This is a genomic window from Proteus sp. fly-1013, from assembly GCF_040140245.1.
GTDB classification, from domain to species: domain Bacteria; phylum Pseudomonadota; class Gammaproteobacteria; order Enterobacterales; family Enterobacteriaceae; genus Proteus; species Proteus mirabilis_B.
Map to the genome: position 1 here is coordinate 57,672 of NZ_JBEEWD010000008.1, position 57,671 is coordinate 115,342.

Genomic DNA, 57,671 nt, shown 5'->3' on the forward strand with positions numbered 1-57,671 from the left:
AAATAGCATTATAGGCAAAACATTAAAAAATGAATTATGCGCAAGAAAAAGAAAAAGCCCGATATTTTGATTAAAAATATCGGGCTTTAATAAAAATAAATAATATAAATATTTGGCTTAAGTTTAATTACTATATAGCTTAACTACATTATTGCTTAACTAAATAGCCTCTTCGTCTTGTTCGCCAGTACGAATACGAATAACACGACTCACATCGAAGACAAAAATCTTACCATCACCAATTTTACCTGTTTGTGCCGTTGTCATAATTGTATCTACACAAGTTTCAACAATTTCATCAGAGACAACAATTTCAATTTTCACTTTAGGTAAAAAATCGACCATGTATTCAGCACCGCGGTAAAGCTCAGTATGCCCTTTTTGGCGACCAAAACCTTTCACTTCTGTTACGGTCATTCCCGTGATACCCACTTCGCCGAGTGCTTCTCTTACATCATCTAATTTAAACGGCTTAATTATCGCTTCAATTTTTTTCATCGTATTATCCTGCTATTACCAGTTGTGGCGACCAAAACCGCTTGTAATTGGGTATCTGCGATCTTTACCAAAATTACGACTTGTAATACGTGGCCCAACAGGGGCTTGACGTCGCTTGTATTCATTAATATCGACTAATTTTATCACTTTACGGACAGTCGCTTCATCAAATCCAGCCGCAACTAAATCAGATACAGATTTATCTTGCTCAACATAGCCTTCAAGAATGGCATCCAAAATATCATAAGGAGGTAGATTATCTTGGTCTGTTTGTCCCGGTGCAAGTTCTGCTGATGGTGGTCTATCAATAACACGCTGAGGAATAGCAGGTGAAAGTGTATTACGATATTTAGAAAGCTCGAATACTAATGTTTTAGGTACATCTTTTAGTACATCAAAACCACCAGCCATATCACCATACAATGTGGAATACCCCACAGCTGATTCACTTTTATTGCTTGTAGTTAATACTAAACGACGGCGTTTATTCGACATTGCCATTAAAATAACAGCGCGACAACGTGCTTGTAGGTTTTCCTCAGTAGTATCTGCGGCAGTATCTTTAAACATAGGTGCAAGCTGCGCCATAAAAGCATCAAACATAGGTTCAATAGAAACCGTATCAAACTCAACACCTAATAAATCTGCTTGCTCTTTAGCGTCATGAATACTCATTTCTGAAGTATAACGAAATGGCATCATAACAGCCTGAACACTCTCTTTGCCTAAAGCATCAGCGGCGATAGCAACGGTTAATCCAGAGTCAATACCACCAGATAACCCTAGAATAGCCCCTTTAAAACCGTTCTTAGTGACGTAATCACGCGTTGCAAGTACTAATGCTTGATAAACTTGCGCTAAAGGTGAAAGTTCCGGAGCAGGATCTGCCATTGGGATAATGTTTAATTCGTCGAATTCAACAATAGCAGTCTGTTCATCAAATGCAGCTAAACGATGTGTAATAGCACCCCGTTCATCAAATACTTTTGAACAACCATCAAATACCAACTCATCCTGACCACCAATTTGGTTAAGATAGATCACTGGAAGGTGTGTTCTTTGGCAATGTTCTTTAATGAGCTGTGTACGAACATGCGGTTTTTCACGATTATAAGGTGAAGCATTAATAGATAGAACGAGATCAGCTCCCGCTTGTTTTAATGCATCAATCGGTTCATTGATCCAGATATCTTCACAAATTAACAAACCTAAGTGATAACCTTTAAACGGAACCACACAACGCTCATTTCCTTGTTGGAAATAACGCTTCTCATCAAACACACCATAATTAGGTAATTGCTGTTTGAAATAACGCGCTTGTAATTCACCTTTATAGAAAAATGAAAGTGCGTTATAAATTTTGCCGTTTTGCCACCAAGGATGTCCAACAACAATCGCTATTTTTTTGCTTGCTTGTTCTAAACGCGTAAGTTGTGTTTCACAACGCTGTTGGAAATCAGGACGAAATAGCAGATCTTCAGGAGAGTAACCGCATAAAGCCAGCTCAGAAAACATGACCAGATCGGCATCTTCTTGTGCTTTAACGGTAGATAACATGCGTTCGCAGTTACCTTCAATATCACCAACAACCCAATTAAGTTGAGCCATGGCGAGTTTTAGTTTACGACTCATAAAAATTAGTCTCTCCGCTATCTTCCGCATAAAAGGAAAGTTAGTTTAAAAATATATTCGTTATCTGAAAAGGTTATTCTTTAAAATCATTCGCATCTAGCTCATGACGAGATAACAATTTATAAAACTCAGTTCGATTGCGCCCAGCCATACGTGCAGCTTGAGTCACATTGCCTTTTGTCATTTGCAAAAGCTTTCTCAAATAGGTCATTTCAAAATGACCTCTTGCTTCTGCAAATGTGGGCAGCGCTGTATTTTCACCTTGTAAGGCCTGTGTTACAAGCGCTTCACTAATCACGGGGGCTGTTGTTAATGCAACACATTGCTCAATAACGTTAACTAATTGACGCACATTACCCGGCCAACTTGCTGTCATTAAGCATTTCATCGCATCGGTTGAAAAGCTTCGGACAAAAGGTTTATGGCGTTTCGCTGACTCTCTCAATAAGTGATTAGCAAGAATAGGAATATCTTCAGCTCTCTCACTTAATGTCGGAATACGTAAATTAACCACATTTAAACGATAGAACAGATCTTCACGAAATTCATTACGTTCCATCGCTTTAGGTAAATCACGATGCGTTGCAGAAAGGATACGTACATCAATATCAATATCGCGATTACTGCCTAATGGGCGAACTTTTCGCTCTTGTAAAACACGTAATAATTTAACTTGCAATGCCATTGGCATGTCGCCAATTTCATCTAAAAATAGAGTGCCCCCTTCGGCTGCCTGAAATAATCCTTCACGACTACTCACAGCTCCTGTAAAAGCACCTTTCGCATGACCAAATAGTTCAGATTCTAAAAGTTGCTCAGGTAAGGCACCACAGTTAATGGCAATAAAAGGTTTTTTCGCTCTAGGGCTTGCGCGATGAATGGCTTGAGCAAGAACTTCTTTACCCGTACCGCTTTGACCATTGATAAGCACACTGACATCTGATTGAGCGACTAGTTTTGCTTGCTCTAATAAACGTAGCATTTGCGGGCTACGTGTCACGATATCTTTTGACCACTCTTCATCTGAAACAATAGTGACAAGTTCCAGCGCTTCATCAATCGCTTTATAAAGTGCGTCTCTATCAACGGGTTTAGTTAAGAAACTAAATACACCTTGCTGTGTTGCAGCTACGGCATCAGGAATAGAGCCATGAGCCGTAAGAATGATCACTGGCATGCCAGGTTGTTGCCGTTGTATCTCAGCAAACAACGCCATCCCATCCATTTCATCCATTCGGAGATCGCTGATAACAAGGTCTATTTTTTCTTTTAAGAGAAGTTTTAGTGCTTCTTGTCCACTTTCAGCGGTGAAGATATGAAAACCTTCACTTGTTAATCGCATACCAAGTAACTTTAATAACCCAGGATCGTCATCGACAAGTAAAAGATTTGCTGATTTATGGCCAGCCATGCACATTCTCCTTATTTAGATCCTGCTTCAGTCGGTTTTGAGTCTTGTGTGTCAGTTTTGACTGGCTCTGGTTTTACCGCCTCAGGTTTCGTAGATTCTGGTTTTGAAGGCTCTGGTTTAACCGCTGTTGCAGAAGGTTGTTTTTCCTCACCCTTTGGCTTCTCTGTTATCGATTGCGTCGAAACGGGTTTTTCAGCTGGTTTTTCAACAGTTGTTTTTTCGGTAACAGGTTTCTCTACATTCACGTTTTCTGTTTCCGTAGATGCTGTTGCTGCACTTTCCGCTAAATCTTCATTTTGGGATAGCGAATCAACAGAGCCACTCTGTTTTCTATTCGATAACTGCCGTTCAATTTGGGTAAGGCTTTCAAGCTTTTTCAATGTGACACTTAGTTCATGCTGTAACGCATTATTCTCTTTTCTTAGCGCATCAATTCTATTATCTGTTTCAGTGGTTAAACGACGATAACGATTCTTTTCTTCCGCTAAAGAGAGAATAAGCGTTTGGTTCTCAATCCATGTCGATAATAGAACTCGCATAGAACTCGGAAATTGTAATTTATAGCTTTCTAATAACACTAATTGTGTTCGACGATCGGCGATCGTCATTCCTGCACGCTCTAATAAAATACTTTTATAAAATGCATCATCCCATCCAGTAACAACAACACTGTTTGCTTGGCGCTGTGCTTCCGTCGTCATTATGCGGTTTGTACATTCAATGGCACGTAACCAATAAAGCGCGTTATTGATGCCTTCATCATAAAATGAGCTCAATGTTTTACATTCAGCCCAGCGATAATCAATCGTTTTTTGTTTAACAACGGGGATTTCTGGCTCTGGCTCTTGTGCCTCAGTTAGCGACTTTGGTGTACACCCTGAAAGAACCAGTGGGAACATAATAAACAAGAAACACTGTTTCCAATTTAATGCGATTTTTCTAGTCGATGCAGGGGCCATAGATAACAATTCAATACCAAGCATCTTCTTATTTATTTTTTTATACTCATGATGAGGAGATGCTTGTTTTTGTGACCTGATTTGCATTATTTAATCTCAGAAAGTAGCGGTAATTCAATACGAAAACAGACATCGGCATAGTCAGAAGGAACAACACTTAATTCACCTTCCATTCTCTTGATACAGTCATGAGCAATACTTAAACCTAAACCACTTCCTTTTACAGCCCCTTTGCGTAGCAAAGATCCTTGGAAAAAGGGTTCAAAAATCATTTTTTGTTCAGATTCAGGGATAGGTGTTCCTTTATTGGCTATATCAATAACTATTTTCTGTTCAACTTGATAACTAGAGATCCAGATATTACCTGATTCAGCACCATAGTGCACCGCATTCGAGTAGAGATTGTCGATAACTCGTGATAATAATGTTGCCTCTGCTCGACAAGTGGTTAGATTAAGTGAAATTATCGTTTTAATATCTTTAGCTCTCGCAGGTAAACTGTGGGCTAATACCACATCATTCACTAATTGAGTCAAGTTAATTTCTTCGATTTGTTGAGGAACTTCAGAAAGTTTACGATTGTAATCAAGTAGTTGTTCAATTAATAACTGTAACTGCTTGCTGCTATTATCGAGAATTGAAACGACTTCTTTTTGATCTAGAGTTAAAGGACCCGCAACTTCATCAGCTAATAATTCCGTACCTTCTCGCATACTGGCTAACGGTGTTTTCAACTCATGAGAAATATGACGCAAAAATTCATGTCGTTGTGATTCAAGCCATGCTAAACGCTCACTTAACCAAATAATACGTTGTGCTAATGAACGTAACTCTCTTGGCCCTTGAAAAGTATCTAGATTATTACTGAGTGTTCGACCTTCGCCTAATCGATTGATCATCTTTTCGATCCCTTTAACTGGGCCGATAATCATTCGAGTAAATAGCGCAATGAGGATCAAGCTGAAAACAAAAACGATAAGACTTTGCCAGCCGAAATAGCGCCCTTTCTCAGCGATTGCCATCTGAAGTTGTTCGCCACGGCTAAAAATAATCTCTTTAGTTAATACAACAATACGGTTATTGGCATAAGAGAACTGTTCTAGGGCTTGTTGCATCTCTTTTGTGGGTTCGCTGCTTTCGCATTGAATGGATTTTAGTTTTTCAAGAGAGGTATTAAGCACATTCGCTTCTTTAGAGGCAGAAAGAGGAATAATGGTTTGTTGTAATGTCGAGAAGAGTTTGGTGTATTGCTGGTAGCGTTGCTGATACATATCATCATCGGTTTTATCCCGTAAAACACAATACCGACGATAGTTTCCTTCCATTTCAATCGCTAGATTTCGCATCACTTCACTGCGTTCAGTATCTGCAAGTGCATTTTTATTAGTAATAGCCGCCTGATTACTTAGTTGATCAAGACTTTGATAGGCCTGATAAGCAAGTACAAGTAAAGGTAATAGCACCATCCAAAATGCCATTATCACGAGCTGTCTTAAAGAACGAGGAAAAATACGCCACTTTTTCAATGAAATCATCTCAACACCTATTAGAGTAATGCGATGCTACATGACTTGATAACAAGAAAAAAGTCCGACATGGGGAAAATCAGGCATAGAGAACAAACACAAACGAGGAAATTTGACAGGCTCTAGAAGTGGGAGAGCGGAATATCTTATTGAGATATTCCGCTCGTCAATATTTCATCTCTTTTTTCTCTAAAAGAGAATGAAGGTGGTGCCTCACTCCACGTGTCGCCCTGTGTTTGATAAGGTCCGAAGACGAGTATCATGATGTTGGACGGTAGGCACCTTACTCTGGCGTCATTCCTGGCTTATGTGGTATGTTCCCACCCATATTGTGGACCGACATAAAAAGTTGAATGAGCAACTGATTTATATAATGCACAAGCCGTGCCAACTTTTAAAAAATAAATATAACCAATTGAAAAATAACTAAAAATAAAAACACGCCTCTAATATTTCATTTATAACTCTTTTTTATCTAGTTATAAAACAACCAAGCTGTCTCCATATCCAGACAGAGTTACCCTAAATTTAATAATTACTTATATTTCAATCAATTAAATGTCGCCAAAAAGAGACATTAAAAACAGTGAGTGTCGTCGTTTTTACACAACAAAAAATAATCCTTTTATTATCAATAAAATAAAGCCTCTAGCAATGTAGAGGCTTTATGTATTTATCACTAAGATAGTTTTACATTTGATTAATCAAATTGTTTTCTTGCATTGCGGAATAAACGCATCCAAGGGCTGTCTTCACCCCAGTTATCTGGATGCCAAGAATTACTAACAGTTCTAAACACGCGTTCTGGATGAGGCATCATAATGGTTGAACGACCATCTTTTGTAGTGACGGCGGTGATCCCTTTTACAGAGCCATTAGGATTTAATGGATATTGTTCTGTTGGATTACCGTAGTGATCCACAAAACGTAATCCCACTAAATTTTGAGCTTCTAGTTGTGCTAATTGCTCAGTATTACGGAATTCAGCGAAACCTTCACCATGAGAAACAGCAATAGGCATTTGTGAACCCACCATACCTTGTAACAACAATGATGGACTCTCTGTCACTTTCACTAAACTAAAACGCGCTTCAAAACGCTCAGAGCGGTTGCGAACAAAACGAGGCCATAAATCTGCACCTGGAATAAGCTCTGATAATGTTGACATCATTTGGCAACCATTACAGACACCAAGAGATAAAGTATCTTGGCGCTCAAAGAATTGAGCAAACTCATCACGTAAACGAGAATTAAATAAAATAGACTTCGCCCAACCTTCGCCGGCACCTAATACGTCACCGTAAGAAAATCCGCCACACGCCACCAGCACATCAAAATCACTTAGTGAACGTCGTGCAGAATGCAAATCACTCATATGAACGTCGATAGCATCAAAACCAGCTCTATCAAAAGCCGCCGCCATTTCAACATGAGAGTTAACACCTTGCTCTCTTAATACTGCAATTCGAGGGCGACTTCCTGTTGCAATATAAGGGGCTGCAATATCTTCATTTGGATCAAAGGTTAAATTCACATTTAAACCCGGATCGTTGAGATCTTGTTTTGCCTGATGCTCTTCATCTGCACACTCTGGATTATCACGTAAGCGTTGCATTTGCCATGTTGTTTCTGCCCACCAAAGACGCAATGTGCTGCGCTTTTCATTGTAAACTTCGGTTTCACGGCTTTGGATAATAATGGCATCATTTTCTGTTGCTTGACCTAAATAGTGTAAACAATCCGACAAGCCATATTCAGCAAATAATGCTTCTACAACCTCTTGATGTTCTGCACTAATTTGGATCACACCGCCTAGCTCTTCATTAAAGAGTCCCGCTAGAATATCTTCATCATAAGCACTGATATCGACGTGCAAGCCACAATGGCCTGTAAATGCCATTTCAGCGAGTGTGACAAATAATCCACCATCAGAACGATCGTGATAAGCCAACAATTTGCCATCATTGACTAATTGTTGCATCACATTGAAGAACTGCTTCAATTGCTCAACATCACGAAGATCTGCCGCCTTTTGGCCTAATTGACGATAAACTTGTGCTAGTGCCGTTGCACCTAATGCGTTATGACCATTACCCAAATCAATCAAATACAAGCGGTTTCCTGCTTGTGTTGATAATTCAGGTGTCACTGTTTTACGCACATCTTCAACACGAGAGAATGCCGTAATAACTAAAGACAACGGAGAAGTAACCTCTTTGGTTTTCCCATCTTTATCTTGCCAGCGCGTCTTCATTGACATCGAATCTTTGCCCACAGGAATAGTAATGCCTAATTCTGGGCATAACTCTTCACCAATGGCTTTCACTGCGTCATATAAACCCGCATCTTCACCAGGATGACCTGCTGCTGACATCCAGTTAGCCGAAAGCTTAATACGATTAAGCGCTTCTACATCACAACCTGCCATATTTGTTAAGGCTTCGCCGACAGCCATACGTGCAGATGCTGCAAAATCTAACAATGCGATAGGTGCTCGTTCACCAATAGACATCGCTTCGCCATAATAGCTATCTAATGTTGCGGTGGTAACAGCACAGTTAGCAACAGGAATTTGCCAAGGGCCAACCATCTGATCACGCGCAACCATACCCGTTACAGTGCGGTCACCAATAGTAATTAAGAAGGTTTTTTCAGCAACGGTAGGTAAATGAAGAACACGATAAACGGCATCTTTTAAATCAATATCTTTACGAGAGAGATACTCACCTTCTGTTTTCAGTGATTTTACATCACGCAACATTTTAGGTGCTTTACCTAATAATATGTCTAATGGCATATCAATAGGTTTATTATCAAAGTGTGTATCGTTTAATACTAATTCACGCTCTTGCGTTGCTTCACCAATCACGGCATAAGGCGCTCTTTCACGCTGACATAACGCATCAAATAGAGGCATTTTTTCTGGCGATACCGCTAGCACATAACGTTCTTGAGACTCATTACACCAGATCTCAAGTGGGCTCATACCCGGTTCATCATTAAGAACATCACGTAATTCAAAACGACCACCACGACCGCCATCATTGACTAATTCAGGCATTGCATTAGAAAGACCACCAGCACCAACGTCATGAATAAATAAGATCGGGTTATCGTCACCTAATTGCCAACAGCGGTCGATAACTTCTTGGCAACGGCGTTCCATTTCTGGGTTATCACGCTGAACAGAGGCAAAATCTAAATCCGCATCTGATTGACCGGATGTCATAGAAGAAGCAGCACCCCCACCAAGACCGATATTCATTGAAGGTCCGCCAAGTACAATCAACTTAGCACCAACTGTGATTTCACCTTTTTGTACGTGATCTTCACGAATATTACCAATACCACCTGCTAGCATTATGGGTTTATGGTAACCGCGAATTTCAACACCATTGTGGCTATTAACTTGTTCTTCATAGGTTCTGAAATAGCCTAGTAATGCAGGGCGACCGAACTCATTATTAAATGCTGCACCACCTAATGGACCTTCAGTCATGATGTCTAATGCATTAACAATGCGCTCTGGCTTACCAAAATCTTCTTCCCAAGGCTGCTCAAATCCGGGAATACGTAGGTTAGAAACTGAAAATCCAACTAGACCTGCTTTAGGTTTTGCACCACGTCCAGTTGCACCTTCATCTCGAATTTCACCACCAGAGCCTGTTGCTGCTCCCGGCCAAGGTGAAATAGCCGTTGGATGGTTGTGTGTTTCTACTTTCATCAAGATATGTACAGGCTCTTGATGATAGTGATAATGTCCCTTTTCTGTATCAGGATAAAAACGCCCCGCCACAGAGCCTTCCATTACTGCTGCATTATCTTTATAAGCTGACATGACATAATCAGGTGTTTGCTCAAACGTATTTTTAATCATTTTAAATAATGATTTATCTTGAGCCTTACCATCAATAATCCAATCAGCATTAAATATTTTGTGGCGACAGTGTTCAGAGTTAGCTTGTGCAAACATGTAAAGCTCAACATCTGTTGGATTACGTTGTAAGCGGCTAAACGCATCGACTAAGTAATCAACTTCATCGTCTGCAAGTGCTAACCCCATTTCGATATTCGCTTTTACTAATGCATCTTTGCCTTTTGTAAGCACATCAATAGTTTTTAGTGGTGTTGGCGTTTGCTCGGCAAAAAGTGCATTTACATCTTGATAATTTAAGAAGATGGTTTCCATCATTCGATCATGAATAAAACCATAAAGTTGTTGCCACTGAGTGTCTGTCATCGTACCGCACTCAATAAAGTAAGCGATACCACGTTCAATTCTAACAACCTTGGCTAAACCACAGTTATGTGCAATATCTGTCGCTTTAGAAGACCAAGGTGAAATTGTTCCCGGGCGAGGCGTAACAACTCGCATTTCCCCAACAGGCTCATGTTCTGTTAATGAAGGCCCATAATGCAGTAGTTGACGTAATTTAATTTGATCATCTTCAGATAACTGCCCTTCCACTTTCGCGAAATGGACAAATTCTGCGTATATACCTTGTACAGGAAGATCACTTTCCTGACATAGAGTGAGTAATTTATTAATACGAAACGCGGATAAAGCGGGGGAGCCACGCAGGATTTCCATAGTATTGAGTTCTCTCTTTTAGCAGCTAGCCTGATCAATCATTCAGGGGAAACGCGCCTAGTATAATAGAATAACCGCTCAGACGAAACCGTTTGCGTGAACAAAATAACGGCATTTAACTTAGAGTGTTTTAATGATTAATTGGTGTAATCAAGTTGCGTCTTGCCAATATGTTAAGCAAAATGCTCGATTACTGGAAATTTATCCATGTTAAAATGACAATTTTACACACAACAATAAACAACGTTAACGAGAACCAACCTATTGAATAATATAAGGATAAACTATTTCGTTATCGTTATCATAGCGCTCTTTTCAGCGGCTATTATCGCGTTGAATATTACATGGCCAGATAGGCAAAAAGCGCAGATAAATAAGATTTTATCTCGTGGTGAGTTAAGAATTAGTACGATACCTTCACCATTGATAACGATGAACGATAAAAAGGACCCCGTAGGTTTCGATTATGAATTAGTGAAACGCTTTGCAGATTACCTAGGCGTGAAACTTGTCGTTAATATGCGGACAAATATCAACCAAATGTTTGATGATTTGGAGAATAATAAAGCTGACTTTATCACTGCCGGATTACTTTACAATAAAGAGAGATTAGGAACGACACGCAGTGGTCCTGCTTACTTTTCAGTTTCTCAACAGCTTATTTATCGTAAAGGGACATTAAGACCACGTAGCTTTGATGCGTTAGATGGGCGTCTTGTTGTCACTGCTGGCTCTGCTCATGCAAGCTTATTGCGAACACTAAAAGAGACGCAATATCCCGAGCTTGAATGGGAAGAATCAGATAATCAGACAACCTCACAACTACTAGAAGCCTTATCGGAAGGTAAAATAACCTATGTATTAGCAGACTCAATCAGTGTTGCTGTACAACAGCGCATTCATCCTAATGTTGCCGTGGGTTTTGAAGTTACTGAAAGCCGACCACTAACATGGTATCTGCCAGATGGTGAAGATAATAGCTTATATGCAGCAATGCTCGATTACTTTAATCAATTATCTCAAGAAGATGTATTAGCAAGACTTGAAGAAAAGTATTTTGGCCATGTAGGTTCGTTTGATTACTTCGATACTATCTCTTTTATTACTGCAATAGATTCTATCTTGCCAAACTATCAACCTCTTTTTGAAAAGTATGCAGATACCTTCGATTGGCGATTATTGGCAGCGATGGCATGGCAAGAATCACATTGGGACCCTCATGCTACATCACCAACGGGTGTTAGAGGATTGATGATGTTGACTCGCCCTACTGCATCAAGTATGGGCGTTACTGACAGGCTTGATCCTGAAGAAAGTGTTCGAGGGGGAGCGCAATATCTTAAACATCTTCTTTCGCGTTTACCCGATTCTATCCCTGAAGATGAAAGAATTTGGTTTGCATTAGCAGCATATAATATGGGATTTGGTCATATGCTTGATGCCAGAAGGCTTACTGAGCAACAAAATGCCGATCCTGATAGTTGGCTAGATGTAAAATCAAGATTACCTCTACTTAGCCAAAAGAAATATTATGCTGACCTCCCTTACGGCTATGCCAGAGGCCATGAGGCTTATCGCTACGTTGAAAACATTCGACGATATCAGCTCAGCCTTGTCGGTTACCTTCAAGCCAAAGAGAGCAAAAATAAAATATTATCTAAAGATAAAGAGAGTGATAACGATGAAGAACAAGAAAGATCATCATTGTCATTAACTCAAGATATGGCTTATCAATAATTTTTGTAATTAAAAACAGTCTATTAAACAACATAGCCTCTTTTACAGAGGCTTATTTATTTCCCTTCTACTATTCAATAATCATTCCAACCATTAAAAGCAATCCCTAAATTAATATTTTCTTAATATTAAAAATTGTTACATTTTTTCATCCCATTTTTTACCCAAAATAGGAAAAATACATGTGTTAAAAAATGTAACACTCATTAGTTAAAACACTCAACTAATGAGTAAATTGTATTTAAAATGATCCGATTAGTCATTTTAAGACTATCAGAATAAGCGAAATATAAGAAAAAATTAACTTAAATACGTAGGAATTATCTCATTAGTTATTATTCATTTTATGATTATTATTTTCTGAGAAACTTTTTTTGCAACAAAAATTAACCTGAGCATGCCTTTATTAACATCTAACCTATTGAATTATATATATTATGATAATCTATAATTGATTTCATTAATTTTCTTAACTGAATGTTAATAACATTACTTTTCGTAAAGTTAAAACAATGTTAATTATATTGTCTATTAAATTTATCTGCCTGATAAACTTTTTCACCCATAAACTGAGTAATAAAAAGAATAAATCTATACAAAACTCTATTAATATGGAATAGGCAAGATTAAATATGAAAATTGAGTAAATCAACAAAACGTTATATCAAATAGAACGTCTTTGTTGATATCATATAAACCAGTCATTATTCGAAACAACTCGAAATATAATGCAAATCAATTTTTATATTCCGACATTAATATTATTTTTCTATAAATAATAATACGCACGATCTTCAAGGGATTATCTATAATGAAACTGAGTAAAATTGCTTTAGCTGCTGCTTTAGTATTTGGTATTAATTCTGTTGCAACTGCTGAAACTCCTGCACCAAAAGTTGGCGCAACTAAAGGCGAAATTCAATTAAAAGGTGAAATTGTTAATTCAGCTTGTGGATTAGCAGCTTCTTCAAGTCCTGTTATTGTTGATTTCAGTGAAATCCCAACTTCTGCATTAGCAAATATGCAGAAAGCAGGTAACGTTAAAAAAGATATCGAATTACAAGACTGCGATACTACCGTAGCAAAAACAGCTACTGTTAGCTATACACCAAGCGTTGTTAATGCAACAAATAAAGACTTAGCATCTTTCGTATCTGGCTCAGCTTCTGGCGCAGGTATTGGCTTAATGGATGCTGGCAGCAAGTCAGTAAAATGGAACACAGCAACAACACCTGTACAATTAGTTAATGGTGTTTCTAAGATCCCATTCGTTGCTTACGTTCAAGCTGAATCAGCAGACGCTACTGTAACTCCAGGTGAATTCCAAGCCGTTATCAACTTCCAAGTTGATTATCAGTAATCGTTTTATTTATTTAAATTAATTAAATAATAGATTAATTACTGCATTAACGCAGAGGACTTCCTCTGCGTTAAATTTGATAAAACACTTCAATTTAATAAGAATAAAATAAAAACTAATTAAATAAATATTCATTATTTAATTAGTTTTTATTTAATTAATAATTAGGCGTTTATTCATGTTAATTTCTTTTTTTCACAGCACAATATGGAAAAACATTTGTGCCATTTTGCTATTGTGCTTAGCGTTTTTCGCTCAAGCCGAGCAAGATGATTCTGTGGAATTTAACATTCACATGCTAGATGCCGAAGACAGAGATAATGTCGATTTATCTCGTTTTGCAACTTCTAATTACATTATTCCGGGTATGTACTACTTAGATATCCGTATAAATGGTCGTGACTTTCCTCGCCAAAACATTAATTATGTTGAAGTGAAACCTAATTACTCTATCGCTTGTATTGACCCTACTCTTCTAAAAAAGTTAACAGTTAACGAAGAAAATCAAAAATTTATCGAAGAAATCTCGCCAGAATGTTTCGATATTAGTCAATTGCCAGGTATCTCTATCAAAAATGATGGCGGTATCCTTGATATTGTTATGCCTCGCTCATTAATGAAATATGAAGATACAGATTGGACACCACCTGAATTATGGGATCCGGGTGTATCTGGGTTATTAGTTGACTATACCTTGACAGGTACATCAACTCGCCCGAATAAAGGCAATAATAACAACTCATTGACAGGTTATGGACAGGCTGGAATTAACGTTGGTGAATGGCGACTACGTGCCGAATATCAAGGAAACTATTCATCTGAATATTCATCAAATAATAGCTTTGATTGGAATCAGATTTACGCCTATAAACCATTACCTAACCAAGCAGCAAAACTAACGCTTGGTGAAACTTATTTAAACTCTCAAGTTTTTGATAGCTTTCGTTTTACAGGTGCCAATATACAAAGTGATGAAAGAATGTTGCCTCCTTCTTTGCAAGGTTATGCACCTGAAATCCACGGTATCGCAAACACCAATGCCAAAGTGACTGTAACGCAAAATGGCCGCTTAATTTATGAAACTACAGTACCTGCGGGTCCTTTTGCTATTAAACATTTACAAGACACAGTACAAGGTCAATTAAATGTTAGAGTCGAAGAGCAAAACGGTAAGGTAAATGAATTCCAAGTACAGACCGCCAACCTACCTTATATGACTCGTCCTGGCTCTGTGCGTTATAACACATCAATGGGTCAGTCATCGCTCAACAACCATAAAATGCAAGGCCCTGTTTTTTATCAAGGTGATTTTTCATGGGGTATGAACAACACATGGTCACTGTATGGTGGGGTTTTATTGACAGCTAAAGATTACAATGCGTGGTCATTAGGTTTAGGTCACGATATGGGCCGTTTAGGTACGCTTTCCGGTGATATTACCCAGTCTTATAGCAAAACTTATGATAATGATAATATCAACGGGATGTCATTCAAACTGAACTACGCTAAAACATTCGATGAATACCATAGTACGATTACTTTTGCGGGCTACCGTTTTTCAGAGAAAACATTCCGATCTTTCTCTCAATATATAGATGAGCGTTATAACGATATTAATAACAATGGTTATGAAAAAGAGATGTATACCATTACAGGTAACAAAACTTTTTGGGCTGATGATATTGAAAAATCGACAACACTTTACCTCTCTTATCGACACCAAAACTATTGGGATAAAAATACACAAGAACAATATGGTGCTACGGTAAGCCGTAATTTTTCTATTATGGGTATAGAGCAGATTAATACTAACTTATCTGCATTCCGTACTCAGTATAAGGGAAATACTGATGATAGTATTTCTTTCAACATTTCAGTGCCATTAGGAAGCGGCAAAAGCATTGGTTATAGCTTGCAAGACAGTAACGGTAAAGTGAACCAAATGGCCTCTTATTCTGATAATAGCAATTATAATAATCTATGGCGTGTCCGTGCAGGTTTAAGCTCAGACAATAAAGCCAATACTGATGGTTATTATCAACACCGTTCGCAATATGCAGAAATTAACGCCAATGCAAGCTATCAACAAGATAATTACGTTGCAGTAGGCGCAACAGTTAAAGGTAGATTTACTGCGACACGCCATGGTGCTGCATTACATAGTAGTAGCATGACATCAAGCACTGCCCGCATGATGGTTGATACTGATGGTGTTGCAGGTGTGCCATTTAATAACCAAAGTACGACTACAAATCTATTTGGTATTGGGGTATTAACTGACTTAACTAGTTATAACAATGTTGATGCTCGTATTGATGTTGATAAAATGGATTCAGATATTGAAACACACAAAGCCATTACTTCTGCAACATTAACTGAAGGTGCGATTGGCTACTATAAATTCCCTGTTCGCCAAGGTGAGCGCTTAATGGCTATCTTACAAACTGTCGATCAAAAATATCCGCCATTTGGTGCCGAAGTCACCAATAAAAACGGTGAAAATATGGGAATGGTGATGGAAGATGGTTTAGTTTATATCGCCGGTGTTAACCTTAATGAATCTTTAAACGTGATCTGGGGTGGTAAAACCCAGTGTACGATTACAATTCCAGCCGCAATTAACGATCCTCTAAAACGTGAATTGTTATTATGTCAGGGATTTTAATGAACAAAATGAATTACTAGAGATAATTGTATGAACTCATTCAACACACTCAAAGCGCTTTTTTGTAGCTCATTAATTGCACTCAGCATGGTGAGTACAACTCAAGCGGGCGTGTCATTAGATAGAACTCGTATTGTATTAACAGGCAACGAGAATTCGGCTAGCGTAAACCTAAAAAATACTAGCCCTGACATTCCTTTTTTAGCTCAATCATGGGTTGAAAATGAACACGGGCAAAAAATTGCATCTCCTTTAGTGGCATTGCCACCTTTACAGCGTCTTGATGGTGACCAAAAAGGGGTTGTCAGAATAACCAAAACAGCAGAAGTTGGACTTTTACCACAAGATAGAGAATCACTATTCTATTTAAATGTGCGTGAAATTCCACCAGCACCAAAACAAGCTAACGTGTTACAAATGGCAATGCAGTCTCGCATTAAATTATTCTACCGCCCAACTGCCATTATTCCTGAAAAGCCAGGCATGATTTGGCAAGATCAGTTGGTGTTTAAAAAACAAGGTAATCAATTTATTGCTGAAAACCCAACACCTTACTACATCACCATTATTGGACTTTCCAATAAATTGAATGGTGAAGATAGCGACAAATTAACCACATTCCCTGGTTTAATGGTTGCACCTAAATCATCACTGGAAATTCCAGTTAAAACCAATAGCGTCAATCAATTTTACATGATGTATGTAAATGACTACGGTGGACATCCAGAATTAAAATTTGTTTGCCAACAAAATAGCTGTACAGCGGCACCGAAAGAACAACAGCCAAAATATTAATTAACTTGACGCCGGTAGGAATAAAATGAAATTAACAACAGCAAATTTTTATTTCAATACGCTAAAATTACTCTTTACTGGCGCAATGTTATGTACTCCAATTGTTGCTTCTGCATACATTCATGGTGAGGTTCGTACCGTTGGCGGCCCTAATATCTTTAGAGTTGATTTAGATACCACCATGTTTCCTCGTAATCGAGTAGGTGAAACAGCAACCGTAAAATTCTCTTTACCTGATCTTTATGTAGCAACCGTTTATTGTCCTAAAGATCCTTTAGTTCCTCAATCAAGAACTTATTTCAAAGCGACCTCTGATCTTCGTTATTTAGGACGTAACTATTACGAATTAAATGAGTATGTTGACGTACAAATTAAGTTCTCGATTTGGGGACCTGATTCTCTTCCTACCGTACCTTTTATTGAAAAACCTAACCATGTGAACTGGCAACAAGGGTGTCGAGTTCCTGAATCACCTAAACCTAATATGTATTCAGGGGGAAGTGGTGTTCTGGTTTTTAGGCTCAAAAAACCTATTGTCAATGGCGTCTCATTAACAGGTCATTCTGTCGCTCAGATGTATGCTCGTGTGGGTAATGGTTTATATGAAGTTTATGGTCCTGAGCCAATTTCTAAGTTAGTTATTAGTTCTGGCATATTAACCACCGAAGATAAATGTACATTCAATAATGGTGCTCCAATTACCTTTGATTTTGGTAATGTGGGTAATACTTCTGACTATCTAAATGGTCAAAATTATAAAATTACTCGTAATATTCCAATTCAATGTGAAGGCGGAAGTTTCACTAATCCAAACAGCAGAATAATGTTTAAAATTCAAACAGGAAGTTCTGGTGTGGCAAATTTTAATCCAAATTACCTTGGTACAACGGGATCTGTCGATAGAAGCAACTTAGGTATTGTTTTAAAAGATAAATCAGGAACAGTCGTACCACCTAATCAATACTTCTCTGTCGGTAAACTAAACAATTTTAAAGGTAACTGGGAAGTAACAGCAGCGCCAATAGCCAAAGAAGGCAGTAAAATTCCTGAAGGTGAGTTTTCAGCACATGCCACATTAGTTGCGGAGTTTATGTAATGAAAAACCCAATAATAAAATCGGCGATTTTTCTTTTATTATTACTTTCACCTTCTGCCTTTGCTGTGACAGAGCTTATTGGCGGCGATATGGAATTTAAAGGTGTTGTGGTTGCACATGGTTGTACTATTGTTGCTGGCGATGAAAATAAAGTCATCGATTTCAAACAAATATCAGCAAGTGATCTCTATTCTTTTCAAAAAAGTGAACCTGTTGCTTTTAGTATTAGTTTAGAAAATTGCAGTCAGGATATTTATAAAAGCGTCACAATCACGCTAGATGGGAAAGAGCATCCTACAATGCCCAATCACCTTGCTGTCGTCGGCACTGGATCTGAAGATCCTAAAAGTATCGGGATTGTATTTACTGATGTGCAACGCAATATGATCCAATTAAAAAAGCCGAGCTCAACTCGACTTCTTAATAATAAACGTATTCAATTTAATTTTATGACGTATGTTGAGGCATCACCCTCTGCACTAAAAAATCAAACTTTGCTAACAGGCCCTTTCCAAGCCCAAGCAACATATACCCTTAATTATCAGTAAATAAATATTATTCTTTTATTGCTGGTTCAGTATTGATTATGGCTGGACTGGCTTTTTGCTTTTTAAGCTGTTTCTTTTCAGCCCTTCTCATTTTAAAAAACTGACTTAAAAGCTGTGAGCACTCTTCACCTAATACACCTGAAGTTATCTCAACTTTATGGTTCATTCCGGGATGCTGTAAGATATCAATAAATGAACCCGCCGCACCTGTTTTTAAATCTGAGGCACCATAAACCACGCGTTTTACCCGACTATGCACAATTGCTCCGGCACACATCACACAAGGTTCAAGGGTAATATAAAGAGTCGCATCAAGTAGGCGATAGTTTTGTAAATGCTTTCCCCCTTTGCGTAATGCCATAATCTCTGCGTGTGCAGTGGGATCGTTATCGATAATTGAATGATTCCATCCTTTAGCAATGATTTTATTATCAACGACTAATACTGCGCCCACCGGTATTTCACCGATTTCTTGTGCTTTTTGCGCTTGCTCAATCGCTTTATGCATCCAATAAATATCATCTTTAACTTTATTCACAAGGATATCTCTTCATTATCATATAGCGGGATATTGTACCCTGTTTTCTATTGATAACTAAAGAAATTGTCTTGAATTGTTTATGACAAAGATAACAAGATAAAACTTTAGTTTACGCGCGCTTCAGTGGCTAATTTGATTGCTAAAGCGCCTAAGATTGTCGCCATAAACCAACGTTGAACCAATGCCCAGCGAGGCCTTTGTATAAAGAACCCAGCAATAGAGCCAGCGGCAATAACAATCAATGCATTTACTGCAATGCTAATAATAATTTGAATACTACCTAACACTAATGATTGATTTAAAACGCTGCCATTTTGAAGGCTAATAAATTGAGGTAACAGTGATAAGTACATTAATGCGATTTTAGGATTGAGCAGATTAGTGATAAAGCCCATAACAAAGAGCTTTGTCGTATTGCCTGAAAGCAATTTTTTGGGATGAAAGATAGAACGACCACCGGGTTTAATAGATTGCCTAGCAATATAAAAAAGGTAAATAGCACCACAAATTTTTAATGTATCGTAAGCATAAGGTACCGCCATAAAAATAGCCGTAATACCAAATGCAGCTAATAACATATAAAAAATATAGCCAACAGCCACACCGATTAATGAAATAAATCCGGCTTTTTTCCCTTGAGAGATTGAGCGTGAAATCAGGTAAATCATATTAGGACCTGGTGTTAGCACCAAACCCAAGGACAAAAGCGCAAATGTCCACATATTGAACAGTGTTGGCATAGTATACCCCTTATTTATTGCATTATTTAACATCAATAACAGAGTGTTAGGTGTGCGGGATACCACAAAAAATACTATTTTTTGTTATTCGTTTTTGTTTTTTAATTAGATAGTTTTGCTTTAAATATATATTACTGATATATTTTCGTAGCTTATAAGCTACAAAAATAGTTGTGTTAACGTAGCTTATAAGCTACATTTTGCCAATGAAAACTATCAAACATTACCTAACAATAGATGGCAAAGACTTATATGCCGACTACTTCAGAAAGATACGTGATCCTGTTGCTAAAGCCAAAATTGCATCGAGAGTAAATAGAATGGCAAGTGCGTGTTTTGGTGATCATAAACCTTGTCGTGAAAGCATTTGGGAGCTACGAATTGATCAAGGTGTGGGTTATCGCGTCTACTATAGTTTAATCAATGGCGAAATTATATTGCTACTTCTAGCAGGAGATAAACGAACTCAGGATGCTGACATCAATAAAGCCATCCTATGTCTAAAAGATTATTTAAAGAGGTAGATTATGCCAAAATCTCGTTTACACGATGACGCAATGATTGAGCTTTTGCGTGAAGATCCTAGTTTTGCAAAAGCATATTTACACCAAGCCTTCCTTGATATTGATGAAGATGGTGGGCAAGAAGCTTTTCTTATGGCATTACGCCATGTCGTAGAAGCTCGGGGCGGTATGGCAAAAATTGCCAAAAAAGCAGGAGTATCTCGAGAAACGCTTTATCGAACATTATCACCAACAGGAAACCCAACATTAAAAACATTGCGAAATGTTATTAGTGCAACTGGCTTTCATTTCTCTTCATTAGCAAGTATTTAATCTTTTATTTATACATTCTAATAAACCATTTGAGCGATGCCACTTTAGGAAATTCACTATAAATGGTAACCTTACTCCCCCTTACTTAGTGCCTATTAAGCAAAAAGATTGGGGTAATATTCCTATTTGAATGATAAAACACTACTTTATCGGATATAGCGACACAAAACTGATAGATGGTAACATATAAGTGCAAGATATAAGTTACTGAAATTTAATAATTTATATATTAAGTGACTGATATGGCTTTACTAATTACGAAGAAATGCATCAACTGCGATATGTGTGAACCAGAGTGTCCAAATGATGCGATTTCAATGGGGGATGAAATTTATGAAATTAATCCTGATCTTTGCACTGAATGTGTAGGACATTACGATAAACCAACTTGCCAATCGGTTTGTCCGATTACTAACACGATCATCACTGATCCTGCTCATACTGAATCTCAAGATGAATTATGGGAAAAATTTGTGTTGATCCACCACGCAGATAAGATCTAAACCTTAATCGATGATTTTGTGGGTGATAAATCTAAGAGAGCTATTTTTCTAAAATAACTGTCGCACAAGCATAACGCTGTTCATCAGCAAGTGTTACGTGAATAGAGTTTATCCCCGCTTTCTCTGCCATCTCTTTGGCAACCGCTAAAAAATGCAAGGTGGGTTTGCCTAACTCATCATTACGCACTTCAAAATGGTTGAAAGCCAATCCTAAACGTATACCTGTTCCTAATGCTTTTGCCGCCGCCTCTTTTACTGCAAATCGCTTAGCTAAAAAACGTATTGGCTGTTTATGGGATTGATAAATTTCCCATTCAGTATCAGTAAGAATGCGACGAGCAAGGCGTTCACCAGAACGCCCTATAATATCTTCGATACGTGATATCTCGACGATATCCATACCTAAACCAACAATAGCCATTAGCGACGCGCTTCTCGCATTAAGCGTTTCATTTCTTCAACCGCTGGCGCTAATCCACTAAATACGGCTCTACCAATAATAGCGTGACCAATATTCAGTTCATACAGTTCAGGTAATGCCGCAATACGTTGTACGTTGTGATAATGCAGACCATGTCCTGCATTCACTTTTAAACCTTTAGATGCAGCATAAGTGACTGCATCACGAATACGGACAAACTCTTTTTCTTGAGCCATTTCATCTTCAGCGTCAGCATAAGCGCCAGTGTGGATCTCAATAAAAGGCGCACCAACACGGTCGGCTGCGTTAATTTGCTCATGGTCAGGATCAATAAATAGAGAAACTTTGATACCTGCTAAAGATAAGCGTTTAATTGCATCAGCAACTTTTTCTTCATTGCCAACAACGTCTAAACCACCTTCTGTTGTCACTTCTTGGCGTTTTTCAGGTACTAAACAGCAAAAATCAGGCTGAGTTTGACAAGCGATCTCGATCATCTCTTCAGTAACTGCCATTTCCAGATTTAATCTTGTCTGAACCGTTTGGCTTATCAGCATTAAATCGCGATCAGTGATATGACGTCTATCTTCACGTAAATGGATAGTAATACCATCAGCACCAGCTTGTTCTGCAATGAAAGCCGCTTGAACAGGATCGGGATAAGTTGTGCCACGGGCATTACGAAGGGTGGCGATATGGTCAATATTAACGCCAAGTAGAATATCAGACATGCTCTTCTCCTGAAAAATAACGTTGCATTACCTTAGTTTACACATTCCATAGAGAAGAAAAAGACAATATTACTGTTCTACCATCAATGCTCTTTTCTTTGGGGCTTTTTTAATGGCAAATTGTCTAAAAAGTTCTCTACTTTTTAATGGTTTTCCGCCTAAATAGGGCTTCAATGCCATTCGAGTAAACCTTTTTGCCGCTTTTAATGTTTCAACAGTAGGAAATTCGCGACTGGCTAAGGATTTTAATTCAAATCCAGTAAAACTATTATGATCAACCACTAAACTCGCAATAAAACCTTTTTCTTCTCGATAACGATAGGTCATCGAATCTGAAACTGGCTCTCCACTTCCCGCACAATGCAGAAAATCTAAACCATAACCCAGTTGTGTTAATAGCGCGAGTTCAAAGCGTCTCAGTGCAGCTTCAGGTGTAGTATCGCTAGCAGCAAGAATTTGCAAACAGGAAAGGTATTCAAAAAAAAGTACACTATAAGAAGTACCATTTTCTAAAACGCGAGATAATAACTCATTGAGATACAAGCCACTGTAGAGTACAGAGCCTGTCAGTGGTAATGCTAAAGAGATAGGTTCAGCATCACGAAGTGTTTTAACTTCTCCTCGCCCACTCCAACGAATGAGCAAAGGAGTAAAAGGTTGAAGTGCCCCTTTTAAGGGTGAACGACGGCCTCGCGCACCTTTTGACAATATGCGTACTCGCCCTTCATTTTCAGTGAAAAAATCGAGTAACAGACTCGTTTCACTGTAAGGTCGAGCATGGATAACGAATGCACGTTGCCAGCCATCCACTTCAGTTACCTACTTTAAATCGTCCACATAGCCAAGGCTACGTAAAGCACGTTCATCATCAGCCCAACCCGCTTTGACTTTCACCCAAAGTTCTAAGTGAACTTTGTTTTCAAATAAGTCTTCCATATCCATACGGGCTTCGGTACCAATTTTCTTGATTTTCGCACCTTTATTACCAATAACCATTTTCTTCTGGCCTTCACGCTCAACCAGAATTAATCCGTGGATATCATAACCACCACGCTCATTGGTAACGAATTGCTCAATTTCAACAGTGACAGAATAAGGTAATTCTTCACCTAAAAAGCGCATCAGTTTCTCACGAATAATTTCTGATGCCATAAAACGCTGAGAACGATCAGTAATATAATCTTCAGGGAAATGATGAGTTGCTTCTGGTAAACATTTACGTACGATTTTCGCAATCGTATCGATATTCATGTCTTTTTCAGCACTGATTGGTACAACATCAAGAAAATCCATTTGTTGGCTTAAAAAGCCAATGTGTGGAAGTAACTTGGTTTTATCAGTCACGTTATCCACTTTATTAATTGCTAATAAAACAGGGCAACGTAATGATTTTAATTTATTTAATACCATTTCGTCGTCAGGCGTCCAGTTGGTGCCTTCAACAACGAAAATAACCAGTTCAACATCACCAATTGAACTACTTGCTGCACGGTTCATCAGTCTGTTGATGGCTCGCTTTTCTTCAATATGCAAGCCCGGTGTATCCACATAAATTGCTTGGTAAGCACCATCTGTATCAATACCCATGATACGGTGACGCGTAGTTTGCGGTTTACGTGATGTAATAGAAACTTTCTGCCCCAGTAATTGGTTCAGTAGTGTTGATTTTCCCACATTTGGGCGACCGACTATCGCAATAAATCCGCAATAGGTTTGTTCTTCGCTCATTCAAGCTCCAGTTGTATTAATGCCTGTTCAGCAGCGGCCTGTTCAGCTTTACGACGGCTTGTACCCATCCCTTTGACAGGTTGTTCGATACCGCTTATCTGACAATGGATCGTAAACTCTTGATCATGGGCTTCGCCACGAACCTGTACCACAATATAAGAAGGTAATGGTAAATGACGGCCTTGCAGATACTCTTGCAAACGAGTTTTAGGATCTTTTTGCTTATCGCCTGGGCTGATTTCAGCCAAACGATTCTCATACCAATTTAAAATAATTTTTTCGATATTTTGAATATCACTATCGAGGAAAATAGCACCAATTAAAGCTTCCACCGTATCCGCTAAAATTGATTCACGACGAAAACCGCCGCTTTTTAATTCTCCCGGCCCTAAACGTAGACATTCGCCGAGTTCAAATTCACGCGCTAATTCAGCGAGTGTATTTCCACGAACAAGCGTTGCTCTCATTCGGCTCATATCACCTTCATCAACACGAGGAAAGCGATGATAAAGTGCGTTAGCAATCACATAGCTTAGAATTGAATCACCTAAAAATTCTAAACGTTCATTATGTTTACTGCTGGCACTACGATGCGTTAAAGCCTGTAGTAATAATTCATTTTGCGTAAAAGTATAGCCCAGTTTCTTTTGTAACTGGTTTACTAATAAAGTATTCATGTGCGATCAATTTCCATAACTTAATTTGAAGCACACGCAACAAATCTGTTTAAGACAACGAGAAATTATCGAGTTGGATAACAGAACTGTTGCGTTTGCACTGACTCCTGTCAATAACAGGAGCCAATCATATTTAAAGAAGCGACATATTCTACACTTAGATAAGAAGGAATGCTGTCGCTATTTTGTTAATTATTACTTAATGCTACCGATGCGGCTAAAACGAACACCTGTTGGCCATTCATTCTCTACTTTTTCAAAGCTCATCCAGATCGTTGTCGCTTTACCGACTAAGTTCTTCTCTGGAACAAAGCCCCAGAAGCGACTATCAGAGCTACCGTCTCGATTGTCACCCATCATAAAGTAATGACCTTCAGGAACAATCCACGTACCGACAGGTAATCCGGGTTGAATAAACTCTGGCATCGTCATATCACCGGGTATTGTCATAATACGGTGAGAGACTTTATCAATCGTTTCTACCCTTTCTTCTTCACGTAATTGAGTTGCTGTTGAAATAGGCTCCTCAATTGGAATAGATTTCATACCATTAATACGCTGACCACCCGGTACATTTTGTAATAACAACGTCCATTCACTTGGGTAAGCTGTACCATAAGTTACTGAAATTTCTTCATTACAAATGGCTTTATCACAATTTGGATAGACATGAAGTTTTTTCGACATCATATCATAAACAATTTTATCGCCCGGTAATCCAATAACACGTTTAATAAAATCAGTAGAAGGATCACGAGGATATTTAAATACTGCGATATCGCCTCGTTTTGGCTTCCCTGTATTAATTAACGTTGTCTGTGTAATTGGATCTTTTAATCCATAAGCAAACTTTTCAACCAAGATAAAATCGCCAACCAACAAGGTTGGCATCATGGAGCGAGAAGGTATTTGAAACGGCTCATACACAAATGAACGCAGAATCAAAACAATAATCAAGACTGGGAATAAAGAGCCTAATGTCTCCGCCCAACTTGGTTTATTAATTGATTTTGCTAACTCTTGCTGATCCTCGGTCCCTTGCGTCATCTCTTGAAGACGCTTTAGTTTTGCTTTTCGGGCTGGCTTGAGTTTAAAGCGCTCAATTCCCCAAAAAACTCCCGTTATTAGCGTTGCCAGCGTTAGGATCAAGGCAAACGTGTTAGCCATGTTTTCTCCTTAAATTATTTATCTTTACCAACATGAAGAATGGCTAAAAACGCTTCTTGTGGTAGCTCTACGTTACCAATTTGCTTCATACGTTTTTTACCATCTTTCTGTTTCTGTAACAGTTTCTTCTTACGGCTAACGTCACCACCATAACATTTGGCTAATACGTTTTTACGTAACTGTTTAACAGTTGAACGAGCAATAATATGGTTGCCAATTGCCGCTTGGATGGCGATATCAAACTGTTGGCGTGGAATAAATTCTTTCATTTTTTCCACCAGCTCACGACCACGATAAGGTGCATTATCGTTATGTGTAATCAATGCTAAAGCATCAACGCGATCACCATTAATCAAGACATCTACACGTACCATGTTAGAGCCTTGGAAGCGGATAAAGTTATAGTCTAAAGAAGCATAACCGCGTGATGTTGATTTTAAACGGTCAAAGAAATCTAATACCACTTCAGCCATCGGAATTTCATAAGTCAATGAAACCTGATTACCATGATAGACCATATTGGTTTGAACACCGCGTTTTTCGATACATAAAGTAATGACATTACCTAAGTATTCTTGCGGTAATAACATATGACATTCAGCAATAGGCTCTCTGATTTCTTCAATGTTATTCAGCGGTGGTAATTTAGACGGACTATCCACTAGTACAATATCACCGTTAGTCATTTCAACTTCATAAACTACGGTTGGAGCGGTTGTAATCAGGTCAAGGTCATATTCACGTTCTAAACGTTCTTGAATGATCTCCATGTGCAGAAGACCCAAGAAACCACAACGGAAACCAAAACCTAACGCGGTTGAGCTTTCTGGCTCATAGAATAATGAAGCATCATTCAGACTTAATTTACCTAATGCATCACGGAATGATTCATAGTCGTCAGAGCTAATTGGGAATAAACCTGCATAAACCTGTGGCTTAACTTTTTTAAAACCAGGCAATGGTTTATCTGCTGGTTTTTGTGCTGCTGTTAAGGTATCCCCAACAGGCGCACCTAAAATATCTTTAATACCACAAACAACCCAGCCTACTTCGCCACAATTTAATGATGTCGTATCAATTTGTTTTGGTGTAAAAATACCAATACGATCAATGTTATAAATCTGACCAGTGCTCATTACCTTGATTTTATCGCCTTTGCTGACTTTACCGTTTTTAACACGGATCAGTGAAACAACACCAAGGTAGTTATCAAACCAAGAGTCAATAATCAGAGCTTGTAATGGAGCATCTGCATCACCTTCAGGTGCTGGAATTTCTTTAACAAGGCGTTCGATAACTTCTTTAACACCAATACCTGTTTTTGCAGAGCAACGCACTGCATCTGTGGCATCAATCCCCACAATATCTTCAATCTCTTCAGCAACACGCTCAGGCTCTGCTGCTGGTAAATCTATTTTATTTAAAACAGGAACGACGGTGAGATCCATATCCATCGCTGTATAGCAGTTTGCTAATGTTTGCGCTTCAACCCCTTGCCCAGCATCTACGACCAATAAAGCGCCTTCACACGCAGCGAGTGAACGAGATACTTCATAAGAGAAGTCAACGTGTCCTGGGGTATCGATAAAGTTAAGCTGATAAACTTCACCGTCATCAGCGGTGTAATTCAAGGTTACGCTTTGCGCTTTGATTGTAATACCACGTTCACGCTCAAGATCCATAGAATCAAGAACCTGCGCAGCCATTTCACGATCTGATAAGCCACCACAAATTTGAATAATTCGATCTGATAACGTCGATTTACCGTGGTCAATATGTGCGATAATGGAAAAGTTACGTATGTTTTTCATTCTGAAATTATTTTTCTCTATTGCTTTGCTCTATAAATCTGGCTTTGGAGTCATTCATGGACACAAAGCGAAAACTCTATATTGCAGGAGTTATTATTGATGACGCATTCTACACACTAGAGACATTATACTCAAAGAAACGTTCATCAAACACAAACATTTATGCTAAGACTTGCATTTATTTGTAATTTTTTGCGGGTAATTTCCAGATATAGAAACGTGTTAATTTAAGATAGATATTATTACAAAAGCAGCATGATAAAAATAATGGGGCAAATGCCCCATCTCTTTAATCAACTCATTATTCTTGAAATTGAACTTTAAGTTCATGAGGTGGAAGCCCTATTTGCAATACAATAGGTTCAAAACCTTCATCTTTGCTCCACCAAGTCGCTACTTTTTTTGCAAATAAAAAACCAAGGGCACCGCCCACAAGCCCACTGCAAAAAATAGCAAATTCACTCGAAAACCAAAGACTCGCAATGCCTGCGACAATAAATAAGCCGATAAGTGGTGTTAAATACACCAACATTGCAGAAAGAAGTAGACTATTTTCAGGAATACCCACTTCCACTTTTTGCCCTTCAACTAAAGGTTGTGCAACGGGAAGTTCAAGTTGATGAACTGTCTCTGGCCCTATTTTATTCAATAAATAAGAGCCACAGGCAGCGCGAGCTTGGCAACTACCACAGCCAGAAGAAGAGCCGTAGCGTAATAACGCACGTCCTTCATGCCAATGTATAACTGTTGCCCACTCTTTAACCATAACTTATACCCTTTTACTTTTTCGTAAATACAACACTATTAACTATTGCTTGTGCCGTAGGAAACGGTAACTGACCAATAAAGGTAATTTCATTACCTTCTTTGTCATAGGTATAAATTGTATTACGACCATACCTTAACATTTTATCGCGTTCGGGCGAATTAACCTGCTGGCCACTTTTATTAACATAAATAGAAAAGTCAAATAAACCATCACTAAATAAAATCGACTGACTAAATTCAGTTTCAGAAATTTGATGGTTACTACGTTTTACCTCTTTAAAACCCTCAGGCAATTGGCTGACCGACCAGTTATAAACCAACGGTTTAGCTTTAGGTACAAGTAATAAAGGTGGCATATTGACGGTACGTAGAGAATTAAGCTCAGTTTCGACCTCGCTTCCTTCATTAACTGTGATCACTCTAAATTGTTCAATGATGTCATTGTTTTTATCTAAAAGATCGACTCTTAAAGGTAGATATCTTTCTTCATCAATAAACAAAACATAATCATAGCGGTCATTATTTTTTGATAACACACGAACAACTCGGCTTGGAATATCACCAATATGCGTTCTACCCGCATCAATAAAATTATAATAACCCGATAATTCCTTGAAATCTTGGTAAATGATAGAAGGGATATAATCAACGATATGATCATTTCTTAAGCTGAAGGCATCTAAACCGGGTTCAAAATAGCTGATTTCATTGCCACGTTGAACAATTTCACGGCGAGTACTATCCATTTGCATTAATTGTGCAAGTGGTTTGCCATCAATAAGAGTGTGACGGTAGCGAATAGGAACAATACCTTGAGAATTGATATTGATAAAAGATAATTCATAGGTAGAGCTTTGACTTGTCTGACCCATCTTTTGCAACAAAGCCTCGACACTACCTGTTTGAGGTTGCGCCAAGGCTTGTATCGGCATTGACAGGCTGCCCACCAGCAATAAGGTGGATAACCATGATTTTTTCATTACGACTGTTTTATTCCCACACGTTATTTATACATTCACATCTATTATTACTGTGCTGCTACAGGTTGAGTTTCACCTTGAGCGCTGATTGGCGCTTCATTTTGTGGTGCATTATAGATACGACGATCTAACTCATACTGTTGCAACATTAATCCAAGGCGTTGATTGCGCTCTTGTAAACGTGTTTGCTGGTCTTTACCTAAAGTATCGTTTTGAAGATTTAAGCTTACAGGCGAACCTGAACCCATAATAGGTTGAGTATTAAATACTGGTGTATCTACTTGGAAATCTTCAGAACCACTTTTTCCATTATATTGCTGAACACCAACAATAACAGCTAATGAAACACAAGCCGCGACACCGATTTGAGTTAACTGACTTGCCCAAGGACGTAACGTTTGTAAGAAAGAGTGCTGACGCCATTGTGATGGCGCAGGTTGCTGCTCTCGTTGTTGTTCAGGACTTATGCGAACAGGTTCATTCTCTAAAGCGAGCGCAACGCGACTTGCGATATCGAAGTGGACTACTTCACCTACATCACCACGCATTGTGTCACGAATTAAATGGTAGCGTTGCCATGTCTCTTTCATAGAGTCATCACGAGCAATTGTACCCATTAATTCTTTATCAAGAACTTCGCCATCCATAAATGCAGAAAGTTTTTCTTTTTGCATGTAAAAGTACCCTTCAGTCAATGATGGTTCACCCACAATTAAAACTCTTGTATTAATGGTTGAACCTTATTATCAATAGCTTCTCGTGCCCTAAAAATACGTGAACGTACTGTTCCGACAGGGCAATCCATAATGACCGCTATCTCTTCATAGCTTAGTCCGTCAAGTTCCCGAAGTGTAATAGCAACCCTTAAATCTTCAGGTAATGACTCTATGGTGTGAAAAACCACTCTCCGTAACTCTTCTGACAACATTAAATTCTCAGGGTTCGAAATTTCTTTTAGTGCATTTGGTGATTCGAAGTTTTCAACATCACTCGCATCTAAATCATTCGAAGGCGGACGTCGCCCCTGTGCAACCAGATAATTTTTTGCTGTATTCACAGCAATGCGATAAAGCCATGTATAAAAAGCACTATCTCCACGGAAAGAACCGATGGCACGATAAGCTTTAATAAAGGCTTCTTGCGAAACATCTGGCACATCGCCCTGTGGTACATAACGGGAAATCAGGCTTGCTACCTTGTGTTGATAGCGGATAACCAGCAAATTAAAGGCTTTCTGGTCACCATTTTGTACCTTTTCAACCAACATTTGGTCCGTTAACTGCTCGCTCATTAGAGATGGACTCTCCCGAAGTCAAGCTTCGCACTATTTTTAAATGACTCCGTCATATTTACTCTCGTTATTCCTTCTCGTTTTATGAGCTACAAGACTTAGAGTGCAAAAATAGTATGAAGTTCAATTCAATCATTATTTTAAGAGATGAATCACAAAAAAATCATCATGGTGATCATCCACCCAAAATGCAATTTGCCAATAAAAAAACGATAACACAATGATATTATTTAAATATATACGATTACTTACAACAATATATATTATCTTAAACAATGTATTATTAAATATAGATTTAATAATATAAATAAAAGTCAGTCACCCAAGAGCGAAACTTGTCAGTATAATGCCCTTCATTATTACGAATAATAAGTTCATCTATACTACATTCAACACTGCTTTGATTTTGTTTTTGAAAGGCTAACAAAATTCGATGGTAAGGTTTATCTGTACTGTCTTTAATATTAACGCGTTTTGCAATATTCCACTCTTTTTTTTCTGCGATTTCAATAAATTGCTCACCAATAGAGTAAGGTAATACAACACAGAACAAACCATCTTCAGTGATAAGTGATTGCGCACTATCCAGCAATCCCTCATGCGTTAAGGTTTTGGTATAACGCGCTTGCTCACGAACATCATTACGACAAGCAATTGCGGGTTCAAAATAAGGAGGATTACTAACAATCAAATCATACTTATTTTGCGCTCGTTCAGCATAATGATAAATATCATCATGATGGATATGAATAAATGAATGCCATTGTGACTCTTGAGCATTCTCCGTAGCTTGTGATGCTGCTTTTTCATCAAGTTCAATACCATCAATACACTCAATTTGATTCGCTCGTTGAGCCAGCATTAATGCAATTAATCCACTACCCGTACCAATATCAAGCGCTCTTTTTACATTATTGATAGGTGCCCAAGCCCCTAATAAAACACCATCTGTACCCACTTTCATTTCACACTTATCATGAGCTACAAAAAATTGTTTAAATGTAAAACCACCTTTGCGTAATCCCGCTTTTTTCACTTTCTTTTGATTCATTTATTGGCTCTATTGATTCGTATTACTATCTCTTTTTTATTACTTATCATTCATGTCATTGGAAAAGAGATATATGGTATGATAACGCTTCTGCAACCCCTATCTTAACATTAAACTATTTGTATACGATGCACGCTTATTTAGATTAAGCCTAAAAACAACGAATACCTTCGTCTATCGGTAATATATAATGTGATAGCGGTAAATCCTCTGGCTTTTAGCGGGGGATAATGTCAAAATCCGCGCCCTAAACAGAGGTATACAATGACAGCCACGACATTTTCCAGTCTTGAACTTGATGAAAGTTTATTGACCGCATTAGAAGAAAAAGGATATCAACGTCCTACAGCTATTCAAGCAGATGCAATTCCTGCAGCAATGGATGGACGCGATATTTTAGGCTCTGCGCCAACAGGCACAGGGAAAACTGCGGCTTTTTTGCTTCCAGCAATTCAACACTTGCTTGATTATCCACGTAAAAAATCAGGCCCGCCACGTATTCTTATCCTGACACCAACTCGCGAACTTGCTATGCAAGTTGCAGAGCAGGCAAAAGAATTATGTGCGCATACACATTTAGATATCGCCACTATCACGGGCGGTGTTGCTTATATGAATCACGCTGAAGTCTTCAGCGAGAACCAAGATATCGTTGTTGCAACAACAGGTCGTTTATTACAGTACATCAAAGAAGAAAACTTTGACTGCCGTGCGGTAGAAATGCTTATTTTAGATGAAGCAGACCGTATGTTAGATATGGGTTTTGCTAACGATATCGAAACGATTGCAGGCGAAACTCGCTGGCGCAAACAGACATTACTGTTCTCTGCGACACTGGAAGGTAACGCAGTTATTGATTTTGCACAGCGCATCCTCAACGAACCAGTTGAACTTAATGCTGATCCATCTCGCCGTGAACGTAAAAAAATTCAGCAGTTCTATTATCATGCTGATAATCTCGAACATAAAACAGCGTTGCTTGCTGCATTACTGAAGCAAGACGATGTTAAAAAATCGATTGTCTTTGTTCGCAAAAGAGAGCGTGTAAGAGAGCTTGTCACTGCGCTAGAAAAACAAGGTATTAAATGTAGCTACCTTGAAGGTGAAATGGCGCAAACACAGCGTAATGATGCAATCAAACGTTTAGAATCAGGCAAAATGAATGTACTTGTTGCCACAGACGTTGCTTCTCGAGGCCTTGATCTAGATGACATTACACACGTTTTCAACTTTGACTTACCTCGTACTGCGGATGTTTACTTACACCGCATTGGTCGTACAGGACGCGCAGGCCGCAAAGGTATCGCAATTTCATTAGTTGAAGCTCACGATCACCCATTATTAGGGAAAATTGGTCGTTACGTTCAAGAGCCTATTAAATATCGCGTTGTTGCTGAACTACGTCCAGAAACCAAAGCACCAAGCCTGAAAGCAACATTCAAACCTTCTAAAAAAGTGCTAGCTAAACGCAAGGCGAAGAAAGAAGAAGAGAAAAAAGCGGTTAAAGAAAAAGTACGGACTCGCGATCGTAAAAATATCGGTAAACGTCGCAAAGCTGTTACTGAGCATACAGAAAAGAAAGTGGCTCCTACTGCACCAGCAAAAGAAACGAATACTGATAACGAATAATCTGTACTCTTTTTGATCTTATAAAAAACCGTAGCTATATAACATAGTTACGGTTTTTTGTTATTCTCTCTTTTTTCTTATTTTATATAGAAAAATAAAAAAATAGATAAATAGAAAAAAAGCCCGATATCTTCATATCGAGCTTATTATTAACTTATTACTTTAGTGAAAATTACAAACTTTCAGTGAAAGTACGAGTAATAACATCACGTTGCTGTTCTGGAGTCAGTGAGTTAAAACGCACTGCATAGCCAGAAACACGAATAGTTAATTGAGGATATTTCTCAGGATTGTTAACAGCATCTTCCAGTGTTTCACGGCTTAATACGTTAACGTTAAGGTGTTGACCACCTTCTACACGAACAACCGGTTTAGATTCTACAGGCACTTCGCGGTATTCGATATTGCCTAACTCTTTACGGTTAATCACTTGGCCTTCTTCAAAGCCTTTTTTAGCACAGATGCAACGAGCTTCGCCGTTTTCATCATCTAATAACCAGAAAGAATGTAATAAATCGTCGTTATCAGCTTTAGTAATTTGGATACCAGTAATCATTTCGACCTCCAATTTGGGCGCAAAATCAAATTCCAATCTCATATCAGAACTTGGGTATTTGGTCTAACCAATGTTTCTGTCTACTTATATACCAGTATAAATGGCGCCATTCTTTGATAAATATCAATAAAATTCATAAGCACTTTAGCCCATAAGGTGCAAAGTGTTGTTTTAAATCAACAATCATTTATCACTGATTTGCAATTTTTTTTGTAAATTTTCAAATAAAAGTTGAGAAATCAATTAATTCTTATTTTTAGGTCGTAATATTTTCATTCCCCTGATGAAATCGGTAAGCTTAGACACTATAAGATATCAACAAGGATTTTAGGTTATGACTACACCATTAACTTGGCATGATGTGATAGGCACAGAAAAAGAAAAGCCTTACTTTCATCAAATTATGTCTCAAGTCGCACAACAAAGAGCCGCAGGTAAAATCGTTTATCCACCTCAAGAAGATATTTTTAATGCCTTTCGTTTTACGCCTTTTGATAATGTGAATGTAGTTATTTTAGGGCAAGATCCTTATCACGGCCCTAATCAAGCACATGGACTCTCTTTTTCAGTACGACCGGGCGTGCCAGCGCCTCCTTCGTTAGTCAATATGTATAAAGAGCTTGAAAAAGAATACCCTGATTTTAAACGCCCTAACCACGGCTATTTAGAAAGCTGGGCAAAACAAGGTGTTTTATTACTTAATACAGTATTAACAGTTGAGAAAGGCCAAGCACACTCTCATGCCAACTATGGTTGGGAAATCTTTACTGATGCAGTAATTGAACAGATCAATCAGCGTAGAGACGGGGTTATATTCTTACTTTGGGGCGCTCATGCCCAGAAAAAAGGACGTTTTATTGATACCAATAAACACGTTATTTTAAAAGCACCTCATCCATCACCACTCTCTGCCCATAGAGGCTTTTTAGGTTGTGGTCATTTCAAACAAGCCAATGATATTTTACAACAGCAAGGTCGCACACCGATCAATTGGCATCTTGATCTTATTGAATAATATCGCCTTATAAAACATAAAACCGCACAATAACAAGAATATTAAATAATCTTCGTATTGTGCGGTTTACTTTATCTACATGTAATAACTCATGTGATAACGAATGTTTTATCGATATTATTTAGAAACGATAACCATAGCTGGGCGTAATAAACGACCGTTTAAGGTATATCCTTTTTGCATAATATCAACAACATGATTAGACTCATGTGCTGGGCTATCAATTAAAGTCATCGCTTGGTGAACTTCAGGGTTGAATACCACATTTTTTTCTTCAACCACTTCGATACCAAATTTACGAACAGCATCTAAGAATGATTTCAGAGTTAATTCTAACCCTTCAATCATTGGCTTTAATGATTCATTTTCATGATCAGCCGCAGATAAAGCACGCTCTAAATTATCGAGTACAGGCAATAACTCATTAGAAAACTTCTCAAGCGCAAATTTATGTGCTTTCTCTACATCTTGTTGAGTACGGCGACGAATGTTCTCAATTTCAGCTTGAGCACGGATCATGGCTTCACGCTCTGTCTTTTGAGATTGCTCAAGTTGTTTTTCAAGAGAATCAACACGCGCTAATGCTTCCACTAATTCAGCTTGAGCATTAAAGTCCGCTTGTGCTTCTTCGGTCATTGTTGGCTCTTGAGACTCATTCATTGCAGATTCCATTCCTTCTTTTTCTTTTGAGACTTGCTCTTCATGTACATTTTGTTTTTTACTACTCATGAACATCTCCGCGTAGTTTTGGTATTCATCTTCATATTTAGTTTATTATGGGGATCAATAAACGGGTTTCAAGGAATTGGCGCAAAACGAGGGTAAAAAAATGCCAGATAATACCGTAACGGAAGAAAAACACTTTAAATGCATTGGCATTGTTGGTCATCCACGCCACCCTGAAGCAATTTCAACTCATGAAATGCTCTATCATTGGCTATTGGCTCAAGGCTATGACGTTATTATTGACACACAGGTTGCTCAAGAACTAAAACTAGAAAATGCACAAACAGGTGATTTAACACAAGTTGGCAAAGTCGCCGATCTTGTTATTGTTGTTGGTGGTGATGGCAATATGCTTGGCGCCGCGCGCGTTTTATCTCGTTATAATATCAAAGTAATTGGTGTTAACCGGGGAAATTTAGGCTTTCTTACTGATCTTGATCCTGATAATGCCTTACAGCAATTAACTAATGTGTTGGCTGGGCACTATCGCGAAGAAAAACGGTTCTTACTTGAAGCTCGAGTCTGCGCTGAAGGTCAAAGAACACGCATTGGTACAGCAATCAATGAAGTCGTACTTCATCCCGGTAAAGTCGCTCATATGATTGAGTTTGAAGTTTACATTGATGATCGTTTTGCTTTCTCTCAACGTTCTGATGGCTTAATTATCGCAACACCAACGGGATCAACCGCCTACTCACTTTCTGCGGGTGGCCCTATTTTAACGCCAAACCTTGATGCTATTGCGCTTGTGCCTATGTTCCCACATACCTTATCAGCGCGTCCTTTAGTTATCAGCAGTGATAGCCAAATCCGCTTAAAATTCTCACAAACAAATATCGATTACGAAGTCAGCTGCGATAGCCAATTAGTGTTACCGATTAAAGAAGGTGATGAAGTTATTATTAAGAGAAGTCGTCAAAAGCTCAATTTAGTTCACCCAACTGATTACAACTATTTTAATACACTCAGCTCAAAATTAGGTTGGTCGAAAAAAATGTTCTAATTTTTGTGCCTCCCTACTTTACTGTATAAAAAACCAGTTTATACTGTATGTAATTACAGATATGTTTTTATGCACAGGAGAGGCACTATGCTGACTCAATTAACCATTAGTCATTTTGCCATAGTCCGTGAACTTGAAATCGATTTTTCTGGTGGCATGACCACCATTACAGGCGAAACTGGCGCAGGTAAGTCTATTGCAATTGATGCTCTAGGTTTATGCTTAGGTAACCGTGGTGATGCCAATATGGTGCGCCCAGGTGCAACTAGAGCCGATTTATGTGCACGATTCTCACTCTCTGATACGCCATCAGCACAACGCTGGCTTGAAGAACATCATCTTGATGATCATAACGAATGCCTATTAAGAAGAACTATCTCTACTGATGGGCGTTCTCGTGGTTTTATCAACGGTACTTCCGTGCCACTTTCACAATTAAGAGAGCTTGGTTCATTACTTATTCAAATTCATGGGCAACATGCTCACCAGCAACTTCTAGAGCCTCGCTATCAAAAACAGCTGCTTGATATCTATGCCCATGAACCTGCTTTATTAAAAAACATGAAGTCAGCTTATCAAACATGGCATCAAAGTTGCCAAACTTTAGCTGCTTTTCAACAACTCTCTTTAGAACGAGAAGCAAGGCAGCAACTGGTTGATTACCATTTAAAAGAGCTCAATGAATTTCAACCAGTACAAGGTGAGTACCCAGAATTAGATCAAGAATATAAACGCCTTTCTAACTGCGGCCAGTTTTTAACGCTAAGCCAAAATAGTTTACAAATTTTAAGTGACAACGAAGAGCAAAATATTTTAAGTATGCTCAATGTGGCTAAACATGAAATTACTGAACTAACCTCAATGGAAAGCCAGTTCAATTCATTATTAGAGATGCTAGAAGAAGCCACTATCCAAATTAGTGAAGTAAGTGATGAACTTCGTCACTATAGTGATCGCTTAGAGATGGACCCTAATCGCTTATTTGAAGTAGAAAAACGCATGTCTAAGTACATTAGTTTATCACGTAAGCATCGCGTCGCACCTGAAGAGCTCTATGATCTTCATCAGCAATTAATTGAAGAGAAAAATGCCCTACTTCGTCAAAATGATGATTGTGATGCTTTAATAGAACAAGTCAAAGCTGACCATTTAATTGCATTAGATATCGCAAAACAACTGCACCAAGTTCGCCAACAATATGCGAATGAATTAAGTCAACTTATCACTAACAGTATGCATCAGTTATCAATGCCTCATGGTTATTTTACTGTTGATACCCATTTTGATGACAGCTCACTACAAATCGATGGTGCCACAAAAGTTGAATTTAATGTCACCACAAATCCGGGGCAACCTCATCAAGCACTTTCTAAAGTAGCTTCAGGCGGTGAGTTATCACGTATTGCACTCGCAATCCAAGTGATCACAGCAAAAAAAATGGATACTCCAGCACTTATTTTTGATGAAGTTGATGTGGGTATCAGCGGTCCAACGGCAGCTATTGTGGGTAAATTACTACGTGAGTTAGGGGAGTCTACTCAAGTTATGTGTGTCACTCACTTGCCTCAAGTTGCAGGTTGTGGTCACCAACACTATTTCGTCAATAAAGAGACAAATGGTGAAGAAACAGAAACAACCATGAAGCTGTTATCGAAAAAAGAACGCCTACAAGAGCTCGCTCGTTTATTAGCAGGTAGTGAAGTCACCAAAAATACCTTAGCAAATGCAAAAGATTTGTTGGCTGCATAACGATTAACAAACTTTTATTGATATTTAGGGTCATAGGCAGAGCGTGAAAGGTTTTCAATTGCTGCGTTGTCGATTATCATCGTCACTATGACCCTAAAAGGAATGTAATAACCATGCGTTTTAAACTGTTAAAAGTTGCCGCCTTATCTTTAGTCGTAATGACTTCAGGTTGCTCTATGTTCGAGAGACTGGTTTATCACCCAGATATCAATCAGGGAAATTATTTAACGCCAGCCGAAGTCGCAAAAGTTCAGCAAGGAATGACACAGCAGCAAGTTCAATTTGCCCTTGGTACGCCAATGCTTAAAGATCCTTTCGGAAGCCAAACTTGGTATTATGTTTTCCGCGAAGAGCCTGGTCATCAAGAAGTACGTCAAGAGACTCTTACTCTGACTTTTGATAGCAATGGCATACTGACTAAGATTGATAAGCAAGGCAATATGCCTAACTTCTCAGCACCAGCGACAAAATCGTAATGCGATTACAGTGCTAAGAAAACTTAGTTTTGTATAAGATTGGCAAAAACGAATTGCACCCCATACGTTAAATCTGACGTTGGGGTGTGTTTTTATCTATTGATTAACCGCAGCAATACAAAGAAGTGTGCTTTTATTACTAGAATTCACTATAAAGTTTTTTACCTCGATACCCAATATGGCAAGATAAATCAAGGGCTGCTGCAGAAATTAATTCCCCCAAAAAAGTGATCCTCTCTGGATTATCTTTTATTTTTGTAAACAGACTAGCAATGCTAATTGCGGCTTGCGCTTTACCATAAGCATTATAAATTGGTGCAGCCACGCAAAATACATCCATGTTATGTTCACGATCATCAATAACATAACCTCGTTGACGAGATTCCATAATAATTTTAAAGAATTGTTTCTCATCAGTAATGGTATAAGGTGTAATCGGTTTTAATCCCCCCATACGCGTAATAATATTTTTTATACTTTCATCTGGCATTGTCGCTACACGACCAATTTGCTAATGAAATAGATAAAGAAGCCCTTTTACTTGGAGCAAAAAATAACCTGCAAGTTGGATTAGCACGTAGTTGTTTTTCAATTAGAGTACTAGATATGTTTGGCGATTTAACAGATTTAACAATAAATCAAAAAGCAAATATCTTACTTGGCTCTATTTTACAAGAAGATCTGCAAGCAATAAAAAATAGCAAAGCACTCAACTTAACTAAACAGACCAAAATAGTGATTTGTGGAAAATCAATATTAAGAGATGGATTAGCTGAGTTAATTAAACACGATCCTTATTTCACCGGAGACGTTATTACTATTGATAGTACACAAACACCACTTTCCCTACATGGTGCTTTAGCTATCGCTAAACACAAAAATATCATTTAGATATTTATACCCTACAAAAATTAATAATTGCAGGTATTGAATGATGAATAATAAAAATACAGTAACAAAAAAGAGAAGCAATAAAAGATGGTTTGTTGTTTTTCTATTATTAATAGGCGGAATTATTAATTATATCGACAGGGCAAGTTTATCTATTGCCGCACCAGATATGATGAAAGATCTCAATTTAACAAATACTGATATTGGTTTAATGGGCTCAGTATTTGCATTAATTTATGCTATGTGCCAATTGCCTTCAGGCTGGTTAGTTGATCGTTTTGGTCCTAAAAAAATATACGCTTGGGCTATTGGACTATGGAGTGGTGCCACAATGCTGACTGGCGCTTGTAGTAGCTTAGCAACATTGCTATTTGCAAGAGGCATTTTAGGCGTAACGGAAGCACCATGCTGGCCCGCAGCTGCAAAAATAACAGCAACTTGGTTCCCTAAAAAAGAAAGAGCACTTGCAACTGGTTTTTGGGATGCTGCTTCTAAATGGGGTCCTGCTATAGCGCCTCCAATTCTAGTCGCGATCATAGTTCCTTTCGGCTGGCGTGGCTTATTTTATATCGCGGGATTAATAGGTTTAGTTTTCGTATTACTATTTTTATACCTTTATCATCAACCAGAAAAACATCCAACAATTAGTAAAGAAGAATTAGATTATATTAAAGAAGGTGGCGGTGGCACTGAAGAAAAAAATAGTGAAACTGAAATCAAAATAAAATGGGCTTCATTATTTAAATTTCGCTGTATTTGGGGAATGATTTTAGGTTGGTTCTGTTATGTATGGATGATGAATATTTTCACTACCTTCTTGCCACTTTATTTAATGAAAACTCAAAACGTTGAATTAAAGTCATTAGGTATTTTAGCCAGTGTTCCTTATTTCGGTGGAATTGTCGGTGCAATTGCAGGTGGATATATTTCTAAATGGTTAATTGATCGTCAAATATTTAAAGATTCACTTATTGCTAAAAGAGCAACAATCAGTATTGCAGCATTATTAGCGGGTGCCACAGTTGTTGCTGTTCCTTTTGCAACCAGCTTAATGTCAACAATGGTGTTGTTAGTTATTGCGATGGTATTACTTTCAGCTGTATCTGCAACAGGATGGGCATTACCAGGTGATGTGGCTCCAACATCAATGGTTGGTTCTGTTGGTAGTATTCAAAATTTCGGAGGTTATTTTGCAGGATCATTATCACCACTCGTCACTGGACTTATTGCTGATGCGACAGGCTCATATACTCTTGCTTTTGTAAGTGGTGGAATTATTGCTGGTTGTGCAGCACTTTGTTATTGGTTTATTGTGAAAGAACCAATAACTCCTGTAAAAGATTTATAGAATTTTATTTTAAAACAAAGCATTACAAACTATTTTCAAAGAAAAGAGGTTAAAATGATTAAGTAGCGCGTTATTCAAGCTATAGATGAAACAGGGATGATTGCAATTATTCGAGGATATTCATCTGATGAAATTTTACCAATAGCGCAAGCTTTATATGAAGGTGGTGTGCGAGTCATTGAAGTGACTTGCAATAGCAGTAATTACTTAGAAAGTATCTCTCGTTTAAGTAAAGCTCTTGGCGATAAAATGTGGATTGGAGCAGGAACAGTCATTAATCCAATAATGGCTCAGTTAGTTATTGATGCTGGAGCTACTTTCGTTTTAGCACCCGATTTTAATCCTGAAGTTGTTAAAATAGTTCATGAAAAACAACGCCTAATGATCCCAGCTGTCGTAACGCCTTCTGAAATGTTACAAGCTTATCGTATGGGTATTGATTTATTAAAACTATTCCCAGCAAATAGATTGGGAGTCGATTATCTAAAAGAAATTATGGGGCCTTTAAATGAACTCGCAATTATTCCAGTAGGTGGAATATCACTACATAATGCAGCCGAATTCGCCGCTGCAGGTGCAATTGCTGTTGGTGTTGGTGTTGGTGTTGGTGTTGGTAGTGAACTTGTTAGAAAAGATCTTATTGCATCAGGCGAATGGGATAAATTAAGCGAGCATACAGCTTATTTTATGAAAACATTTAAAGACGGTAAGAATAAAGCTTAATAGAAAATAACTAACCTTTAAATTCAGTGCTAAGTTAGATTAATGAAATAACTTTTTATTATTTCAATGGTATTTTATTGCCTAAATTAGCACTAATTAAAATTTACCATTTACTAGATAATTTATTTTTCTAAGGTTTCTTATGATTATTGGAAATATAAGCAAAATTAAAAACTTAAATAAAATACTTTTTAATATTTTAAGCGAAAATTCATTATCAATGGAGTCATTAAAATTAGCTAATACAGGAACATATAGACCAGAAAACAAAGATTGGTTTTATATGATAACCTCAGAAAAGCCAGGAAAACCAGAAGAAAAAATCGCAGAATTTCACCATAAATATATTGATATACAGATGGTGATTAGTGGATGTGAAGATATTTATTATAGTCTCAATGAAATTGATAAAATGGATATTATTGAAAAAGGTCCAGATCTTTTTTTCTTACCTAATCATGATAACAACCAAAAAGTGACTTTATTTGAAGGTGATTTTGCTGTTTTCTTTCCTAGTGAAGTACATAAACCAATGTGTATAGGTGCAAAAACATCTGACGTAATTAAAAAAGTCGTTGTAAAGATACCCGTATAAACATCTGGATCAGATAAAAGTCCTCGCTTAATTTTGCAAGGACTTAATCTTCATTTTCCACATAATCTCAGAAATGGTCTTAAATAGGGCGCGTTTTATACAATATATCAATCCGCTTTTTGTCGTGCTTTTTCAGCGCGTTTACGACGCATTTCTTTAGGATCAGCAATTAAAGGTCGATAAATTTCAACTCTATCCCCTTCTCGCACATTATCACTTAACTTTGCTGGTCGACTATAAATACCCACTTTATTCTTAGTCAAATCAATATCATTACAAATCGTTAAGATATTTGAAGCAATAATGGCTTGTTCAACCGTGTCCCCTAACGTTAGTTCAACAGGGATAAGATACTGCTTATCGGGTAACGCATAGGTTACCTCTACCCATATTTTAGTCACGATAGATCTCTTTCGCTCTGTGAGTAAACGCCTGAACCATATTATTTGTTAACTCTTTAAAAATACGTCCAAAAGCCAACTCAATTAATTTATTAGTGAACTCAAAGTCTAGCTGAAACTCTATCTTACACGCATTATCATCAAGTGCGGTAAACACCCATCCCCCAGTTAATTTACGAAAGGGACCATCAACAAGACGCATATCAACACGTTCATTAGTCTTTAAAAAGTTATGGGTAGTAAATGTTTTACTAATTCCCGCTTTAGAGACATTTATTGATGCAATCATTTCTTCTGGTGTGCTTTTGATCAGTTTACTTCCAACGCATCCTGGTAGAAAATCAGGATAAGTAAGAACATCATTAACCAGTTTAAACATTTGCTCTGTGCTAAAAGGGACAAGAGCAGATCGACTAATCTGAGGCATAGTTATTCCTGTACGACAACACTGTGTGTGATCATATCATTGAACAGTGACTAATTAAAAATCTAATGGAATATAGCTTAAGTTTTATGCAATTGAAAAGAAAACAGTCGGTTAAATGATTTCTTTCTATTGCTCATACAGTATAATGTGGACATTATGACAAAGAAAAAATCACACAAACCTGGTTCTGCGACCATTGCGTTAAACAAACGTGCTCGCCATGAATATTTCATCGAAGATGAGATAGAAGCGGGCTTGGCGCTCCAAGGCTGGGAAGTTAAATCACTGCGTGCCGGTAAAGCAAACATCAGTGATAGCTATGTTATCATGCGTGATGGCGAAGCTTATCTTTTTGGTGCAACCATTACTCCTTTAAATGTTGCATCAAGCCATGTCGTTTGTGACCCGACTCGTACCCGTAAACTATTATTAAAGCAACGCGAATTAGATTCACTTTACGGTCAAATCAACCGTGATGGTTACACCGTTGTTGCTCTTTCTCTTTATTGGAAAAACGCTTGGTGCAAAATCAAAATTGGCGTTGCGAAGGGTAAGAAAGATCACGATAAACGCGATACCATTAAAGATCGTGAGTGGAAATTAGACAAAGCACGTATCATGAAAAATGCTAACCGCTAAATTGCGTTAAGTACTAGCAATTACAAGTATTTTTCTGATATACTCGCTTTCAACAACTTGGGGCTGATTCTGGATTCGACGGGATTTGCGAAACCCAAGGTGCATGCCGAGGGGCGGTTGGCCTCGTAAAAAGCCGCAAAAAAGATAGTCGCAAACGACAATCAGTACGAAGCACTAGCAGCTTAATAACCTGCTTAGAGCCCTCTCTCCCTAGCTTCCGCTCTTAAGACGGGGATCAAGAGAGGTCAAACCCAAAAGAGATCGCGTGGAGACCTAGCTTGGGGTCAAAGCGTTAAACTTAATCAAGCTAGCTTATTCATGGCGCGTCTGTCCGCAGTGGGTAAGTGAAATTAAAGATAGACTAAGCATGTAGTACCGAGGATGTAGAAATTTCGGACGCGGGTTCAACTCCCGCCAGCTCCACCAAATTATCTTCTAAGGACGTCCAAAGAAGACTGAAAAGCCCGCTAACTCAATGAATTGCGGGCTTTTTTATGTCCTGCGCAGTCTGATGTCACCTAATTAAATCCAATCATCTTAGGCACCTCATTAACCTTTATAGTTTTTGAGGTGCCTAAAATAATGGAACATCACAAATGGCAAGACAAACCAAACCTTTATCGGTAAAAGAGATCGATGCAGCGAAACCAAAACAGAGTGATTATGTCCTCTATGATGGAGATGGATTAGAGTTATTGGTTAAATCCAATGGCAGCAAACTGTGGTCATTTCGTTATATTCGCCCCCTCACCAAAAAGCGCGCTAAGAAAAGTCTTGGCGCTTATCCTGCGGTCAGTCTTGCTGAGGCACGCAGTTACCGACTTGAAGCAAGAACATTGCTCGCGAAACAGATAGACCCTCAAGATCACCATAAAGAGCAAGTCCGTAACACCTTAGAAGCAAAGACAAATACCTTTCAACTTGTTGCTGAACGTTGGTGGGAAGTGAAGAAGTCCACTGTAACAGAAGACTACGGTAATGATATTTGGCGTTCACTTGAGCGAGATGTGTTCCCTGCCATTGGTGACATCAGTGTTACTGATATCAAAGCGCATATATTGGTTAAAGCAATACAACCCGTTCAAGCAAGAGGCGCATTAGAAACTGCTCGTCGCCTGTGCCAACGCATTAATGAGGTCATGATCTACGCCCAAAACACAGGACTGGAAGATCCCTGCATCACATATGAAAATGAACCGTGACCATACTATTCCTTTATCAGATGAGGTAATGGCTGTTCTGGAAATGATGAATCCGTTAAGCGGGAACCGAGAATTTATCTTTCCTAGCCGTATCAAGCCCAATCAGCTAATGAATAGCCAGACCGTTAACGCATCGCTAAAACGTGCAGGTTTTGGTGGAGTGCTCGTTTCGCATGGGCTGAGATCAATTGCCAGTACGGCTCTTAATGAACAAGGCTTTCCGCCTGATGTTATTGAGGCAGCACTCGCTCATGTGGATAAGAATGAAGTTCGGCGTGCTTATAACCACAGCGATTATCTTGAGCAGAGACGCCCGATGATGCAGTGGTGGGCTGATTTTGTTAAAGCTGCTGATAATGGAAGTATGATTGAAGGGGGAATAAAAAGTATGCGGCTGGTGGGATAACTTATGTGAACGGAAATTAGACCAAGATTTTGGGATAATCTAAATAAACTTTATATTTCATTCAGTAAGTGTCTAAAGAAGACCTCACATTTGACTATTTTCACCCTGCGAAACACTTACCGCTAAGCGGTAATCTGTTCATTTTTATTCAGCATTCGGAGCAGGTACTGCTCTAGCTCTTGCTGGGTATAAAAAACCAACTTTAAGTTTCAGTATTCATAAATTGTCATTCGGTACAACATCGATACTGCCTCGGTGTATATGCGCAAGATCGTCAAGAAGGCGTTGGCACTGGTAGGGTAACGTTATTGTTGCCAGCAGAGGCACTACGTTCTTTGCTCAATGTGTTCTAATCTGAGATTGGGGGGCCTACCCCCCCAATCTCAGAAAAGTAGTTCTACTCTTCTTCATCCAAATCCGTAAATACTTGGAGCAAGATTGCGGCTTGAACCTCCTCTCTAACAACATCCATTTCTGCGGAAGCTCCAGCTTTGAATGAGTCACGAAGTGAGATATGCGTTTCAAAGGTTCCCACTCGCGAGGCAATTTTGGTCATTTGCCTTAAAGCCATATGATGACGATCATAGTCACCGGCTCTCACCATCTGCGGAAGCATTTCAATCACAGGAGACATAGGCACGCCTTGTTCAGCGGCTTTGTAAGCGGCTATCTGTCCAAGCACACCGCAGAGAAAGCCGATATCAGGCGCAATGCGTATAGCAAATCGGCGGGCCCGTTGTGCTGTAGTGGATTGGTTTGCTTGCTGCTTAACCTCTCCCTCGTGCTTTCGAATGAACGCCAGGAGCCAATGCTCGATTTCGATAAGTGTTCGCCCTGTGCACCACATTGAAACCAATGTTTTGAGTGCTCTCAATATTCTTTTAGAAGAAGCCCTAGGTTTTGTTGTATTCGTGTAAGAACGACCAAAAACGGACTCAAGAGCTGTTTGTCTGACGAAAATTGTTAAATCTAAGGGATGGTCAGCAACTATATCCAGTAGCCAGTTGATCCAGTGCTCTGTCGCCGTCTTTTCAACTGGCGCTGTATCAAACGCCGCAACCAATCTTTCAATCAGCTTTGGTGGAACACCATTACGGATAGCAATTTCCCGTTGCCAATCGAGAACGAGGGGGTCTTCCAGTTGTTCCTCAGCAGCCTTGAGAGCTATTCGACGATGTTCGAGCCACTGGTCAGCTCGCAAAGCATTAGTTTCCCTACGCCGAAAAAAACCTAATGAGCGGCAAACGATATCGTCGAAGCCGCTCTCTCCTGTTGTGGTGACAGCAGACATACGCCGGATAATTGACTGCACTTTAGGATCCGAATTAGCGGATATTTCGATCCGGTCAAGAAGTAACTCTATCGGATCATATATCTCTTCACAGGCATCCTGTTCCGAGAAAATGATCTTCATAATTCCATCCGACGGAAGGGAGAGGTTATCCATTTCCACACAGATAGGTGTTGCAGGAACAACGATTGCCAAGCCGGTTGCGGCATACGCCGCGCGACCAGCCCTCCCGAGCGCATTAAGTATCTCGTGAGGACGTAAGTCCGCACGAGGGTTCCCGCTGGGATCATCAACCGCACTTCTATCGGTTCCAGCAAGAATCACAACATCACACGGCAGATTAAGTCCCTGCGCAATTGTGGATGTTGCGGCGACCACATCAAGTCCCTGGTCCTCGCTATCAGTGTCCCTACGAGCCCGAAAAAGGCTTTCAGTCAGCCGTCGTTCCAATGGTAGCAAGTCACCATGATGAACTGCAGCTCTGCACCCCATAGGGTCAAATGTAGCTTCGGCCGCTCCAATATCCCTAATAACTGATTTACGCATTTCCTCCTGCGCCACATCCAGAGCGATGGTGGCTGGTGCCAGTAGTTCATTGATCTGGCCTGCAACGCTCCCGCACGCTTTGGAATCGTTGCAGAAGACGATCACCCGCTTTCCTATGGCCGCATAGTCTGCCGCGATTCGCGCAGCGACTTCATTTCTGTTTGATGTCAATTTTCCTTTGACATTTTTAAGAAGCGACGGTTTTTGATCCGTGAGGGCCTGTATTACTAGCTTCTCTGGCCTTTTAGGATGCCATCCAGAAATCAGGGAAAAGAGTCCAAGAGGTTGTGCGGGAACCCGATTCCTTGCTGCTTTGGTCTTTGCCTTTGATGCAACTTGTACGGCCTCACGCACGTCAGAGCGGTCATAGATGACGCAAGAACGAAGCTGTCGCGTTGGCTTCCAAGGATCGTCGAACGACTCAACCTCCCTTCCCGTTACAGACCGCAACCAACGTGCGATTTCTGCGCCGTTAGAGACCATAGCTGACAGCAGTAGTAGATCAGCTCTCTTACGATGGCGGAGAAACGTCAGGAGTGCCAACATCGAATCAATGGCTCGTGTACTAATTTTCGATGAAGTAGCGGGATCATCTGCACTAATGAGATGAAACTCATCGAAGACAAGGAGACCGACCTTGTCAAAAAGCTCAGGTGCGAAACCAAGGAGGGCAAGGCAACGTTCAGGAGTCATGACAGAGAATGGTGGCAGCTTTTCCCCAAGCTCTTCGAGCGCAACGTCTTCAACGACGCTCACCACCTCTAACTCGCCGATTTGTGCGGAGAGATCGGTCTCGACTTGATCGACGAGCGCGTGAGTAGGAGCTAGATAAACAACGCTCTCACCCGAACATAAAGTTGCTGCGATTTTTAGTACGGATAGCGTAGTTTTGCCCGAACCAGTCGGTGACGTCATCACCATAGACCTGCCACGGTTCAGATATCCTGTCCCGATAGCTTTTAAATGATTGATCCACAGAAATGGACGGGAATGTGTCTGAGACAGGAGCCAGTCAGCCCATGTCTTCGGTTGCGCACCTGATGGTGCTGGCAGGCGAATCAGCATCGCAGCCTGCACTCCATCAACAAGCCGGCTCAACAAAGTGGCCAAATGATGCGGACCGGCAAACTGATGATGAACTTTCCCTTCCAACGCTGCGTTGATCTCTACCTCTGAGGCCTCCGACAGGTGAAGAACACGCTTGAGTCTTGAACGAATATCAGTGTCGGGCACAGCGCTTCCACGCGCCTCCTGTCCAAGCCCCTGAACTACATAAGCACATTCCCTTAAAAGAAGGTCAGTGGCTACTTCTCGGCTATCACGCGTTGCGATGGTGTCTTCGCCAAGATCACGCTCTATCAATGTCGTGAGATTACCAGTTGCCAATTCCCGAAGGCTCAGGATCAGTGAACGTCGTACTGCCCGACGTTCACCCTTCGCCCGGAGCTGACTAGCGACTTCCGCTGCGTCTGCTGCCCGACCAGCAACCAGGAATAAAAGCGTCGCTGAAATTGACGATCCTATTGCATCACTTGAAACAACGGTTGGGCGATCCATTGCGGTCTCGCGAACGCGGCTCAATATTTGATGAGCGCTCGCGGCGACAAAAGCCGTGGCGCGCGTTTGCTCTGGTCGAAGATTGAGTACAACATAGGCTTCGAAGGTCGAAGCAAGGCGTCGAACCTGGTCGAGTACATCGCTTATGGCCTCAGGTTCGCCTTCGCGAGACAGAAGCCGTACAGTCGCTAGTTCTATGTGTGCAGCCGTCAACAGTTCGTCTAGAGTTTCAGGAGCGAGGCCGGGCAAATCAGGGGCCTGTCGCAGGAGCGCGCGGGAACTAGGGTCAAACATTGGCGATCTCCTCGACTTTGGCAGCCACCTCTCCGGCGAGAAGATCCAAACCCATACGCACATCTTCGAAGGCCAACACACCAGCCGTGCGAGCTTCAAGTTCACCACCAGCCGCAGTTTTGAAACCGGCTATGATATGCAAAAAATTCCCAGCTCTGCGCTGATCTTCACCAGTCGCTACAGCAACTCTGAACTCGCGAGCGCCTTCCCAGAAAATTTTATCCACAGCCTCTTCTGCGTCGATACTTGGAACACTCCTAAGCAAAGTTACGAGGTCGGCGAGGATCTCATCATCGCGATCGCCGCTCCGAATTGTTCTTATTTCAGGCCACACGCTAGAGGTTATAAGATTGCGCGGTGTTTTCGAAGCCTTGTCCTCACAGAGCACAATTCGTTTGATCTCACACACTTTCTCATCTAGCTCGATGATAAAACCGTCAAAGCCTTTATCCGCCTGTCGAACGTGAGGTGACGTCATATAGCCGTCCGAAAGTTCTAGCCGAGCGGCAATCCAGGAAATATGCTGAAATAGAAGTCCATCCCGGTGAATAATAGATGTGTTAATCCGCTTTCTTGCTGCCTCCTTCTGTGCTTCGGTTCCTGACTGAAGTAGCTCGACGTCTTCAGCACGCGGAGCCGTCAGTTTTCTCACGACATTCTCAGCCACCCTGCCTTTCGAAATCCGCCGTCGCGGCTCTAGAGCATCAATTACTCTCTGAGCATTTTCTTCCTGCCGTAAATATAAATAGGCAATCACTTCAATCAGCTTAGCTCGACTTTTATTACTGATTGTCCATTCTGAAAACTCGCACTCTGCAGTTAAGGCCTGATTGAAGGTTATTGGCATCCTATTTTTTCACCTGCAATAGAAGTAATTAATTATAATTTCAGCATGAGAAATTTTTATGAAAACATGTTTGATTCAAAATGCTTACGTAAGGAAAACTGGCTTTTTAATTGCATCCGATCACCTTGGTGTAGCTGCACCAATCGATCTTGCAACCAAAGCCACAAGTCAATACAAAAATATAATAAACGAAATACTTCCTTGTGTCTCTGCCACGCGAATCGCTTTGCACAATATTCGCTAGCCAAGAATGAAAACGTGATACCGACTTTTGCCTAACACATCAAGCTGAAATCCGTCCTCGAACTCTGCTCTGTAAATTAAGGCGTGTGGCGAGGACGAACATCTCAACGCGCACCAAACAGCGAGTCGCGAAAATCATGCTAGGTCACAAAATGTCCTTAGCTTGATAGTAATGTTAACAGCATGATTATCAGCCGAATACGGCGAAAACCAGATTCAGCAGCTAAGAAATTTAAATGGGAATATGGTAGCTTGGGGGCTACAGTTAAGGAGGAACTATGGACTCGTTTTCCAGGCGACAGGGTTATTCAAGACCTGACGCAGAAATCAGCATCAGACACGAAGCGCCAGAATCGCTCAGAGCGACGATCGTGCCTATCGCCTACCGATCTGGCTTCGCCCCCAGCGAACTTCATCATAGGTTGTGCGGCATCCTTTATAAAACTCCAGATAAGAGCAACTGGGCAGAGTATCCGAATATTGATGACGAAGTCAGAATCCTGATGGACGAGCTTGAATGGTTCGAGGTCTACGATTTCATTGAGCATTTAGCTGAAAAGTCTCTTTACAAGGGCGGTGACTTTTCGGGAGAAGTTAACAGCTATTTTAGGGTGGCCGGCATCGGTTGGCAGCTTCTCGATCAAAAGATTCAAATGCGAGGTACTGAAGCCTTCGAGATAGCAGTGAAAGAAGGACAACTACTACTCTCCCAGCAGCATCGCACGACCGCAGCATATGAGCTACACAAGGCTCTGCAGGATCTATCACGCAGGCCTCAACCTGAAATTAGTGGAGCGATCCAGCATGCGATGGCTACTCTGGAATGCGTGGCGCGAAACGTTATAGGGAGTAAGAACACGCTTGGTCAATTGATCCAGCGAAATCCCGGGCTTTTTCCCAAGCCTGTAGATCAGATCGTAGAGAAGGCATGGGCCTACTCCTCCAACTTCGGCAGGCATCTCATGGAAAAAAAGCCCCCTGAGCTTGAAGAAGCGGAATTGATGGTTGGGGTGAGTGGAGTGCTATGTCGATATTTAGCGCGTCGTACAGGTAATTCAACCTTATGAGTACAGCACGTCACTATGGGAACGGCATTCGACTATTTATCGGGGAACGGATAGAACACGCCTCGGATCGCGATGTCTTGGTCACCGTTTGCGATATTCTAGAAAAGGGCACTGGATGGGCCTACATATTCGCCAACTTCAACGTTAACGGGCGTCAGGTTGATGTTGCAGTCTTTTCCGCCACAACTACTCTCGTTATTGAAGCTAAGGGATACACACTGCCCATCAAGGGAGGTGTGAACGGCCGCTGGACGCAAGTCGGACCGTACGGTAGCCGAAAGCTACGCAACGGGTACACTCAAGCGTTGGATGCCAAAAATGCATTGCGTGATTCAATGGTCGAGTTATTCGGCACTCTTTCCGGGTATCCCAACGCCTTATTAGCCATTACGCCAGCGATTCCATCTGGCTCCTCATTACCACCGAGTGACTTCAAGGTGAAATCTGGCGGACTGGATGCGATCAAGATTGCTCTCGGTTCAATATCAGGAGCCTTGCTAAGTGAAGATCAATGCCAAGCACTCGCAGCCCATTTAAACCTTGAAGGCGTATCGGGAATAGATGCAGCAATTGATGAAACTGTGCTCATATCGGAGCGAACAGTGGCTTGTTATGAATCCGCTTTCTTGGAGTATCATGGGCCAACTGGTGCACGACTGTTACAAGACCAATACCTCCTTGATGACAAACTGATTTCGGCATCAAATATTCTAAAGAAGGCGATGTCATCGCAATCTGCGCTTCTGATCAGGGGGCCATCAGGATGTGGAAAGTCCTTGCTGAGTGCACGTATCGCCACAGAATGTATGCAGGCTGGTTTACTGCCAATCCACATCCAAGGCAAAGACTTCGAGTGCAAGCTTCAGAAAATAATTGATGCCGAGCTTATGTTACTCGGCGCTTCCGTGCGCGATGTGCTGAGAGCAAGTCGTCTCCTTGTAAGGCATATTGTCCTGTTTATTGATGGCTACAACGAATGCCCAGAGCATTTGCAAATTGCTTTGACACGCAGTATTCAAGCGTTTTCACTACGCTATGGTGCCGGCGTCGTTATCACCTCACAAGGTGCATTGGCTAGACAAGAGCTTTTGCCCGTCGAAGAGATTCAAGTCCGCCCGCCGCAACATGCACTGAAGTCACAGATCGCAAAACTTAGCCAAGAAGATGAAAACTTCATGAACTGCCAAGCCCTACTTAAGATAGCACTCTCTGGGCTTGAAGCGGAACTCATTGGGCAGGCGGCCACATCTTTGCCTGCCGGGGCAAGTACGTTTGTTCTATTCGACACGGTCGCCAGGATGCGCCTAGGCAGTTTCGCAACTGCGGGAATTAGGGCTCTTTCCGGGTTTGCAGAAGAACTAATCTCTCAAACTGCGTTTAGTATGTCCATTCGAGAGTTCGACAGATTTTGCGATGCAACAAGCGTGACAGACACAACTCGGCACGCGATCCTTGACTCACGGCTTGTGCTACAGCGCGGTCACAGACTTAGTTTCTCTCATGAAATGTTTTTCTATGCCTTCATAGCGGAATCTGCGATTCGTGTAGCTTGCACAGACTCTGAGCGTGTGCAAGCTTTTCTACGATCTCCACGATTCACTGGTTCTAAGACTCTTATTGTCGGCGCGATGGAAGACGATTCGACGCTGAGGGATATTTTGGAGAAGACAACTGATCGGGGCATCCTCGAGTCTTGCGTGCGGGGAGAGTGTGGAGATACCGCGAGACGTATTGTAAAAGCAAAGCTCGATGTGATAATTGCCGAAATGATCGCAGAGATTTCTGAACTGCGCTTCCTACTAAATGGCGAGGGATGGCATAGCTGTTCAATTGAAACTGGAGTTAATCGGCCAATCCTCTCGAAATTCGAAGTTTTTCTTCCCGCTATCGGCTGGCTTTTAATGCAGGGTGTCTACTTAGAGCAAATCATGACAGCATGTCGCGTCATGGACGAGAAAATTGCCGAAGCCAATCGAGATCTCTATGAAGAAGCAATAGCCAAAAAGGTGCAACTTCGGCACGAGACATTTAGCCAAGCCTATGTGTTTAATCGTAAGATAGCGCTTTCGCAGCTTGTGTCCTTCGTCCATAGTGGCGGCCTTAGTTTTCGCCATAGCCCAGGGGGTAAATTTAGTGAAGCTTTGAAAAAATCATGGAAGGAAGCGAGCACGCATAGCGAACTCTACGTCATTCTCGGAATCACCAAGTTCACGAAGCAAGCATCATGGGCAGCGCCATGTGTGTTGAATCTTCTTAAACATCTGAAAAGCTTGCCCTACCACCTCCAGCTAGACACGATAGACTTTTGTGTCCACTTAAATAATGTGGATGATTCCGTCAAGGCAAAGATGATCTTGGCACTAGAAGATTCCATAGACAAATTGGGCATATTTATGAACTCTTTGATTTTGGATGCGCTTAAGGGTTTAGGTGGACTAGATGCCGAAGAGGAAAACTACAGAGCGGTGGTCTTAAAAGAGCTCGAAAGTGTGTTCTCCGAGTCAGGAACGCAGTCCGAGACGCGAGCATGGAATATCTTCTCTCGACAATTCGATCACCCCTATGACAGCATTTATTGGGAAGAGATAAACAATCTCGCCAGGGATCAGAAACAGGAGTTCCTCTTCAAGTCACTCAAAGGGGCGAGTACCGAGTATGTTTTGTTTGTCAGTACTCTAATTAGTCAGCTCGCAAAATTCGGTGACCCAGCAGTTTCCGAGGCTATTGAACCATGGCTTACGTTGCCAGCCAAAAGGTCGGTCATGCCGCAAGATGCTGTCGAAGTTTTTTTTGCAGCGCACGAAGCGATGGGGATTTTGGGCCTTCCACTTCCTACCAATACGACATCACCTGTCGATATCGATGAAGCTATGCAGGCCTGCGGGGAGTTAACTTACTGGGCTTACAAGCTGAACAATAGTGAACTCGAGTCCTCGCCTCAGACTCTTAATGCGCGGACTACGTTACTGACTTACTCAGCTACGGCAAGTGCCGGAGCACTATGGTCTTCAACATCACGAATGTTGTCTACGGATGGTGCAAGAGTTAACGTTGCAACGCGCTATCCGAAAACAGCCCTGGCTATCTGCCGTGATGCATTGACCAACCATAAGTCGCAGAAAACGTACCACGAACACGGGTTAATGAATGATCGGGCGAGCATAGCTTCCTTTTCCATTCAAGTGATTGGGCAATTTGGTGACGCCGATGACCTGCAACGTTTACGCAGCCTTTGCGACGAAGAGGAGCTAGGTCATGAAGCACTCAACGCGATCCAGAAGATTGAAGACCGTATTCGTTATTTGAAGTAGATGCGTCAGCTTTGAATGCCGAAAAATTATAAAATTCAATGCGCTAGTCCGGTTCTCTTTGTCCACAATTATCGAGAGGCGGTTGATAGTGGATAGGTTTACTCGGTGTATCAGCGAAAGCGAACCTAATACACAATCAATTTTTCAGGAGTACAGATGGAAGTAACCCGGTTTTCGGTGAATTCAAATCTAGGTCTCTCTTCCTCAAGACAAATTCAGATACGCTCGGCGATACATTATTTTGAACAAGCTTTTCTCAAAGGTGAAATATCGAGTTCGATAAAGGCCTTCTGTAGCATATATTGGGGCAGGTTCATTTATTCACCAAGTTTCTCCCCAAACTCAAACAGAGCTTGCTTTGAAGCGTGCGAGGCGCACGAATGTGTATCCATAGTGTAAGAACCAGGACAAAAATTTTTTACTAAGGTGAAGGCGTGGCAATCTTTGACATTGAAAAGGACGAATTACTTCGGCTCTCCGATACTCAGTTAGAAGAGCTGATAGCTCGGCTAGCAGAAGCTGAAGTGGCAATACATGGTCATAGCCCTGCATGTGTAAATTGGTCTGGTTCAATTACAGCCCCTGACGGAGGAATTGACATCCATGTTCAGGTTCCAGTTGATCAACTGAAAGCAGGCTTTCTTGTAAGACCTGATACAGTCTTTCAGGCAAAGAAACATAAGATGCCTAAGGCTGCAATTGAGAGGGAAATTGGCACCAGCAAAGCACTTTCTCCCATCATTTCTGAACAAGCCAGAAACCAAGGCAGTTACATCATTGTCAGCCTGGGTGATGATTGCTCGCCGTCAGGAAAGAAGGATCGTCTCAAAGCGATGAGGGATGCAGTAAAAGATGCTCCTAACGAAAGTTATCTTCATCTTGATTTCTACGACCGCTCCAAACTCATCCAATGGTTGCGCCAACATCCATCAGTCATGCTGTGGGTAAAAGCAAAGCTTGGGCAAGGGTATTCCGGTTGGCAACCCTACGGAGCCTGGAGCAATCCACCACAAGGTGTTACAGACACTTTAATCTCAGCCCCAGGCGTAACCACTACTTTACCATCGGGAAAGGGGCAAAAACTCAAAATTGATGAAGCAATTAACCCAATGCGAGCACTGATCCGTTCGACGAATAAGGCTGTTCGTATTACAGGATTGTCTGGTGTTGGGAAGACTCGAATCGTTCAGGCGCTCTTTGATGATACTGTTGGAACGGATGCGCTTGACCGGACAGTAGCTATTTATGTTGATACTGGCTATGAGCCAGTACCGTCGGCTACAGCAATGCTTGATATCGGGACGAACGACGAAAGGTAAGCGTGCTCAAACCCGTGCGGTAAAAGGTATCGACGGAGATGTAAAGCTCAATCGCGCTCTATGGGTGATGGCTGAAAATATGCTGCAGCTTGCCTCATGAACCTTTTTATTATCCCTTCCCTCAGGCCTTGCCAATAAACCGGCGAGGCTTTTTGTTTTAAGGAGCAAATATGTCTGTATTCAATTTATCCCCGGTATTTCCTGCAAATGAGCAGCAAGTTATTCGGCGAGCATTACGATTGCTGGAAAAATACCAGCGTCAGCCGAGTAAGCCATTTACCTCCACCAGCTTCACCCAAACCTGGCTTCAGTTACAGATGGCTCATCAGGAGCGTGAAGTTTTTATCGTGATGTATCTCGACAACCAGCACTGTTTGCTGGAGCGAGAAATACTTTTTACTGGCACGCTCAGCCATACAGAGGTACATCCCCGCGAAGTTGTTAAATTGGCCCTCAAGTACAATGCCGCAGCGGTCATCCTTGCTCATAACCATCCGTCCGGTACGACGGAAATCAGCCAGCAGGACAAACATATTACTCAGCGGATCGTGAAAGCCTTGGCACTGGTGGAAGTGCGCGTGCTGGATCATCTCGTTGTTGGAAACGAAGTGGTCTCTTTTGCCGAGCAGGGTTTGCTTTAAACGGGGGTATTCATGTCATTAACACCATCTCAGGAATGGGGGCTACAAAGCGATATCACCCCACGGTTTGGAGCAAGGTTGATTCAGGAGGGTAATCGGCTGCATTACCTGGCTGACAGGGCTGGGTTGACGGGGGGCTTTACCCCGGAGCAACTGCAGAAATTGGATCAGACTTTCCCGCTGTTTATAGATCAACTGGAATCAATGCTGCGTTCCGGTGAGCTAAATCCACAGCAGCAACATCAGGTGATCATTCATCTTACGGGTTTAACCTGCATAGCTGATACTCGTGGCAGCTGCGGCTACGTTTACCTCACTGTTTATCCAACCGATTAACACCTTCTCTTTTCTACTTTTATCAGGAGTCATTTATGCACATTTCAACTGTACCGGCCACGGTGCCGGTTTCGTCACGTCTGTCTCCTGTGCAGATTTGGCAGCAACTGCTAACGTATCTGCTGGAGCACCATTACGGACTGACGCTTAACGACACGCCATTCCATGACAACACGGCCATTGAGGAGTATATCGACGCAGGAATAACGCTTGCCGATGCGGTGAATTTTCTAGTGAAACGTTATGAACTGGTACGCATCGACCGGAAGTGAATTTCATGGCAGGATCATACGCCATTCCTCAGCGTTACCGATATTCTCAGAGCAAGGCGAGCTACAGGGATAATGAGCACTTAAATAGTGTCAGTCTC

At 40.4% G+C, this 57,671-nt stretch carries 50 protein-coding genes, 1 other RNA gene and 4 pseudogenes; 28 read left to right on the plus strand and 27 right to left on the minus strand.

Annotated elements, in window-relative coordinates; translation table 11 throughout:
- Positions 1-159 precede the first annotated feature (159 nt).
- From glnB to purL, 6 genes are all read right to left on the minus strand, one after another.
- Positions 160-498, minus strand: coding sequence for a nitrogen regulatory protein P-II (gene glnB / locus ABN236_RS15290; protein ID WP_023581614.1), 339 nt, complete (start codon positions 496-498; stop codon positions 160-162).
- Between the two features lie 15 nt (positions 499-513).
- Positions 514-2,130 carry an NAD+ synthase gene (locus ABN236_RS15295; RefSeq protein WP_088495045.1) on the minus strand — a complete coding sequence of 539 codons (1,617 nt, stop codon included), beginning with the start codon at positions 2,128-2,130 and terminating at the stop codon, positions 514-516.
- A gap of 73 nt (positions 2,131-2,203) precedes the next feature.
- The gene (gene glrR / locus ABN236_RS15300; protein ID WP_023581612.1) at positions 2,204-3,541 is read right to left on the minus strand and encodes a two-component system response regulator GlrR; all 1,338 of its coding nucleotides are present in this window, start codon (positions 3,539-3,541) and stop codon (positions 2,204-2,206) included.
- Positions 3,542-3,552: 11 nt separating this feature from the next.
- Positions 3,553-4,587: a two-component system QseEF-associated lipoprotein QseG gene (gene qseG, locus ABN236_RS15305; protein WP_349474344.1), complete on the minus strand. Its 1,035-nt coding sequence runs from the start codon at positions 4,585-4,587 to the stop codon at positions 3,553-3,555.
- Complete coding sequence (locus ABN236_RS15310) at positions 4,587-6,035, minus strand: sensor histidine kinase (protein WP_075670452.1); 1,449 nt, start codon at positions 6,033-6,035, stop codon at positions 4,587-4,589. Before ABN236_RS15310 ends, qseG begins: the two co-directional genes overlap by 1 nt.
- A 691-nt stretch (positions 6,036-6,726) precedes the next feature.
- Positions 6,727-10,617 carry a phosphoribosylformylglycinamidine synthase gene (gene purL, locus ABN236_RS15315; protein ID WP_349474345.1) on the minus strand — a complete coding sequence of 1,297 codons (3,891 nt, stop codon included), beginning with the start codon at positions 10,615-10,617 and terminating at the stop codon, positions 6,727-6,729.
- A gap of 264 nt (positions 10,618-10,881) precedes the next feature.
- Between purL and mltF the strand changes: the two genes are divergently transcribed.
- The 6 genes from mltF to ABN236_RS15345 all read left to right on the plus strand — a co-directional run bounded on the left by mltF (position 10,882) and on the right by ABN236_RS15345 (position 18,818).
- Positions 10,882-12,354, plus strand: coding sequence for a membrane-bound lytic murein transglycosylase MltF (mltF, locus tag ABN236_RS15320; RefSeq protein WP_349474346.1), 1,473 nt, complete (start codon positions 10,882-10,884; stop codon positions 12,352-12,354).
- Between the two features lie 811 nt (positions 12,355-13,165).
- Positions 13,166-13,714 carry a fimbrial protein gene (locus tag ABN236_RS15325; RefSeq protein ID WP_075670446.1) on the plus strand — a complete coding sequence of 183 codons (549 nt, stop codon included), beginning with the start codon at positions 13,166-13,168 and terminating at the stop codon, positions 13,712-13,714.
- Between the two features lie 178 nt (positions 13,715-13,892).
- Positions 13,893-16,379: a fimbria/pilus outer membrane usher protein gene (locus ABN236_RS15330; protein WP_349474347.1), complete on the plus strand. Its 2,487-nt coding sequence runs from the start codon at positions 13,893-13,895 to the stop codon at positions 16,377-16,379.
- Positions 16,380-16,409: 30 nt separating this feature from the next.
- On the plus strand, positions 16,410-17,174 hold the full coding sequence (locus ABN236_RS15335) for a fimbrial biogenesis chaperone (RefSeq protein ID WP_088495040.1): 765 nt from the start codon (positions 16,410-16,412) through the stop codon (positions 17,172-17,174).
- A gap of 25 nt (positions 17,175-17,199) precedes the next feature.
- Positions 17,200-18,270 carry a fimbrial protein gene (locus ABN236_RS15340; RefSeq protein WP_349474348.1) on the plus strand — a complete coding sequence of 357 codons (1,071 nt, stop codon included), beginning with the start codon at positions 17,200-17,202 and terminating at the stop codon, positions 18,268-18,270.
- Entirely contained in the window at positions 18,270-18,818 is a 549-nt protein-coding gene (locus tag ABN236_RS15345; RefSeq protein WP_349474349.1) for a fimbrial protein, read from the plus strand. The genes ABN236_RS15340 and ABN236_RS15345 overlap by 1 nt, the downstream gene beginning before the upstream one ends.
- A gap of 7 nt (positions 18,819-18,825) precedes the next feature.
- Here ABN236_RS15345 and tadA read toward each other — a convergent pair whose 3' ends face one another.
- Both tadA and ABN236_RS15355 read right to left on the minus strand, forming a co-directional pair.
- Positions 18,826-19,356: a tRNA adenosine(34) deaminase TadA gene (gene tadA, locus ABN236_RS15350; RefSeq protein ID WP_088495037.1), complete on the minus strand. Its 531-nt coding sequence runs from the start codon at positions 19,354-19,356 to the stop codon at positions 18,826-18,828.
- Between the two features lie 107 nt (positions 19,357-19,463).
- Positions 19,464-20,099, minus strand: a complete 636-nt coding sequence (locus ABN236_RS15355) for a LysE family translocator (RefSeq protein WP_349474350.1) — start codon at positions 20,097-20,099, stop codon at positions 19,464-19,466.
- A gap of 206 nt (positions 20,100-20,305) precedes the next feature.
- On the opposite strand from ABN236_RS15355, the gene ABN236_RS15360 reads away from it, so the two are divergent.
- From ABN236_RS15360 to ABN236_RS15370, 3 genes are all read left to right on the plus strand, one after another.
- On the plus strand, positions 20,306-20,623 hold the full coding sequence (locus ABN236_RS15360; protein WP_088495035.1) for a type II toxin-antitoxin system RelE/ParE family toxin: 318 nt from the start codon (positions 20,306-20,308) through the stop codon (positions 20,621-20,623).
- A gap of 3 nt (positions 20,624-20,626) precedes the next feature.
- Complete coding sequence (locus ABN236_RS15365; protein WP_194950880.1) at positions 20,627-20,935, plus strand: addiction module antidote protein; 309 nt, start codon at positions 20,627-20,629, stop codon at positions 20,933-20,935.
- A 242-nt stretch (positions 20,936-21,177) separates the two neighbouring features.
- Entirely contained in the window at positions 21,178-21,438 is a 261-nt protein-coding gene (locus ABN236_RS15370; RefSeq protein ID WP_075673672.1) for a YfhL family 4Fe-4S dicluster ferredoxin, read from the plus strand.
- 40 nt (positions 21,439-21,478) lie between these two features.
- On the opposite strand, the gene acpS is transcribed toward ABN236_RS15370, so the two are convergent.
- The 12 genes from acpS to trmN all read right to left on the minus strand — a co-directional run bounded on the left by acpS (position 21,479) and on the right by trmN (position 32,063).
- Complete coding sequence (gene acpS / locus ABN236_RS15375; RefSeq protein WP_069367826.1) at positions 21,479-21,859, minus strand: holo-ACP synthase; 381 nt, start codon at positions 21,857-21,859, stop codon at positions 21,479-21,481.
- Complete coding sequence (gene pdxJ, locus ABN236_RS15380) at positions 21,859-22,590, minus strand: pyridoxine 5'-phosphate synthase (protein WP_194950881.1); 732 nt, start codon at positions 22,588-22,590, stop codon at positions 21,859-21,861. The genes acpS and pdxJ overlap by 1 nt, the downstream gene beginning before the upstream one ends.
- Positions 22,591-22,659: 69 nt before the next feature.
- Positions 22,660-23,400 carry a DNA repair protein RecO gene (gene recO / locus ABN236_RS15385; protein WP_088495032.1) on the minus strand — a complete coding sequence of 247 codons (741 nt, stop codon included), beginning with the start codon at positions 23,398-23,400 and terminating at the stop codon, positions 22,660-22,662.
- Positions 23,401-23,409: 9 nt separating this feature from the next.
- Positions 23,410-24,318 (minus strand): GTPase Era, encoded by a 909-nt coding sequence (gene era / locus ABN236_RS15390; protein ID WP_023581601.1) that lies wholly within the window; start codon positions 24,316-24,318, stop codon positions 23,410-23,412.
- Positions 24,315-24,995, minus strand: a complete 681-nt coding sequence (gene rnc / locus ABN236_RS15395) for a ribonuclease III (RefSeq protein WP_069367822.1) — start codon at positions 24,993-24,995, stop codon at positions 24,315-24,317. Before rnc ends, era begins: the two co-directional genes overlap by 4 nt.
- A 195-nt stretch (positions 24,996-25,190) precedes the next feature.
- Positions 25,191-26,162, minus strand: a complete 972-nt coding sequence (gene lepB, locus ABN236_RS15400) for a signal peptidase I (protein WP_349474351.1) — start codon at positions 26,160-26,162, stop codon at positions 25,191-25,193.
- A gap of 14 nt (positions 26,163-26,176) precedes the next feature.
- Positions 26,177-27,973: a translation elongation factor 4 gene (lepA, locus tag ABN236_RS15405; RefSeq protein ID WP_088495030.1), complete on the minus strand. Its 1,797-nt coding sequence runs from the start codon at positions 27,971-27,973 to the stop codon at positions 26,177-26,179.
- Positions 27,974-28,274: 301 nt separating this feature from the next.
- A complete protein-coding gene (gene rseC, locus ABN236_RS15410; RefSeq protein WP_088495029.1) occupies positions 28,275-28,739 on the minus strand; it encodes a SoxR-reducing system protein RseC in 465 nt (154 codons plus the stop codon).
- Between the two features lie 13 nt (positions 28,740-28,752).
- Positions 28,753-29,721, minus strand: coding sequence for a sigma-E factor regulatory protein RseB (gene rseB / locus ABN236_RS15415; protein WP_194950883.1), 969 nt, complete (start codon positions 29,719-29,721; stop codon positions 28,753-28,755).
- Between the two features lie 47 nt (positions 29,722-29,768).
- The gene (rseA, locus tag ABN236_RS15420; protein WP_265331834.1) at positions 29,769-30,395 is read right to left on the minus strand and encodes an anti-sigma-E factor RseA; all 627 of its coding nucleotides are present in this window, start codon (positions 30,393-30,395) and stop codon (positions 29,769-29,771) included.
- 38 nt (positions 30,396-30,433) lie between these two features.
- Entirely contained in the window at positions 30,434-31,012 is a 579-nt protein-coding gene (gene rpoE / locus ABN236_RS15425; protein ID WP_006533574.1) for an RNA polymerase sigma factor RpoE, read from the minus strand.
- A 295-nt stretch (positions 31,013-31,307) separates the two neighbouring features.
- On the minus strand, positions 31,308-32,063 hold the full coding sequence (gene trmN, locus ABN236_RS15430) for a tRNA(1)(Val) (adenine(37)-N(6))-methyltransferase TrmN (RefSeq protein WP_349474352.1): 756 nt from the start codon (positions 32,061-32,063) through the stop codon (positions 31,308-31,310).
- 264 nt (positions 32,064-32,327) lie between these two features.
- Here trmN and srmB point away from each other — a divergent pair, with 264 nt between their 5' ends.
- On the plus strand, positions 32,328-33,692 hold the full coding sequence (srmB, locus tag ABN236_RS15435) for an ATP-dependent RNA helicase SrmB (protein ID WP_227718984.1): 1,365 nt from the start codon (positions 32,328-32,330) through the stop codon (positions 33,690-33,692).
- A gap of 172 nt (positions 33,693-33,864) precedes the next feature.
- Here the strand turns inward: srmB and grcA are convergent, their stop codons facing one another.
- Complete coding sequence (gene grcA, locus ABN236_RS15440) at positions 33,865-34,248, minus strand: autonomous glycyl radical cofactor GrcA (protein ID WP_023581591.1); 384 nt, start codon at positions 34,246-34,248, stop codon at positions 33,865-33,867.
- Between the two features lie 334 nt (positions 34,249-34,582).
- On the opposite strand from grcA, the gene ung reads away from it, so the two are divergent.
- Positions 34,583-35,263 carry a uracil-DNA glycosylase gene (gene ung, locus ABN236_RS15445; RefSeq protein ID WP_349474353.1) on the plus strand — a complete coding sequence of 227 codons (681 nt, stop codon included), beginning with the start codon at positions 34,583-34,585 and terminating at the stop codon, positions 35,261-35,263.
- A 117-nt stretch (positions 35,264-35,380) separates the two neighbouring features.
- Here ung and grpE read toward each other — a convergent pair whose 3' ends face one another.
- Positions 35,381-35,992, minus strand: coding sequence for a nucleotide exchange factor GrpE (grpE, locus tag ABN236_RS15450; RefSeq protein ID WP_349474354.1), 612 nt, complete (start codon positions 35,990-35,992; stop codon positions 35,381-35,383).
- 100 nt (positions 35,993-36,092) lie between these two features.
- Between grpE and nadK the strand changes: the two genes are divergently transcribed.
- The 3 genes from nadK to bamE all read left to right on the plus strand — a co-directional run bounded on the left by nadK (position 36,093) and on the right by bamE (position 39,217).
- Positions 36,093-36,992: an NAD(+) kinase gene (gene nadK, locus ABN236_RS15455; protein WP_083629114.1), complete on the plus strand. Its 900-nt coding sequence runs from the start codon at positions 36,093-36,095 to the stop codon at positions 36,990-36,992.
- 87 nt (positions 36,993-37,079) lie between these two features.
- A complete protein-coding gene (recN, locus tag ABN236_RS15460) occupies positions 37,080-38,741 on the plus strand; it encodes a DNA repair protein RecN (RefSeq protein ID WP_349474355.1) in 1,662 nt (553 codons plus the stop codon).
- 113 nt (positions 38,742-38,854) lie between these two features.
- On the plus strand, positions 38,855-39,217 hold the full coding sequence (gene bamE / locus ABN236_RS15465) for an outer membrane protein assembly factor BamE (protein WP_088495022.1): 363 nt from the start codon (positions 38,855-38,857) through the stop codon (positions 39,215-39,217).
- A gap of 139 nt (positions 39,218-39,356) precedes the next feature.
- On the opposite strand, the gene ABN236_RS15470 is transcribed toward bamE, so the two are convergent.
- Positions 39,357-39,707, minus strand: a complete 351-nt coding sequence (locus ABN236_RS15470; protein ID WP_349474356.1) for an IclR family transcriptional regulator C-terminal domain-containing protein — start codon at positions 39,705-39,707, stop codon at positions 39,357-39,359.
- Here ABN236_RS15470 and ABN236_RS15475 point away from each other — a divergent pair.
- From ABN236_RS15475 to ABN236_RS15490, 4 genes are all read left to right on the plus strand, one after another.
- Positions 39,707-40,108, plus strand: a complete 402-nt coding sequence (locus tag ABN236_RS15475; protein ID WP_349474357.1) for a hypothetical protein — start codon at positions 39,707-39,709, stop codon at positions 40,106-40,108. The genes ABN236_RS15470 and ABN236_RS15475 overlap by 1 nt on opposite strands.
- Positions 40,109-40,151: 43 nt before the next feature.
- On the plus strand, positions 40,152-41,456 hold the full coding sequence (locus tag ABN236_RS15480; protein ID WP_349474358.1) for an MFS transporter: 1,305 nt from the start codon (positions 40,152-40,154) through the stop codon (positions 41,454-41,456).
- Positions 41,457-41,537: 81 nt separating this feature from the next.
- Complete coding sequence (locus ABN236_RS15485) at positions 41,538-42,179, plus strand: bifunctional 4-hydroxy-2-oxoglutarate aldolase/2-dehydro-3-deoxy-phosphogluconate aldolase (RefSeq protein ID WP_349474397.1); 642 nt, start codon at positions 41,538-41,540, stop codon at positions 42,177-42,179.
- A gap of 142 nt (positions 42,180-42,321) precedes the next feature.
- Entirely contained in the window at positions 42,322-42,774 is a 453-nt protein-coding gene (locus ABN236_RS15490) for a NanQ anomerase/TabA/YiaL family protein (protein ID WP_194950892.1), read from the plus strand.
- A 107-nt stretch (positions 42,775-42,881) separates the two neighbouring features.
- Here the strand turns inward: ABN236_RS15490 and ABN236_RS15495 are convergent, their stop codons facing one another.
- Positions 42,882-43,175, minus strand: a complete 294-nt coding sequence (locus ABN236_RS15495) for an RnfH family protein (protein ID WP_088495018.1) — start codon at positions 43,173-43,175, stop codon at positions 42,882-42,884.
- Positions 43,168-43,602: an SRPBCC family protein gene (locus ABN236_RS15500; RefSeq protein WP_088495017.1), complete on the minus strand. Its 435-nt coding sequence runs from the start codon at positions 43,600-43,602 to the stop codon at positions 43,168-43,170. The genes ABN236_RS15495 and ABN236_RS15500 overlap by 8 nt, the downstream gene beginning before the upstream one ends.
- 156 nt (positions 43,603-43,758) lie before the next feature.
- Here ABN236_RS15500 and smpB point away from each other — a divergent pair, with 156 nt between their 5' ends.
- The 3 genes and pseudogenes from smpB (at position 43,759) to ABN236_RS15515 (ending at position 45,849) form a co-directional block, all read left to right on the plus strand.
- The gene (gene smpB / locus ABN236_RS15505) at positions 43,759-44,241 is read left to right on the plus strand and encodes an SsrA-binding protein SmpB (protein ID WP_088495016.1); all 483 of its coding nucleotides are present in this window, start codon (positions 43,759-43,761) and stop codon (positions 44,239-44,241) included.
- A 59-nt stretch (positions 44,242-44,300) separates the two neighbouring features.
- Positions 44,301-44,667: a transfer-messenger RNA gene (ssrA, locus tag ABN236_RS15510) on the plus strand.
- A gap of 170 nt (positions 44,668-44,837) precedes the next feature.
- Positions 44,838-45,849, plus strand: a pseudogene (locus ABN236_RS15515) (phage integrase central domain-containing protein).
- Between the two features lie 397 nt (positions 45,850-46,246).
- Here ABN236_RS15515 and ABN236_RS15520 read toward each other — a convergent pair.
- Positions 46,247-49,537 (minus strand): DEAD/DEAH box helicase, encoded by a 3,291-nt coding sequence (locus ABN236_RS15520; protein WP_349474359.1) that lies wholly within the window; start codon positions 49,535-49,537, stop codon positions 46,247-46,249.
- On the minus strand, positions 49,530-50,384 hold the full coding sequence (locus ABN236_RS15525) for a hypothetical protein (protein WP_349474360.1): 855 nt from the start codon (positions 50,382-50,384) through the stop codon (positions 49,530-49,532). Before ABN236_RS15525 ends, ABN236_RS15520 begins: the two co-directional genes overlap by 8 nt.
- A gap of 521 nt (positions 50,385-50,905) precedes the next feature.
- On the opposite strand from ABN236_RS15525, the gene ABN236_RS15530 reads away from it, so the two are divergent.
- From ABN236_RS15530 to ABN236_RS15560, 7 genes and pseudogenes are all read left to right on the plus strand, one after another.
- The gene (locus ABN236_RS15530; protein ID WP_349474361.1) at positions 50,906-51,694 is read left to right on the plus strand and encodes an AbiJ-NTD4 domain-containing protein; all 789 of its coding nucleotides are present in this window, start codon (positions 50,906-50,908) and stop codon (positions 51,692-51,694) included.
- Positions 51,691-55,005: an NERD domain-containing protein gene (locus ABN236_RS15535; protein ID WP_349474362.1), complete on the plus strand. Its 3,315-nt coding sequence runs from the start codon at positions 51,691-51,693 to the stop codon at positions 55,003-55,005. Before ABN236_RS15530 ends, ABN236_RS15535 begins: the two co-directional genes overlap by 4 nt.
- Before the next feature lie 434 nt (positions 55,006-55,439).
- Positions 55,440-56,300: pseudogene (locus tag ABN236_RS15540) on the plus strand (hypothetical protein); the annotation flags it as partial.
- Positions 56,275-56,424, plus strand: a pseudogene (locus ABN236_RS15545) (DUF932 domain-containing protein); the annotation flags it as partial. The pseudogenes ABN236_RS15540 and ABN236_RS15545, both read left to right, overlap by 26 nt.
- A gap of 70 nt (positions 56,425-56,494) precedes the next feature.
- Positions 56,495-56,965, plus strand: a complete 471-nt coding sequence (gene radC, locus ABN236_RS15550; RefSeq protein ID WP_349474363.1) for a RadC family protein — start codon at positions 56,495-56,497, stop codon at positions 56,963-56,965.
- A gap of 12 nt (positions 56,966-56,977) precedes the next feature.
- Positions 56,978-57,301: a type IV toxin-antitoxin system YeeU family antitoxin gene (locus tag ABN236_RS15555; protein ID WP_239174454.1), complete on the plus strand. Its 324-nt coding sequence runs from the start codon at positions 56,978-56,980 to the stop codon at positions 57,299-57,301.
- A 35-nt stretch (positions 57,302-57,336) separates the two neighbouring features.
- Positions 57,337-57,657 (plus strand): annotated as a pseudogene (locus ABN236_RS15560) (TA system toxin CbtA family protein).
- Positions 57,658-57,671: the final 14 nt, after the last annotated feature.

What these genes read in the sequence shown, in the direction of transcription:
- ABN236_RS15335 (WP_088495040.1), top strand. Translation starts at nt 16,410, where the DNA reads ATGAACTCATTCAACACACTCAAAGCGCTTTTTTGTAGCTCATTAATT.
- acpS (WP_069367826.1), bottom strand. Translation starts at nt 21,859, where the DNA reads ATGGCTATTGTTGGTTTAGGTATGGATATCGTCGAGATATCACGTATC.
- ABN236_RS15520 (WP_349474359.1), bottom strand. Translation starts at nt 49,537, where the DNA reads ATGTTTGACCCTAGTTCCCGCGCGCTCCTGCGACAGGCCCCTGATTTG.
- srmB (WP_227718984.1), top strand. Translation starts at nt 32,328, where the DNA reads ATGACAGCCACGACATTTTCCAGTCTTGAACTTGATGAAAGTTTATTG.
- rseC (WP_088495029.1), bottom strand. Translation starts at nt 28,739, where the DNA reads ATGGTTAAAGAGTGGGCAACAGTTATACATTGGCATGAAGGACGTGCG.
- pdxJ (WP_194950881.1), bottom strand. Translation starts at nt 22,590, where the DNA reads ATGTCTGATATTCTACTTGGCGTTAATATTGACCATATCGCCACCCTT.
- rpoE (WP_006533574.1), bottom strand. Translation starts at nt 31,012, where the DNA reads ATGAGCGAGCAGTTAACGGACCAAATGTTGGTTGAAAAGGTACAAAAT.
- smpB (WP_088495016.1), top strand. Translation starts at nt 43,759, where the DNA reads ATGACAAAGAAAAAATCACACAAACCTGGTTCTGCGACCATTGCGTTA.
- glrR (WP_023581612.1), bottom strand. Translation starts at nt 3,541, where the DNA reads ATGGCTGGCCATAAATCAGCAAATCTTTTACTTGTCGATGACGATCCT.
- ABN236_RS15310 (WP_075670452.1), bottom strand. Translation starts at nt 6,035, where the DNA reads ATGATTTCATTGAAAAAGTGGCGTATTTTTCCTCGTTCTTTAAGACAG.
- nadK (WP_083629114.1), top strand. Translation starts at nt 36,093, where the DNA reads ATGCCAGATAATACCGTAACGGAAGAAAAACACTTTAAATGCATTGGC.
- purL (WP_349474345.1), bottom strand. Translation starts at nt 10,617, where the DNA reads ATGGAAATCCTGCGTGGCTCCCCCGCTTTATCCGCGTTTCGTATTAAT.
- lepA (WP_088495030.1), bottom strand. Translation starts at nt 27,973, where the DNA reads ATGAAAAACATACGTAACTTTTCCATTATCGCACATATTGACCACGGT.
- rseA (WP_265331834.1), bottom strand. Translation starts at nt 30,395, where the DNA reads ATGCAAAAAGAAAAACTTTCTGCATTTATGGATGGCGAAGTTCTTGAT.
- ABN236_RS15555 (WP_239174454.1), top strand. Translation starts at nt 56,978, where the DNA reads ATGTCATTAACACCATCTCAGGAATGGGGGCTACAAAGCGATATCACC.
- ABN236_RS15355 (WP_349474350.1), bottom strand. Translation starts at nt 20,099, where the DNA reads ATGCCAACACTGTTCAATATGTGGACATTTGCGCTTTTGTCCTTGGGT.
- radC (WP_349474363.1), top strand. Translation starts at nt 56,495, where the DNA reads ATGTCTGTATTCAATTTATCCCCGGTATTTCCTGCAAATGAGCAGCAA.
- qseG (WP_349474344.1), bottom strand. Translation starts at nt 4,587, where the DNA reads ATGCAAATCAGGTCACAAAAACAAGCATCTCCTCATCATGAGTATAAA.
- ABN236_RS15525 (WP_349474360.1), bottom strand. Translation starts at nt 50,384, where the DNA reads ATGCCAATAACCTTCAATCAGGCCTTAACTGCAGAGTGCGAGTTTTCA.
- ABN236_RS15325 (WP_075670446.1), top strand. Translation starts at nt 13,166, where the DNA reads ATGAAACTGAGTAAAATTGCTTTAGCTGCTGCTTTAGTATTTGGTATT.
- recN (WP_349474355.1), top strand. Translation starts at nt 37,080, where the DNA reads ATGCTGACTCAATTAACCATTAGTCATTTTGCCATAGTCCGTGAACTT.
- lepB (WP_349474351.1), bottom strand. Translation starts at nt 26,162, where the DNA reads ATGGCTAACACGTTTGCCTTGATCCTAACGCTGGCAACGCTAATAACG.
- grcA (WP_023581591.1), bottom strand. Translation starts at nt 34,248, where the DNA reads ATGATTACTGGTATCCAAATTACTAAAGCTGATAACGACGATTTATTA.
- ABN236_RS15345 (WP_349474349.1), top strand. Translation starts at nt 18,270, where the DNA reads ATGAAAAACCCAATAATAAAATCGGCGATTTTTCTTTTATTATTACTT.
- ABN236_RS15530 (WP_349474361.1), top strand. Translation starts at nt 50,906, where the DNA reads ATGGACTCGTTTTCCAGGCGACAGGGTTATTCAAGACCTGACGCAGAA.
- ABN236_RS15360 (WP_088495035.1), top strand. Translation starts at nt 20,306, where the DNA reads ATGAAAACTATCAAACATTACCTAACAATAGATGGCAAAGACTTATAT.
- ABN236_RS15535 (WP_349474362.1), top strand. Translation starts at nt 51,691, where the DNA reads ATGAGTACAGCACGTCACTATGGGAACGGCATTCGACTATTTATCGGG.
- bamE (WP_088495022.1), top strand. Translation starts at nt 38,855, where the DNA reads ATGCGTTTTAAACTGTTAAAAGTTGCCGCCTTATCTTTAGTCGTAATG.
- era (WP_023581601.1), bottom strand. Translation starts at nt 24,318, where the DNA reads ATGAGCGAAGAACAAACCTATTGCGGATTTATTGCGATAGTCGGTCGC.
- grpE (WP_349474354.1), bottom strand. Translation starts at nt 35,992, where the DNA reads ATGAGTAGTAAAAAACAAAATGTACATGAAGAGCAAGTCTCAAAAGAA.
- ABN236_RS15470 (WP_349474356.1), bottom strand. Translation starts at nt 39,707, where the DNA reads ATGCCAGATGAAAGTATAAAAAATATTATTACGCGTATGGGGGGATTA.
- ABN236_RS15295 (WP_088495045.1), bottom strand. Translation starts at nt 2,130, where the DNA reads ATGAGTCGTAAACTAAAACTCGCCATGGCTCAACTTAATTGGGTTGTT.
- ABN236_RS15500 (WP_088495017.1), bottom strand. Translation starts at nt 43,602, where the DNA reads ATGCCTCAGATTAGTCGATCTGCTCTTGTCCCTTTTAGCACAGAGCAA.
- ung (WP_349474353.1), top strand. Translation starts at nt 34,583, where the DNA reads ATGACTACACCATTAACTTGGCATGATGTGATAGGCACAGAAAAAGAA.
- ABN236_RS15370 (WP_075673672.1), top strand. Translation starts at nt 21,178, where the DNA reads ATGGCTTTACTAATTACGAAGAAATGCATCAACTGCGATATGTGTGAA.
- trmN (WP_349474352.1), bottom strand. Translation starts at nt 32,063, where the DNA reads ATGAATCAAAAGAAAGTGAAAAAAGCGGGATTACGCAAAGGTGGTTTT.
- ABN236_RS15480 (WP_349474358.1), top strand. Translation starts at nt 40,152, where the DNA reads ATGAATAATAAAAATACAGTAACAAAAAAGAGAAGCAATAAAAGATGG.
- glnB (WP_023581614.1), bottom strand. Translation starts at nt 498, where the DNA reads ATGAAAAAAATTGAAGCGATAATTAAGCCGTTTAAATTAGATGATGTA.
- ABN236_RS15340 (WP_349474348.1), top strand. Translation starts at nt 17,200, where the DNA reads ATGAAATTAACAACAGCAAATTTTTATTTCAATACGCTAAAATTACTC.
- rseB (WP_194950883.1), bottom strand. Translation starts at nt 29,721, where the DNA reads ATGAAAAAATCATGGTTATCCACCTTATTGCTGGTGGGCAGCCTGTCA.
- ABN236_RS15330 (WP_349474347.1), top strand. Translation starts at nt 13,893, where the DNA reads ATGTTAATTTCTTTTTTTCACAGCACAATATGGAAAAACATTTGTGCC.
- ABN236_RS15490 (WP_194950892.1), top strand. Translation starts at nt 42,322, where the DNA reads ATGATTATTGGAAATATAAGCAAAATTAAAAACTTAAATAAAATACTT.
- ABN236_RS15365 (WP_194950880.1), top strand. Translation starts at nt 20,627, where the DNA reads ATGCCAAAATCTCGTTTACACGATGACGCAATGATTGAGCTTTTGCGT.
- rnc (WP_069367822.1), bottom strand. Translation starts at nt 24,995, where the DNA reads ATGAATACTTTATTAGTAAACCAGTTACAAAAGAAACTGGGCTATACT.